Here is a 57,671-nt window from a genome sequence, read left to right on the forward strand (position 1 = left end):
ATTCCAAAGGATTTAACAGTCGTTAACGCAACCGGAATGGGCGCTGCTTCCGCTTCATGGAATGTCCAGAACCCTACCCTTCCAGGCCGCAACAACCCTAACACTGCTGATACAACCGACAGTGATTTGCAAAATAAGCAGATTCACTTCGATAACGTCAACAACAACGGCAGTGATACCCATTACGGCCGTGAAGCAGTGACGGATGGCTACTATAACGAAGAAAGTCAACTCTTTACGGTTACTGGAACAGTTTCTAACAACGTCCAGTCACTTAAGGTCATGACAAATTCGTCATATGCTAGTGATAGTGCCAACAACGTTGCCATTGATAAAAACGGTCACTTTAGCTTTACCATTCCAATGAAGAACACTGAACTTAAGGGCGTTGCTTACCAGCTTCAAACTAAGTCTGGTGATACTAAGAATGGCATGGTTCAAGTGCTTTTGGACACCGTTGCGCCAAGCTTGACCATTAACCAAAATGCTGGTGATGAAACTGTGCAAAACGATGCCAATACCACGACGGTTTACACAAAGAATCCAAGCTTTACCCTTTCCGGTCAAGCAAACGATAATTTGGACGGCTACCGCTTCTTCATTAACGACGATAACCTTTACACCGAGTACAAGGTGGCGGGTTATTCGGGCATTAATGGTAGCGTGAATGGTGATTTGAATCCTTATCCAGCCCACAACTTCAGTCAAACTTATCAACTTAATGATAATGGCGACCAAAGTACAACACATACTTACAATGTTAAGGTTGTTGATCAACTGGGTAACACAACCAGCAAAAAGGTCATTGTTAATTATCAAGCACAAAGTTTGGCAGCCCCAAGCTATGTCCAAGATGGTCAAACCGTTACGGTTTTGAATCCAAAGTCTGGCGATCAGTATTCTACTGATGGCGGCCAAACATGGTCAGCCTATACTCGCCCACTCGAACTTGAGTCTGGTAATCTTCAGCTCCGGACGCAAGACGCCAGCGGCAACACTTCAAGTACTGTGACAGTCCCTGCTAACAGCAACAGTAGCAAGGATCAATTACCAACAGTAAATGTATAAATTAAAAAAGTCACCGTTAAGGTGGCTTTTTATTTTAAATATTTTAATTCTACACTTTGACTGTATCTGTCATTTATGCCATATTTTCATCCACTTTTTTAGGAAAAACGACATTTATTAAACATTTTATTTGTTAATGCCTTGTTATTAGCTATGTAAAAGCATACAATATAGACACCAATGTTTTTTACAAATCTTAACAAGGCAGGTCATAAAAGTGACAGACAAGACACTACTATCGCAAATTTCTGAAGATTATTACCTCAATAAGCTATCTTTTGGGGAAATTTCTGAAAAATACCACCTCAGTCGTTACCTCATTAATAAATATTTAAATGAAGCTTTAAAAACTGGAGTGGTCAAGATTGAAATCACTGCCACTGCAAACCGCAATGCTCAGTTGGAACAAATTTTCAAAGAGCATTATCCCGATGTGAACTGCTACATTATTCAAGATGATACGACAGCAACGGCGACAGCTGAATTACTATCAAATTATGCGGCTACCATCGTCGTTAAGCACCTTGCCCATGACGACCACGTTGTTGGGATGACTTGGGGTGACACCATGTACAGCTTGATTGAAGGCATTGATAGCAATCCCCTTGATCAAATCAAGTTTACCCAATTCGTTGGTGAAAACATGAAGTACAACTCAACGGCAGGTTCCGTTCGTATCGTCGAACGAGCTGCTAAGAAGATGGGTGGCGAATTCTTGACGCTGCCATCCCCACTTTATGTGCTTAACAATGATGTTCGCGAAGGAATGTACCAGGAAGCATCCTTGAAGAACACTTTGTCCCAAGCCCGTGACATGGATACCATTCTAACTGGAATCGGAACCTTGGCATCTTTGGAATCCGTTCCCGTTTGGAACAACCAATTAACCAGCCTCTTCCCTGGCGTTGAACTAAACGAAGTTGCCGGCATGATTTACGGCCGTCCCTTCGACATCAAAGGTCGCGTCTTGAACTCAACTAGCGACAAAGTACTTGGACTTTCAATGGCTGAAATTCTCGCTGTGCCTAAGCGAATCGCCGTTGTCCGTTCAAAGGAAAAGTCAGCAGCTGTACTCGGCGCCCTTCGTGGTAAGTTAGCCACGGATATCGTCTTCTCTGAAGCTTTGGCTTACCAAGTCCTCAATCTTGAAAAGTAATCAAAAAAAGAGCAGGTCTTAAAGACCTGCTCTTTTTGTATGCCTTAATTCAAATCATTTCCAATAATCTGACTAGCTAATTCAGTATTGTGTGAATAATCGACTGGAACGTCAATCACTGAAACACCCTTATGGGCAAAGGCTTGGTCGAAGACCTCGCCAAGTTGGTCACTGCTTTCCACACGGAAACCAGCAGCCCCACAACTATCAGCAAATTTAACAACGTCAATTGGGCCAAATTGAACACCAGCGGACTGGTTGTTGTACTTCAATTCTTCTTGGAACTCAACCATGTTGTACTTGCTGTTATCGTTCCAAACAATGACCGTGATGTCCAAGTTCAAACGCACGGCCGTTTCCAATTCAGCAGCTGAGAAGAAGAAGCCACCATCACCAACAACAGCAACTGACTTGTGTTCTGGACGAACCAAGGCGGCTGCCATTGCCCATGGCAAACCGACGCCCAGCGTCTGCATACCGTTTGAAATCAAAAGGTGGCGAGGCTTGTACGAACGGAAGTGACGGGCCATCCAAATGTAGTGCGATCCGATATCCAAAGAAACGGTCATATCGTCGTCGACATGCTTTTGCGTTTCTTCCACAATCGAAAGTGGGTGGCTGAGGCAGTCATCGTTTGGTGTGAAGCTCGGTTCGTCGGCTGCCTTCAACTTTTCACGGTAGTCGGCCAAAATAGCCTGACTTTCTTCCTTCAAGCTTGAACCTGACAAATGGGCCTCCAAACGGTTCAATGAGGCAGCCAATTCCCCAATCAACTGCTTCTTAGGGACAAAGTTGTTATCGAACTGGGCCTTGGTCGTATCCAAATCAATGATGTTCAAATCAGCCTTAGGGTTCCAGAAACGTGGTTCATATTCGATTGGGTCGTAACCAACAGTAATTACGAGGTCGCTATCCTGCAAAATTTGGTCCCCAATTTGGTTATGGAACAAGCCAATCCGTCCAAAGAAAGATTGGTCTTCCAATTCTCGTGAAACCACGCCAGCACCCTGGAAAGTTTCCACAACAGGCAAAGGCAAAACCTTCAACAAACTGTGCAAGGCTTCGACCGTCTTAGAATCGGAAGCACGCATTCCCACCAACAAAACTGGCAACTTAGCTGCCTTAATCTGATCAGCCAAATCAACCAAATCACTTTCGATAGCTGGCCCCATTTGCGCACGGTCAACTTGAGGCAAAGCGGGAATTTCAACCTGGGCTTCGTCAATGTCTTGCGGCAAGGAAACAAAGGCAGCCCCTGCCTTAGGACCATAGGCTTGCGCGAAGGCATTGTTTAGAATTTCTGAGATGGTGTTAGGATCTTCGATTTCGACACTGTAGCGCGTCACAGGCTTCATCAATTCCTTTGATGGAATACTTTGGTGGGTCAAACGGTACAAGTCCTTACGGGGCACTTGGCCACCAATGGCAACGACTGCATCCCCTTCTGCTGAGGCCGTCATCAAACCGGTAGCAAGATTCCCGACACCAGGGCCTGAGGTGGTAATCACAACGCCCGCGTTACCAGTCAAACGAGCAATTCCTTGCGCCATGAAGGCGGCATTCTGCTCATGACGGGTCACGATTAGCTGTGGTACTTTTTGCCCATTTTCCGGGTGTTCCAAGGTTTCAAACAACTGATCGACCTTTGCACCGGGAATTCCAAAGACGAACTTAACCCCATGACGATTCAGGGTATCAACGATGATTTCTGATCCTTTTTTTGCCATTATAGCTCCTAACACTTTGTGAAATTTTATCTGCTCAATCATTCTATGCCTGTTATAAAGGCAAAATCAAATATATAAATTCACAATCTAGACCAATCTTTCGCCAAAGCTCCCCATTTTTATGAAATATTTTAAAGGAAGGGGCGAATCAAGACGTAAATTAAAAAAATCAGAATAAAATATCCTGATTTTAAATTTAAAAATATTTTCATGACCAGAGAAAATCGTCGATTTTAGCAGCAACTTTGTTGTTTTCGTGTAGTCGGCTGTGCTGTCCTTGCTTCCCCTCAATCAGATCTTCCTGATAAGATTTCACTTGGCCCTTCAATAGGTAGGCCAGCGCCCGGGCAGAAGTGACGGTGACAGTGCCATCGGAATTGCTACCATCGTTCAGGTTGCCATAGATGTTATCAACTCGGGTATTTTTCATGGCAAAATCCTGGCGGTGATCCAACAGATACTGATAGTAGTAATGAATAATAGCAGGCCGGCCGTCTGCAGCAATGCTGTTTTGATTGGCAGGATCATCTTGGGAGCGGATTCCGTCAAAATGGCCCGCTAAGGCCACATAGTGGTCGACCTGGGGCAAGGACTTATCCTGGCCATAGTTAGCCTGATAGTACATAAAGGAGAGGTTCCCCATCGAGTGGGCCACGATATTCATATGCTTGATGTCATACTCTTTTTGTAATTTAAGCACGACAGCCTTTAGCCAGGCAGCAGGATCATTAAAATCCGAATTACGATTGTCCTCAAAAAGCACTTGGATTAGCGGACGCTTGGTTCCCTTTTTCCAGTTCCCTTTTAGTTCGACCGTTCCCGCCTTGTCCACCTTGGCTTGCAGTACTTGTTTAGCGCCAGCATGCTGCTGGGCATAAGCAATTAGGCTCTTCGTTGACCCCTTGCCCCCACCGTAACCATGCAAATAAAGTGTGGGCGTTTGATAGTCTTCAACTTTCTCCGACTTGCTGGACTTACTTTGCCCCATACCAAGCCAGATTACTAACCCTGCCAGGACTAGTAAAATCAAGGAAGCCGCCGTGATACCTATTTTCTTGTTCATGAACACCCTCCTTAACCCCACCATTATACGGGATTTTAAGCGCAAAAAAAGCACCTCCTTACGAGGTGCTTTCCTTTTTTACTCAGATGAAGCTTTCTTATAGGTTGAAACATCGGAAACGGGACCGGGTGTCTTTTCACCCGTTACGTTTTCAATTTGGAAGCGTGGACGTTGCTTAACTTCGGTAAAGATTTTACCAATGTAAATGCCGACCACGCCAATGGCCATCAAGTTAATGCCGCCGAGCAACCAGATGGAAACCATCAAAGATGACCAACCGGCTTGAGCGTGACCCAGCATCTTAGCAATCAAAGTGTAAATGATTTCAACTCCAGCAATTCCAACAATCAAGACCCCTAAGTCAAAGAGGAAGCGAATTGGTTTTACCGAGAAGGAAGTGATGCCATCAACGGCGAAGGTCAACATTTTCTTGAGGGGATACTTGGTGCTTCCGGCCTGACGAGTACCACGCTCGTAGGTTACTTCCGCAGAAGGATAGCCTAGAAGAGGCACCATAGCGCGTAGGAAGACGTTTCGTTCAGGCATCTTCATGAGGGCCTTAACAGAAGTTCGTGACATCAAACGGAAGTCCGCGTGGTTAGGAACCAAGTCAACGCCTAGCCAGCCTGCAATCTTATAGAAGGCCAAGGCCGTATTTCGCTTAAACCAGGTATCCGTCTTACGACTAGAACGAACCGCGTAAACGATTTCGTAACCCTGGTTATACTTGTTGACCATTTGTTCAATGATTTCAGGGTTATCCTGCAAGTCTGCATCCAGCGTGATCATGGCATCCGCCATCTTGCTAGCTTCCGACATACCGGCCAAAAGAGCTGGCTGGTGGCCAAAGTTACGAGAGAGCTTAACTCCAATAATCTGGTCAGCTTCTGACTCGTATTCATTAATTAAGGCCCAAGTCCGGTCTTTTGAACCGTCATCGACAATCATAATGAAACTATCGGGCTGGATACTACCTTTTTTAATCATTTCAGAGCGAATAATTTTGAGCTTCGTCAAAGTCGTCTTTAAGACTTCTTCTTCGTTATATGCTGGCAAAATTAAACCTAAGCGCGGAACTTTCTGTCGAACTATCATCTAAAACCCTCCTAAAACTATTTTACCGTACCAGACAAATCATAAAGGGTTGTGCTTTGCTGACCGGGACCACCTTGTTGACTCGTCGTCGACGTCGTGGTGCTCTTCTTACCATTGTAGTTAACTTGCTTACCGTACTTTTGTACCCAAGTTGAAATCTTACCGATTTGACCCGTCGAGCTCTTACCCATGCCCATACCACCGGCAATGAAGTAACGAACTTGGCCAGTCTTAACCAGGTGCTTGAATTGTGCCAAAGTCATGGTTGGGTCGGTTCCGTTGAAGCCACCCAAGGCCATGATTGAGCGACCAGACTTGATAATGTATGAATCCGCTGGATTTGTGTTCGTTGCAGCTGCCATGTACTTGGCATTTCCTTGGTGCTTTTCCAAGTAGTTCAAAAGATCAGTATCGACCTTACTACTCATCATGCCACCACCGTTGCCTTTACCGCTTTGGAGCAGTGAAGGACCGGCGAAAGGAATTTGTGCAGAATTGTGTGCCAAAGTAGGTGTTAGTGCCCACCAACCCGCCAAAACTGCCACGACAAGCGCTGACAAAATTGAACGAAGCTTGGTGAACTTTTGGTTTGGCAACCACCACCATGCTGAAAGTAGCACGGCGATGACAACCAAAGCGATACCAAGTGCTGGGTAGTAATCCCAGGCGTAGTAGGCCTGCAAGGCAGTCGTTGAAACCAAGCCCAATGAAATCAGAGCCTTACCAACAACGCTACCCATTGAGTCCTTTTGACCGAGCAAACGCTTAACTGCAACCACACCAATGGCTGTCAATGCTGCGATGGCTGGGGCCAACATAATCGTGTAGTAAGGGTGGAAGAAACCGGCTACGGAGAAGAAACCGTAGATTGGTACTAACCAACCAGCCCAAAGCAATACTTCGCTTTGTTCATCTGAAACTTGATACCACTTGTTGCCACGCTTGCGGAAGACAAAGTAACCAGCAAACATACCAATAATTGAAAGTGGCAAGAACCAACCGATTTGAGAACCAAGATCGTCTTGGAAGAGACGGAATGGTCCAGCGTTACCGATGGCAAATGCACCACCGGCACCGCCCATGCCGCCCTTACCCTTCTTACCGTTCATCATGCCGCCTGGGCGTCCACCCATTTGACCTTCGCCCATTTGGCCAGGGCCACCGGCACGACCATTGGCTTGTCCGGGACCACCTGCAGGCATTTGGCCCTTGTTAGCAGTCGCGTTCTTACCATTTTGAGTAGGTGGTGTTGGTTGACCATTTTGACCAGACTTTGAAGTCTTAGAAGACTTGTTCTTATTACCCATTCCTGGGAAGGCACCACCGGTTCCAGTCGATTGGCCAAGCAAACGCTCGGCACCGTTATATCCGAAAGCCAATTCCATCAAAGAGTTCGTTTGAGAAGAACCGATGTAAGGACGTTGACTTGCAGGGACAGCATCAACTGCCATTGGCAAAGCCAAAGTGAAGACGGCTAAGGAAGCCATTCCAGCTGTTAACCATGCCAAACGCTTCTTCCAGTTGACCTTTGTTGCCAACCAGTAGAAAACCAACATACCAGGCAAGATCATAAAGGCCTGCAACATCTTAATGTTGAAGCTGACCCCAATCAAACCGAAGCTGACCATAACCAGCCAGATATTCTTCTTGTAAACAGCTCGAGTCAAAACGTAAACGGCTAAGAGCAAGAAGAAAACCAAGATGGCATCCATGTTGTTGGTACGTTCGTTAGCAACAACAGTTGGCGTAATGGTGAAAACCAAGGCAGCGATGCGACCAGTCCAGGCGCCAAACTTAGGTGTCAGAATCTTGTACATCAAGAAGGTCGAACCGATACCTGCAAGAACTGAAGGTAGAACGACTGACCAGCCGTGTACGCCAAAGATTTTTGCAGAGATGGCCATAAACCAAAGGGCTACCGGTGGCTTATCCACGGTGATGAAGCCTGCGGGATCAAAAGCCCCGTATATAAAGTTATGCCAGCTTTTCGTCATTGACGTAATCGCGGCGGTGTAATAACCGTTGGCACTACCTGCATCCCAGATTCCCCAGCCAAATAAGAATGCGCTGAGAACCAGGATGGCAATTAGATACCAATCGACTTTGCGTCGTTTATCCATTTTCATATTGCCTCCATGAATTGATGACTTTATATTATGCCTGCGTAATTAAAACTGAATTAAGTCAACATAAAATGAAAATAAAATTTCAAGAATCAAATAAATCCTCGGATAAACCGTATAACTCTATGATACGAAAAGCTTGATACCCTGTCTCACAGATTATTGCTCTTCTATTATAAAATAAAAAAGCAGACTTGCGTCCACTTTCATGATTTGATTCACAAAGAAAAGCAAAATAAAAAGCACCCGAACGGTGCTTTTTAAAAGATTACTTTACGGCATCCTTCAAGGCCTTACCAGGCTTGAATGCAGGTACCTTAGATGCAGGAATTTGGATTTCTTCCTTAGTCTGTGGGTTGCGACCCTTACGAGCTGCACGTTCACGAACTTCGAAGTTACCAAAGCCGATCAATTGAACCTTTTCACCCTTTGAAAGGTTTTCCTTGATTGATGACAATACAGCGTCAACTGCCTTGTCAGCATCCTTCTTGGTCAAACCAGTCTTCATTGCAACTGAATCGATTAATTCTTGCTTATTTGCCATTCCTTTTCTCCTATAAAAAAAGTCATTGTAGATTTTTTGTTGTTAAAAATATCGCACATTTCAACAACGGAAAGCCGTCGTAACGCTATCCATAAGACTATGTTAGCACACTCATCTGTGAATGTGTACACCTTTAGGCCAATAAAACCGCCTTTTTTAGCAATTTTTCAACGTTAGCCAACAAATGTTTATTTTCGTGGACGGATGATTAATTTCAGAGGTGTTCCAGTGAAATCAAAGGCTTCTCGAATCTTGTTTTCCAAGAAGCGTTGGTAAGAAAAGTGCATCAATTCCACATCATTAACGAAAATAACGAAGGTTGGTGGCTGGACGGCGACTTGTGTGGCGTAGTAGACACGCAAACGACGACCATTATCCGTTGGGGTTGGATTAATGGCAATCGCGTCCATCAAAACATCATTCAAGCTTGATGAAGCAACCCGCTTCCGGTGATTATCATCAACATCACGAATCAAATCCGGCAAGCGGTCCAAGCGCTGCCCGGTTTTGGCCGAGACAAAGACGATTGGTGCATAATCCAAAAACTTAAATTCTTGACGAATCTTTTCCTCAAACTTGGTCATAGTGTGGTTATCCTTTTTCAAGGTATCCCACTTATTAACCACAATCACCATAGCCTTACCGGCATCATGAGCATAGCCAGCGACGTGCTTATCCTGGTCACGAATACCCGTTTCGGCATCCAAGACCATCAAAATCACGTTCGATTCATCAATAGCCTTCATGGCACGCATGACGGCATACTTTTCGGTATTTTCGTAGACTTTACCACGCTTACGAATACCAGCGGTGTCGACCATGACAAATTCGTCACCATCATTGGTAACGAAGCGCGTATCAACGGCATCACGAGTGGTTCCCTCAATATTGGAAACAATCATGCGATCTTCGCCAAGAATAGCATTAACCATTGAGGACTTTCCCACATTAGGACGACCAATAATGGAAAAGCGAATCGCATCATCTTCTTGCTCAGCCGCTTCATCAGGGAAATGAGCAACTAAGGCATCCAAAACGTCCCCTAGCCCGATTCCGTGTGAACCTGAGACTGGGAAAGGTTCCCCTAAGCCAAGCGCATAGAAATCAAATACTTCCGAGCGCATTTCAGGGTTATCGACCTTGTTAACGGCTAGGACAACGGGTTTGTTGGTCTTATAGAGCATTTTTGCGACGACTTCGTCTTCTCGAGTAAGCCCTTCGCGCCCCGAAACCACCATCAAGATAACATCGGCTTCATCCAAAGCCAATTCCACCTGACCACGAATTTCGGTCAAAAAGGGCTCGTCACTCATTTCAATTCCACCGGTATCAATTAGGCGGAATTCATAATTTAACCATTCAGCATGCGCGTAGAGACGATCACGGGTAACGCCCGGTTGATCTTCTACAATGGCCATTCGTTCGCCAACGATTCGATTAAACAGCGTTGACTTTCCAACATTAGGGCGGCCTACGACGGCTACGATTGGTGCTGGCATATCGTTCCCTCCTTTATCAATAAAAAAAGACTGACAAAGCAGTCTTTTTGAAAGCAAATCTTACAACTTGTCACCGAAGATGTCGCCCAAAGTAGCGCCACCATCTTCGTCTTGCTGGTAAGCAGCAATATCACCGCGTGATGCACCAACATGGTTCTGGTGATCATCGCGTTCCTTGGCAGGCTTTTCTTCCAAGGCCTTCATTGACAATGAAATACGTTCTTCAGCTGGCTTAACATCCAACACTTGAACCTTAACCTTGTCACCAGACTTCAAAACGTCGGCTGGGTTTTCAACACGCTTGTGTGAAATCTGTGAAACGTGAACCAATCCTTCGATTCCAGGGAAGATTTCCACGAAAGCACCGAAGTCCTTAACACGCTTAACAGTTCCTTCAAGAACAGTACCAGCGGGAGCCTTTTCGGCAACTTCATCCCATGGGCCAGGTTGAGTAGCCTTGATTGACAATGAAATGCGGCCACGGTCACGGTCCAAGGCCAAAATCTTAACCTTAACAGTTTCACCCTTTGACAAAACGTCAGCTGGGTTCTTGACACGGTCGTGTGAGATTTCAGAAACGTGAACCAAACCGTCCACGCCACCAAGATCAACAAAGGCACCAAAGTCAGTCAAACGAGCAACCTTACCTTCAACGACTTCGCCAACTTCAAGGCGGTCAAAGGCTTCAGCCAACTTTTCGGCACGTTCTTGAGCAGCAACGGCCTTACGTGACAAGATCAAACGAGCCTTGGCAGGATCGATTTCGATAACTTCAGCCTTAATGTCTTGACCCTTGAATTGGTTCAAGTCAGAAACAAAGCGCTCTGCAACCATTGATGCTGGCACGAAACCACGAATACCGTTAACGTCAACAATCAAACCACCACGTACGGCGTTCAATACCTTGGCATCAACGATGTCACCTTCAGCAAAGCTAAGCTTTTCCCAAGCCTTGCGTGCTTCCAAGCGCTTCTTTGAAAGGAGGTATGCAACCCCTTCCTTGTCGCTCGTTACATTTGAAATAACTACAGTTTCAATTGTGTCACCGACCTTTAAGTCGTCGGCCAGATTAACATTCCGATCGTCAGAGTACTCACGCGCTGGCACAACTCCTTCTTCACCGGTATGCAAACCAATTACGGCTTGATTGTCATTATCAATGGCTAGTACTTCACCAGTGACAACGTCACCTACCTTGATTTGATCAGCACTTTCGAGAGCTGCTAATAGCTCGTTGTTTGTATCACTCATGACGTCAAACGTCCTCCTACATTTACACTTATAAGGATATTCTAACAAAATCAGTCAAGTTTGCATAGGGTAAAAAGAAAAAACCACCCAATTACTTTTGGTGGTTTTCGATGATTTGGGCAATCTCCGCCACAACCGTTTCAATTCCCTTACCCGTTGTATCAACAACAATGGCATCTTCTGCCTGAGTAAGTGGTGAAATCGCGCGGTGAGAGTCCTTGTAATCACGTTCTTCAATTTCTTTTTTGAGTGTATCTAAGTCAGGGTTCATTCCCTTGGCCTGATTTTCTTTGAAACGCCGTTGTGCACGTTCGGCCACACTGGCAATCAAGTAAATCTTGACCTGTGCTTGGGGCAAGACCGTCGTTCCAATATCACGGCCATCCATGATGACGTTATCTTCTTGTGCAATCTGCCGTTGCAAGGCAACCAGATACTCACGAACAGGACCGTATGCAGCGACCTGTGAAACGTTATTCGTCACTTCGTTGGAACGAATCGCATTGGTAACTTCTTCCCCATTCAAGAAAACCTTTTGTACCGGTTCTCCCGGCTTGAAAGAAATCTTGATTTTAGGTAGAAGTGCCGTAATAGCGTCGCCATCGTCGTAAGCAATGTTGGCTTCTTTGACCGCCAAAGTGACGGCGCGGTACATGGCACCGGTGTCGACATAAACGTAGTGGAATTGCTTGGCCAAAATTTTAGCAATCGTTGATTTACCAGCAGAGGCAGGTCCATCAATGGCAACTTGAAAGTTCTTATCTTGAGTCATTTGAAACCTTACTTAATCCGCAAAGCAGTTCCAGCGTAGTTTGAGTAGTTTTCAGCAGTCAAACCAGGGTTCAAGGCCATGATTTGTTGCGTGGTACTTCCATGAGAAACAGCAAAGTTGTAAAGGGTCTGTCCTGAAGCAAGAACTGCAGTGTTACCGTTCGTGCTATCGTTATTGGTCTTATTTGAGTTGTCGCTTCCAGTTGAACTGTTGTCGTTGTTCTTGTTGTTGCCACCCTGACCGTCTTCCATACCGCTCATAGCACTTGAACTTGACTTCTCAGAAACCTTGCTTGAAGACTTTTCTGACTTCTTTGATTCAGATTTCTTTGACTCAGTCTTCTTAGATTCTGATTTCTTAGTTGAGCTGCTTGACTTACTTGATGAAGACTTTTCGCTCTTGCTGTTTGACTGGTCATCTGAACTTTGACTCGTATTTGGCGTTCCGTTGGTAATCACACCATAAACCGGAGCGCTTGATAAAATAATCATGGAAACCATAACCAAAAAGACAATCAAACGCGCATGCCCACTAGTATGGTTACGCTCAACAGTGGCAGCGGCGGCCTGCTGAGGATTTGCGGCAGCCTTTTGCGTGGCGTGCTGCTTATTACGTTGTGAACGGCTCATACCTTGTTGTGGATCTTCCTGCATGAAAATACCCTCCGAATAATTCTTAAATTCAGTCTACCACAGCGACTTTGACGCAAATGATAACCTTTTCTTAAGATTAAAAGATTTGTTTAAAAGGTTTAAGCAAAAGCACGACAAAGTAGGATACCAAGGACCACAGTAGCCCCTCAACCAGGTTAAAGGGTAAGACCATGCCCCATAGATAGGCTTTCAAGCCGATAAACTTCTTAATGTCAAAATTGGCAAAATCGGCATACAGTGGAACAGCAACAAAATAATTCACTAGCAGGGCAACGACGGTCATTGCTGCGGTTGCACTAAGTGCAGGAAGAACAGCACGCAACCAGCCCCCTTTTTCCGTTTTAAAAGCCGCCAAAATTAAAATAAAAATTAAGGAAACCGCCAAATTAACCGGCAAGCCCAAATAAGTGTTTACCCCTTCGTTGAAGAGAATGATTTTAAGCAAGGTTCGCAAAGCTAAAACCCAAACCGCTCCCGAAAGGCCAAGCCAGGCCAAAGCCAAAACGGCCGGCACGATTGAAAAATCTATCTTCAAGAAATTGGCGCCCGGGATAAACGAAAACTGTGGAAAAATCATGAGGGCAAACGAAATTGCCCCCAGCACACTAACGACGGTAAACTTTCGAACTTGTTGATTTGACATACTGTCCTCCTCAAAACATTAAAAAAGCTATTAATCGTCTTCAGGGGAAACGAAAAATAGCTTTAAAAAGGCTAACTTCTTTATACCCGACTTTACGGTCGGCTCCGGATTCGAACCGGATCAGCTGCCTTAGCAGGTCGCGGGCTTATCGCAAATGCGCTTCACCGCCGGTAAGGAATTGCACCTAACCCTGAAGTTTTGAATGTTATTATTTTAGCACAAAAAAGCCGCCCTTAGGCGACTTGATTTTAACCTTGATTGTTCTTAAGACGTGGGTCGGCAGGCTTGAATTCAGGCACACCACCCATTGCTTCTGGATGTTCTTGGTAAGCAAACTTTTGACCATCCTTGGCAGTTTGTCCTTCAAAGGCCTTTGAGCCATCGCCATCAGAAAAGCTCATCACAGTGTGAGCAAATTCGCTGTGTTCGATGTCGCCCATGTCACCTGGGACAATCTTACCGTACTTTTCTTCGAGTTCTTCTTGCGCCTTCATGAACTGCAATTGGTGTTGCGTTTCACGGGCCATCAAGAACTTCAACATGTCACGGACACCTTCGTCTTCCGTCATGTAGTAAAGGCGGCTAACTTGCAAACGAGCTTGTGATTCACGCACAACGTTAAAGCGCATGTCGGCAACCAAGTTACCTGAACCAGTTACGTAACCGGCGTTCCAAGCTGCTCCGTTGGGGTTGTTCAAGCTAGGTCCCAAGCCATGAACCAAAGCATGTTCGGGATCCATTGCGGCCATGGTTGCCTGCTTCTTAGGGTCTTGTTGGTCTTCACCAGAAAATGGTGCATCTTCCAAAAGGTATTGGATCATCGTTGAAATCATTTCAACGTGACCGATTTCTTCAGTACCAGTGTCAAGGAGCAAGTCCTTGTACTTTTCGTCACCGCTGGCTGCCCATCCTTGAGAAAGATATGACATCATTCCAGTCGTTTCACCCCATTGGCCGCCCAAGGCTTCTTGGAAACGGCGAGCCATCATGGCATCAGGATGGTTAGGCTTAGCGTGGTACTGCAACTTACGGGTATGGGTAAACATAGTTCGCTCCTTTTTTTCATCTCGAGGGGTGGTTAAAATGGATAAATGTCAATTATACCAATTATGCATAAAAACAAATAAATCCATTTTACTTCAACATTCCTATTTATCTAAATGCCGTTACATAAGCTTTAAATAAATATTGTTTATGATGATAGCATGTATTTTACAGTCTGACAAGTAAAATATAAAAATTAGACCAATTAATTATAAATTTATCAAACGATAAATCTAGACCAAAAAAAGAAGCACGCCCGCAGCGTGCTTCTTTTTATTTACGACGACGATTACGGTAGTCGCCTGCTTTAAGCTTTTTAATTTCCTCATGGGTTAATTTACGATGTTCACCAGGTTGCAAGCCCATCAAGTCCAAGAAAGCATAGCGCTCACGCTTCAATTTCTGGACAGGCAAGCCAACTTTAGCCAACATGTTCTTAACCTGATGGTTACGGCCTTCATGGATAGTGATTCGCACCATGCTGACTCCCTTATTCTTGTCCACCCATTCAATAGCCACCTGCGCCGGTGCCGTCTTACGACCATCCAACTTAATTCCACGAGTCAGGGGTTCTAACTGTTCTGCCGAAACAATCCCCTTAACTTTGGCAAGGTAGACCTTATCAACACGACCAGAAGGATGCATGAGCTGGTTAGCCAAGTCCCCATCATTAGTTAAAATCAAGGCACCAGTCGTATCATAGTCCAAACGGCCGACTGGGTAGACACGTTCTGGCACATCCGCCATCAATTCAACCACCGTTGGACGTTCCTTATCATCGTGGTTGGTTGTCACCGTTCCACGTGGCTTATTTAGCAGGTAATAGACGAGCTTTTCGCGGCCTTCAATGGGGACCCCGTTGACGGCAACCTGATCCTTAGGCCCCACCTTAGTGCCTAAGGTACGAACTATTTCGCCGTTCACCTGAACACGGCCGTTGACAATCAAGTCTTCTGCAGCACGACGAGAGGCAATCCCCGCTTGGGCAATGACCTTTTGCAAACGTTCCTTTTGATCTTCACTCATTCATCTTCCTCCGTCTTAACTGCTTCTTCATCACGATTACCAAACAAATCGGCTTCCGCCAATTCTTCCTGGTCCAAGTCAGCCTGTTCAATATCAGGCAGTTCCGGTAATTCTTCCAGGTCTTTCAAACCAAAGTAATCTAGGAAATCTGCCGTAGTGCCGTACAAAATTGGCCGCCCCACTTCGTCCAAACGGCCCACTGCTTCAATCAGATGGTGCAAAAGCAACTTTTGGATGGTTCCTGCCGAACGAACACCTCGAATTTGGTCGATGGCCACTCGAGTAATCGGCTGTTGATAGGCAATGATGACCAAAGTCTCCAATTGTGGCTGGGTCAGATGGTCACTCACGGGCAAGTCAAAGAAACGCCTTAGTAGCGGACCAAAGTCCGGTTTGGTAACTAAGCTATAGCGCCGCTTGTCCTGTCGCACCATCAAGGCACTATCGCTATTTTGGTATTGCTGCGTTAACTCTTCCAATAAGGGCGGCAGTGCCGCCTGGTCAAATCCTGTGATTTGGGCAATTTCAGCAAGGGTCAACCCCTCGTCCCCCGCTACAAAGAGCAAGGCTTCAATTTGGCTTGTATTACTCATCTTTCACCATTTTAACTAAAATACTTTGTTGACGGTCGGCCTGCCAGAGCTGTAAATCACCCGACTTCGCCAATTCCAAGAGGCCCAAGAAGCCCATCACGAGTTGATCACGACTATGTAGACCATCCAGGAGCTGATCAAAAGTAATCGATTCACCCTTTTGCAAGTGCTCTAATCGACCACGCAAATAGTGAATTCCGTCATTAATCGTGTAGTTTTCCGCTTGAATCTGCTTAGCTTGCGGGGCCAAATCGCGCCGGCGAGCTAAAACATTTTCAAAGGCGAGTTGCAGGTCAACCAAGGATAAACCGGGACTGAGCTGGTAGTTTTTACTGCGCTCGTCTGCTGGCACTTGGGGTGGCCGTACAAAGGACTGCTGCCCCTTTTCCTGCTGGGCTTCAAAAAACTGGCTGGCCATTTGATAACGTTGGTAGTTAATCAAACGTTCAATCAATTCTTCCTTTGGGTCGACATAGTCGTCTTCCGCCTCTTCAGAGTCTTCTTCCTTGGGCAAGAGATCGACCGACTTCAAGTAAATTAAAGTGGCCGCCATGACGAGGTATTCGGAGGCAATGTCGAGCTCAATGGTTTGCTGCTGCCGGATAAAGCCCAAATACTGTTTGGTAATTTCGGCAATCGGCAGATCAAAAATGTTCATTTCGTTCTTTTTGATCAGATGCAATAAGAGGTCTAGGGGTCCTTCAAAATCCGTAATTTTAATTGTTAGGCCTGGCGCTTCGATGCTTTAGCCCTCCATTGTGAAATTAGTTTTTGAGTGTCTAGGCCACCCATCAAAAAGACTTGTGGTGCCATTTCTTGATAGTCCGAAAGCATCTGGTAGTAGTGCTTACGGGTCCGAGCACCGGGCGTCAAAATAATATGCCGAACCAAAACCAAGTTTGGATTAATCACTTGGACACCCAAAACACCCTGGATTTGGCTCTGCGGCGTTTCCTGCCAAACATAAAGGTGCCGGTCATCGCCTTGGTAGAGATCTAATTCAGTTTTTAAGTGTGAAATTTCTTTTAAACCGGGTAAGAGGGACAAAATGCCCATTACCGTCTTTTCGTCATCTTGACGAGCAACAATTAACATACTGCCTCCTAGGCACGTGGGTGGTACTGATCGTAAACCTGGCTCAGGCGCTTCTTGGAAATGTGGGTATATATCTGAGTCGTTGAAATATCGGCATGCCCCAGCAATTCCTGGACAATCCTCAAGTCAGCCCCATTTTCCAAAATATGAGTAGCAAAGGAATGCCGCAGAGTATGGGGCGAAACGTCCTTGGTAATTCCGGCTTCCAAAACCAACTTCTTAATGATTTTCCAAACACCCTGACGGCTGAGCTGATTACCATGGTCGTTCAAGAAAGCGTAATCGCTTTTTTTATCTTTTAGCAAAGCAACTCGACCAGTGGCCAGGTACTTTTCAAACCACGCAACGGCGACATCCCCAATCGGGATAATCCGCTCCTTGTCACCCTTACCAATGGTTTGAATTAAGCCCAAATCCAAGTGTAAATCGCTTAGTTTAAGATTAACCAATTCTGAAACGCGCAAACCTGTGGCATACATCACTTCCAGTAAGGTGCGATTGCGCAAGCCCAAGGGCGTGTCAGCAGTTGGCACCGCCAATAAGCGGTCAATCTCTTCAATGCTAAGTACGGCCGGTAAATGATTGGCCTTTTTAGGTGGTTTCACATTAGCCATCGGGTCATGTTCCACCAGATTTTCCTGCTTTAAGTAAGCAAAGAATTTACGCAAAGAGGTCACCATTCGGATGATGGAGGCGTTGGACTTCCCCTTTTGATCGAGTAAGTTCAACCAGTCCAAAATCACCAGGTAATCAACCTCGGTCAAAGTAAGTTTCTTCGAGGCAAGATAAGCAGCAAACTGCTCCAAGTCCTGCCGGTAAGACTTAATCGTATTAACCGATAATCCCCGTTCAATCTGAATAAAGTGCAGGTAGTCGCTTAAAGCGTCCTCAATCATCGGACTGAGCCCCTACCAAATGAATGCCTGCTTCATCTTGTGTAATCAAACGTTCCTTGTAAAGACGGCCCAAGGCCCGCTTAAACTGCCCCTTACTAAAACCAAACTGCTTTTTAATGGCAGCGGGGTCACTCTTATCGTTGAAGGGTAGGAAGTGATCAGAACGACGTTGCAATTGCGTTAGCAGGAACTTGGCATCCTCATCCATGACTTGATAGGCCAAAGGCTTCAAGGATAGGTTCAACACGCCATGTTCAGACACACCAATAACCCGGGCTTCCAAGACTTCACCCAGGCGGGGTTCCTCATAGCGTTCACTGGGATGAATGAAACCAAGTTCGTAATTTTCGGTAATGACGAGCGTTCCGACCAACTTATTTCGGTAGACCGTGGCCTGAATCTTTTGACCCTTTTTGACGTCACGAGGACGACGAGCAACGGCCTGGAAAATATCCTGCTGGGCGAGCTGGCCCCACAAACGCCCCTTGTTGTCTTCCTTTAGCGCAAGCATCAAGAGGTCGTCCTTTTTTGGCCAGAGTGAACTAATGGTTGGCAAGTCATCGAGTGAAACCACGACATCCTTATTGGGCAAACCAATCGAGACAAAGACACCCAAATCATGGCGACTAGCCACAACTCGGCCCCAAGCGTACTGATCCTTTTGCACGAGTGGTTCCGTCTTAGTAATCTGAAGTTGGTGCTGTTCGTTTTGGTAGGCGAAGCCCGTTACAAAACCGTTCATCTTCAACGGCTTTTTCAATTCAGACTTGGCAATTTCATAGGTAAAACCATCAACTTGCGCGAAAAAGAAAGCATCGTTCTCGTCGGTAACTTTTGCCTTTAAAACTGTCCCTAAAACTGGTGTCATCATCAATCCTCAATCCTACCCTTTCGGGTATTAAACTCACTTAGCGGCTAGCATAGCCTTTACTTCGTTGGCAACGGTCTTACCGTCGGCCTTACCCTTAACTTGGCCAGAAACAACGCCCATAACCTTACCCATGTCGGAAGGTGCGCTAGCGCCAGTTTGTTCGATGGCCTTTTGGATAATGGTCTTAATTTCGTCAGCAGACAATTGCTTGGGCATGTATTCGGCCAAGATATCCAACTGCTTTTGCACTTGGTCAACCAAGTCTTGGCGGTTAGCGGCCTTAAATTCTGCCAAGGAATCCTTTTGCTGCTTAACTTCACGCGAAACAACCGTCAACTCTTCATCAGGAGTCAAGTCGTGGTTCAACTCGATTTCTTCATTCATTACGGCTGACTTCAAACCACGAACAAGGGTCAAACGGTCCTTATCCTTAGCCTTCATGGCCGCCTTCATATCTTCTTGCAACTGTTCTTTTAATGACATTTTTATACCTCGAAGCTTTTTATTTTAGTTTATCACGTTCTCTAATAAAAAAACGCCACCGAAGTGACGTTCAACCAAATTAACGGTTCTTTTTCTTCTTGTTGCGCTTACGAGCAGCTTCAGACTTCAACTTACGTTCAACTGAAGGCTTGATGTAAAATTCGCGCTTGCGGTATTCTTGGAGAGTACCGTCCTTTGAAACACCACGCTTAAAGCGGCGCAATGCATCATCCAAAGATTCATTCTTACGAACAACAACCTTTGCCATGTCGATTCCCTCCTTTCTCGCACTTTATTTCGTAAAACGATATGCAATAACTTGATTATTATCTCAAATATTACAGTGGGCGTCAAGTTTGTTTTGCTTGAAATTAAAATTTCCGAAATAGGGCCTGAACATCCTTGAAGAGGTCGATTTTTGATAGGCTTAACAAAATAAAGTAAGCAATCACGGAGCCAATAATAGTAGCACCAACAAAACGGGGCGTAAAGAGTAGCCAATTGAGTTGATTATGCTGTCCCGTTACCCAAGCCATAACAGGCACCGAAAGCAAGGAACCGATAATACCAGTTCCGATAAATTCACCAAACATGGCACTCGGCCATTTTGGCAGCAAGCGGTAGCACAGCCCCGCACAAAAGGCACCGAAAATAGCGCCCGTTAAGGCCAAGGGTGGCACGCCATAAATCATCATTCGCATGATGCCGGTAATAGTAGCCATAACCACGGCCCAAAATGGCCCCAACAAAACTGCAGCGATGATGTTCATGACACTGGACATGGGCGCCATCCCCTCCACGCGCATAATCGGTGACAGCACGATGTCCAAGGCAATCATAACCGTGACAATCATCAGTTTTTTCAATGTTTGATTCTTTTGCATTTCTCTCTCCTTAAAATAAAAAGCTATTCTTCCCGAGCTCAGTTTGAGTTCAAAGAAAAATAGCTTTGTTAATCACTAATTATCTCCCTACGCAACTACTAAGTTAACAGGTTCAATGAGTATTTCTCAGCCAATAAAGGCACCCCAGATAAAATTATTTAATTGTTTAAAGGTCCGGCTCGTAGAAACGACCACCGGTGTGTTCAACCTTCCATGCTGAATAAAAGGCTTTTGGATCGGCTTCCTTAATCGCTTCGCGCAATTCCGGTAATTCGTACTGCGTCACCACGGTTAACAAAACAGACCGATCTTTTCCCGTATAGCCTCCGCGAGCACTATCAATGACCGTCACCCCACGCCGCATCTTGCATTGAATGGCATCCACCATCCGCTGCGGCTCCGTGGTAACAATCATCTCTTGTATTTGCTGCTGTGGCGTGTAGAAAAAGTCAATCATGTGGGAAGAAACGAAGACCCCAATGATCGAGTACAGCGCGTACTTCCAACCATAAGTGAAACCAGCCCCCAGCATAATCACCGTATTAAAGGCTAGGTTAACTGATCCCACCTTAAAGCCTAGATGACGCTTAAGGACCATCCCGATGATGTCCAAGCCACCGGTTCCAACACCGCAACGTAATGCCGTTCCAACCGCCATTCCATTCAAGGCACCACCAAAGATGGCGTTAATCAAAGGATCCGGCGTCAGGACTGTTTTCGTGGCAAAGACGGGCATGAAGACCGCCGATAGCAAAACCGCAAAGCTGGTAAAAATCGCAAAGCGGCGGGACAACTGCAGCCAAGCCAGAATCAAAAGTGGTAAATTCGTTAAGGCCAGCGCCCAGGCAATTGAAATATGACCGCCCGTTAAGACCGAAAGCAATTGTGAAAAACCAGTGAAGCCGGACGAATAAACGTGTCCGGGCAACCAAAAGTAATTCATAGCGACCGAAAGGACGATGCCGTAAAGCAGAGCGCCCCCAATTTGTCGTAGATAAAAATGTTGTAAATGATCTCGAAGAAATTTATGCATAATAATTTTTTTCGGTCTCGTTTCTAAACAGTTATTGGCTTTTATTCAGCGGATGAATCCGGTTCAACTTCCAAACCAAGCTCGCTCAATTGTTGTGCAGAAACACGGGTAGGTGCTTCCGTCATCGGTTCAGTTGCACGAGAGTTCTTAGGGAAGGCAATCACTTCACGAATGTTGTCTTGTCCTGCCAAAAGCATGGCCAAACGATCCAAACCAAGCGCAATTCCACCCATTGGAGGGAAACCGTATTCCATTCCTTCCAACAAGAAACCAAAGGCTTCTTGGGCCTTTTCAGGCGTAAAGCCAAGGGCACGCAACATCTTTTCTTGGATGTCCATGCGGTGAATACGGATTGATCCTGAACCCAATTCGTAACCATTCAAAACCAAGTCATAAGACTGAGCATGCGCCTTGTGCGGATCTTCGCCTTCATCAAGGTAATGCAAGTCTTCTTCGTTTGGCATGGTAAATGGATGGTGAGCGGCGATCCAACGACCAAAGTCTTCTGAATATTCAAACAATGGCCAGTCCACAATCCAAGCAAAACGCCATGGACGTTCTTGGTCAATCAAGTCCAAATCCTTAGCCGTTTGACGACGCAAGGCATCCAAACTAGCCGTCACAACGTCGAAGCGGTCAGCGGCAAAGAGGAGCAAGTCCCCTTCCTTAGCACCAGCAGCATCGATGATGGCTTGCTTTTGGTCATCTTCGAAGAACTTTGCGATAGGACCAGTCAAACCTTCATCAGTGAACTTCATCCAGGCCAAGCCCTTGGCCCCGAAGCGTTCGATATATTGACCCAACTTATCAATGTCCTTACGAGAATAGTGATCTGCTCCACCCGGCACGGCCAAGGCACGAACGTAGCCACCGGCTTCGATTGCCTTTGAGAAGACACCGAAACTGCTATCCTTCAAGACAGCTGACAAATCATGGATTTCGTAAGGAATGCGCAAGTCGGGCTTGTCGGTTCCAAAACGGTCCATTGAATCTTGCCAAGTCAATGTGTCAATTTTATCAATATCCAAATCAAAATCAACAACATCTTTCATAATTTGCTTAACCCAGAGTGAAACCAGGTGACGAATTTCGTCGGCGTTCATGAATGAAGTTTCCAAGTCAAGCTGGGTAAATTCAGGTTGACGGTCACCACGCAAGTCTTCATCACGGAAACAGCGGGCAATTTGGAAGTAACGGTCAAAGCCCGCTCCCATCAACAACTGCTTAAAGAGCTGTGGTGATTGTGGCAAAGCATAGAAGTGACCAGGGAAAACACGGGAAGGTACGAGGTAATCACGGGCCCCTTCAGGTGTTGACTTGGCCAAGTATGGCGTCTCGATGTTAATGAAATCGTGGGCATCCATAAAGTGCATGGCCGAAGCCATAATCTTTGAACGCACGCGCAAGTTCTTTTGCATTTCTGGGCGACGTAAGTCCAAGTAACGGTACTTCAACTTCAATTCTTCGTTGGCGTTGACCCCATCTTCGATGTAGAAGGGCGGTGTCTTTGAGCCAGCCAAAATTTTGGCAGAAGTTACGTCGATTTCAACCTTACCAGAACGAATCTTATCGTTGATTTGACCATCCTTACGAGCGACGACCTTACCATGAATTTCCAAAACGTATTCGTTTCGGGCTTCTTGGGCAACCTTCAAGGCTTCTTCGTTATCCGCTGAAAAAGTCAACTGTACGATTCCTTCACGGTCACGCAAATCGATAAAGATCAATTCCCCGAATGAACGGCGCTTTTGAACCCAACCCGCAACGGTAACGTCTTGGTCCAAGTACTTTTCATCAATTAGTCCAGCATATGTTGTGCGCTTCATTATTTATCTCCCTTTTTAGTAACTCGTGCTAATTCCTCAGCCAGTTGATCAAGTTTGATTTCTTCTTGTTCACCGGATTCCATATTCTTCAGGCTCACGGTGTGATTGGCGATTTCGCTGTCACCCAAAGTCATGACGTAAGCAGCTTCCAAACGATTAGCCGTCTTAAACTGTGATTTGGCTGAACGGTCCAAGTAATCGCGATTGGCGCGATAACCCAATTGACGCAAATCCTGCACCAATTTCAAGGCTGGTGCATCACTGCCCTCACCCAAGTTAACGACGTAGAAGTCCAACTGAGGCTCCTTGGCTGCTTCGGCATTTTGGCTGGCTAGAAGTGCTAGCAAACGTTCAACACCGACGGCAAAGCCGATTCCAGGGGTGTCTGGTCCACCAAATTCTTCGACCAAGCCAGAGTAGCGACCACCACCAGCAATCGTTGCCGCACCGGAGAGGTTTTCATCAGTGGTCATGATTTCAAAAATGGTGTCATTGTAGTAATCCAAGCCTCGAACCATGTTGGAATCAATCGTGTAATTGATTTCCAGAAGGTCAAGCAACTCTTGAACGCGTTGCCAGTGGGCCTGAGAAGCTTCAGATAGGAAGTCCAAAATTGACGGTGCATCCGCAACAATTTCTTGATCCTTTTTATCCTTGGAATCCAAGACGCGGAGTGGATTTTGTTCCAAACGCGTTTGTGAGTCCTGTGACAAGTCATCAAAGTGAGGCTTCAAGTAGTCAATCAGGGCTTGGCGATAAGCTTGGCGCGATTCTTGATCACCCAAAGAATTGATGGCAACAGTCAAATTCTTCAAGCCCAAAGTCTTGAAGTAGTTCACGGCCATAGCAATGATTTCAACATCCAAGGCTGGTGACTTTGAACCAAAGGCTTCCACGCCAATTTGGTGGAATTGGCGGAAACGACCGGCTTGCGGACGTTCATAACGAAACATGGGGCCCATATAGAAGACCTTGTATGGCTTTTCGTGATCTGGACCGTAGAGCTTATTTTCGACGTAAGCACGGACCACACCAGCCGTTCCTTCAGGACGTAGAGCGACGTGGCGGTCACCCTTGTCATAAAAGTCATACATTTCCTTGGTGACGACGTCAGAAGTATCTCCCGCTGAGCGAGCAAACACTTCAAAATTTTCAAACATCGGCGTGCGGATTTCTCCGAAACCATAATTTGAAAATAGTTGACGGGCAACTGCTTCTACTTTTTGCCAAGCAACGCTTTGTTCAGGCAGAATGTCCGCCGTTCCTTTAGGTCGTTGAAAAGTCTTTTTTGCCATAACAATTTCTGCGTAAAAACGCATCCTCCATGATTAAATTACTGATAAAAAGGAAAAAGCACCCCAAACGACAATTGTCGTTAAGGGCGCTTCGCGCGGTACCACCTTAATTTCCGTGTTCGAAAACACGCTAGGATTGCTTATCGCGCAATGCACGGGTCCGATAGAACCGTTACCTCCCGGGTGTCATGATTAAGGCCTTGTCCCGCTCACAGCATCCGCGGAATTTCTGGCTGTCCATCCTTAATCGTTCCCTTTTCATCGGTATCAAATATGCCTCAATCATAACGATAAAAAAAGCGGGTGTCAAGGAGTTTTGGAGGTGCTTTTGGAAGCAAGGTAATCAGAAGCTTTTAGCCTCTCTTCACCGAATGCACCACAAAATTGTCAGGATCAGAAACATCAATGACCCACCTTTCGGTAAATAATACTGTCTTCGGTGTATCTTGTGATTTCAAAATCACGCCTGTTTTACTAGCAATCTGCTGACTATCACTTTTCACAAAGTAATCATGGGCAGAAGCGTCATATTCAACGGTTAATAAGTTATCCTTCATTGCAATTGGATATACATTACGAATTAAGACATCCGTAGTTCGTGCCTCAATCCCCTTATTCGCATAACCTTCTAAAAGCTTTTGATTTTTAGCAAAGAGCTTTTCCGTCATTTGGTCTCGGAGTTCGTCGATATTTCCCGTAGAACAGCACTTTTGAAAGTCAATAAAGAGCAATTTCAGATTTCGGCGGTAAACCACATTAAATTGCAGTGACTCTTCTAAATGTTTAATTCTTTTCTTTTTGAAGTATTGTCCTACGAAAAAAGTGGCGGGCCCAATCAGAATCAAAAGAAAGAAAAAAGGACTTAGGTGTCCACTTTCAGAACCACCTGAATATGCACCGCCACCCACAGAGCCACCTCCGCCACTCGATCCACCACCAAAACTAGCAAAGGCAACCTGTTGGCAAGAAAGATATAGCGCAGAAAGCGCTGCTAAGAATGTAATGCCGTATTTTTTCATTTTATTGAAATCTCTCCAACTTATTTAAAGATATCATAGCATGAAAAAAGAGAATAGGTTACACCTATCCTCTTTAATATCAAAGGAGCTAGCGGGATTTGAACCCGCACACCGCCATACGACGGCTCGACGGATTTCGAGTCCGCTGCAGTACCAGATTGTGCCATAGCTCCATGATAAAGGGCAGCGCAACGGCTACCCTTTTTTAAATCAAAATTACTTCTTGCGGCGCTTTGCAGCCTTTTCACGTTCACCAGTGTTCAAGATAGCCTTACGGATACGAACGTTTTCTGGCGTTACTTCAACGTATTCATCATCGTTCAAGAATTCCAAAGAAGCTTCCAAGTTCATTTCGCGAGGCGTCTTGATTGATGCAGTCTGGTCCTTGTTCGATGAACGAACGTTAGACTGTGGCTTCATCTTCGTAACGTTAACTGAGATATCGTTGTCACGAGCGTTCATACCCACGACCATACCTTCATAAACGTCAACACCGGCACCAACAAACATTTGTCCACGATCTTCAACACCCATGATGGCGTAGTTAGTCGTTTGTCCCTGGTTGATTGAAACCAAGGCACCGTTACGACGACCTGGTTCCCAATTCTTAACCATTGGACGGTATTCGGCATAAGTGTGGTTGTAAATACCATAACCGTGCGTTGCCGTCATGAATTCAGTTGAGTAACCAATCAAACCACGTGATGGTGCCATATAGATCAAACGAGTCTGGCCGTTACCAACTGACTCCATGTTCTGCATTTCACCCTTACGTTGGTTCAATGAATCGATAACAGCTGATGAATATTCGTCAGGCGTATCAATTTGAATTTCTTCGTAAGGTTCGCAAGTCTGACCGTCGATTTCACGGAAGATAACTTGTGGACGTGAAGCTTGCAATTCGAAGCCTTCACGACGCATCGTTTCAATCAAGATTGAAAGGTGCAATTCACCACGACCTGAAACAAGCCATGCACCCGCCTGGTCAGTATCTTCAACACGCAATGAAACATCGGTGTGCAATTCACGGTGCAAACGGTCATCAATTTGACGGGCCGTCACGAACTTACCTTCACGACCAGCAAAGGGGCTGTCGTTTTGACGGAAAGTCATTTGCAAAGTAGGTTCATCGATACGAAGCAATGGCAATGCTTCTGGATGTTCTGGATCAGCAATCGTTTCACCAACGTTGATGTCTTCCATACCAGAAACGGCAATTAAATCACCGGCCTTAGCTTCTTGAATATCAACTTGGTCCAAACCAATGAAACCAGCCAACTTCGTAACACGGAAGCTTTGCTTGCTGCCATCAATCTTAAGCACTTCAACGTTTTCACCAACCTTGATCGTTCCACGCTTAACGCGACCAATACCGATACGACCAACGAAGTCGTTATAATCCAACATGGCAACTTGGAACTGCAATGGTTCGTCAGAGTTGTCAACTGGGGCAGGGATCGTCTTAAAGACCGTGTCAAAAATTGGCTTCATCGTGTGTTCCTGAGTTTCAACGTCAGGATCGTATGATGAGGTACCGTTCATGGCTGAAGCAAAGATAACTGGGAAGTCCAAATCATCTTCATCAGCACCCAATTCGATGAACAAGTCCAAAACTTCATCAACAACTTCTTCAGGACGGGCACCGGGACGGTCAACCTTGTTGACAATCACGATTGGCGTCAAGTGTTGTTCGAAGGCCTTCTTCAAAACGAAACGAGTCTGTGGCATCGTACCTTCAAAGGCATCGACAACCAAGAGAACACCGTCAACCATTCCCATGATACGTTCAACTTCTCCACCGAAATCGGCGTGACCTGGGGTATCCAAAATGTTGATTTGCTTGTCGCCAACACGAACAGCAGTGTTCTTAGAAAGGATCGTGATTCCACGTTCCTTTTCGATGTCGTTGGTATCCATGGCACGGTCGCCCAAGGCGGCTTCCTTGCGGGCGTCCATAGTGTCTGACTGCTTCAACATTTCATTAACCAAAGTCGTCTTTCCGTGATCGACGTGGGCAATGATAGCGATGTTACGAATATCTTCGCGATACTTAACCAATTTTCTAGTGCTCCTTTAATGTCTGTCCTACTCGCAATCAAAAACTAGGGAAGTAATTCCCTAGTCCTTAAACATCTTGATAAGGTCGCGATGTGCACTTTGAGTAGCGATTAATACTGAGTTTGATAATAGCATATTTAAGGGCTGACCGTCAAGATTGGTAACGGCCAGATTCAGGGCAGCAGCAATCGCTGTTCCCGGTGCAAAATCCCAGGGTTCCAGCTTCGAATAATAACCCGAAGCTTGGCCCAAAATTACACGGCTAAACGAAATGCCGGATGAACCCAAAACGCGAAAGGCCAAGGCCCTGTCAGCAACTTCCCGATAGCCGGGATAACCGGCGACCAGGCGGCGACCAGAAAGCAGCATGACCGCGTGTTCAAGATTAACGTCCTCTGGACTTTCCAAACGCTGGTCATCTACCCAGGCGCCATATTCAGGGCCACCGTGGACCAAGCGCTGATTCATAACATCTAAAATCCAGCCCAAGACGGGTTTACCATCACGGTACAGGGCCATCATAATGGCAAAATCAACGTGTTCATGCACAAAGTTCATCGTGCCATCAATCGGATCGATGTACCAAATATCACCGTCCGTGCTCGTCGGACGGTTGCTGTCCCCTTCTTCGTGAATGACGCGTGCATTGGGATCTAGTGATTGGATTTTGGCCAGTAACCACTTCTGATTGGCCACATCAACATTAGTCACCAGGTTGCGTTCGTTGCCTTCTTTGGTTTTCACGGTTAAATGCTCATGAATCAGGCCACGAGTGTGCTCGCCGAGTTCTTCCAACCAAGCTGATACGGTTTGATCAATTTCTTTAACATCCATTATGCACGTACCTTTCCGGCTGGTGCTGCTTGCACAAGCTTAACAGCCTGATAAATTTGGTGGCCGGTTTGCGCTTTAAGGTCACGGTCAAAGCTTTTCTGTTCGCCTTTCGCCGGCATAACGGCCAAAAAGGCTTGATAATCCTTCATAAACCGGTCGCGGTCAACGCCGCTTTCGTAGAGTGAAAGGACGTCATCGACCATGGTCGAAACGGCCACGATATCTTGTGTATTCCAGTTACCGTCAATAGGAAGCTGATAATTACTGTTCATGCTTACCTGCCTTTTTTGCTTTCTTTGCCCGGCGCTTTTCGGCTTTGGCTTCAAGCTTAGCTTCTTTTTCGGCCATTTCTTCATCACGCTTTAGTTGCGCATTGTAGAAATAAGCAAATCCAGGATTTTTCATTTTGTGTTCCTGGCAATAGGTTAGAAAAGCTTGATACCAATAGGCTTGGTCCTCTTCTTTGACTTGCTGCCAGGCATAATAGTCGAAACGACCGCCACCCTTGACGATATCGATGTAGCGTCCGGGCGCATCATCGTCGTTAAAATCATGTTCGTAAGGATAGGCTTTTACGGCGGCTCGACGCAGCTGGCCATCCGCCGGGTGATCAATGTCTAGAAGGCGGTGGCTAGCCTTATGAACCTGCCCGTAATTAAAGGATTCGGTATCCGCAATCGCTTTTAAGTCTTCGTTGTCGTAAGCAGACGGGTCGGTAATAATTCCATCATCGTCAAGCTGCAAAACATTCCACTCACTGACAAAGTTACCCGTCTTAAAGTTCACGATGAACTCGGACATCTTCTCTTTTTCTGGGACTTGCACCTTGAAATTATCGGGCAGCTTGAATTCGCCCTGATAACGATTGTGATAGGTAGCGTCGGTTTGATAATCGAAATCAACCTTGCAAAAACTCTGGTAGTTCAGCAACTTCTGAAAATCATCGTCACCAGGATAAGTCGAGCGAATATAAGCCACGTTGTGCCGGTCAAAGTGGTAGCGAAGCAAGTGGATTTTCTGTGCCAAAGTAGCTAGCTCACCATTGCCTTCAGCAATGTCAGCCAAGCTTTCTGACTTAAAAGTATGCTGAACATCAGTTCGGAATAATTTATAAAAATCGGAATGCGGTGCTAGTTCTGAGCTAAAACGATAAGACCCCGTCAATTGCAAAAAGCCGAAGTCATCAATAACAGCACCGAAATGCTGCAAAACAAAGTTCAACCGCTCGGCAGGACTGCCACCCTGAGCACGATACATGGCCGTATAAACCGGGCTGCCGACCTCATGAATAGCCTGCCAGAGGCGGGCCTGGCGTTGTTGAATGGCCTTTAAGCTTGACCAATCGGCTTGATAGAGCGCTTTTTTAGCAGCCGCAATCGCGCCCTTCGACCAGCCATCTTCGCTCAAAGATTGTTCTTGCGCCGAGGTAAAATCGAGATTCCCCCGGAATTGGCCCTTGCTACGCTTAATTTTAATTGGTGCTGCCGTTCGTAATTTCATTTCAATGTCCGCATCGTTTCAAACTTATTTATACAGTAAATTTTAGCAATTTTACCCCTAGTCCGCCAGTTATCTGCCATTAAATTCAGTATGCTGCTAAGATTTTGTTATACTAGAGGAAGTTTACAAAAAGGAGAAGCTCATGAAACTCCGTTTTACAATGGACAAGATTACCCGGGATGGCAACCCGGTACTACGTGAAATTTCAAAACCGGTGGAATTTCCACTTTCAGACGAAGACCGTCAGCTCGCCAAGGACATGATGGAATACCTCGTTGTCTCACAGGATGACGAGGCCAACGAAAAGTATGGCCTTCGCCCCGGGGTTGGTCTAGCCGCCCCACAAGTCGGTTATGCTAAGCAGATGGCTGCCATCTTAATTCCCGACCAAGATCCTAAGGAAACGAGTGAAACGCCCTACTTCAAGGGGGTAATCTTCAATCCCGTTATTATCTCTGAAACTGTGCAACGCGCCGCGCTTAATGTTGGTGAAGGTTGCCTTTCAGTTGATGAAGATGTTCCTGGTTTCGTGCCACGTTCAAGTAAGATTACAGTTCGTTACCAAGACGAAAGCGGCGAAACGAAGACCATCAAGTTGCGCAATTACCCTGCCATCGTTTTCCAACACGAAATCGATCACTTGCACGGCCACCTTTACTACGATCACATCAACCGGGCCAATCCCTGGGCCATCAATGACCAAACAAAATATATCGACTAAAAAGGCAATCCGCTCGCTGCGGATTGCCTTTTATTTTAGAATAAACCTTTTTTCTTGTTGACCGTAATCTTAGAAGCCTTGGCAAAGTCTTCCAAAGCTTGCTTTTGGTCCTTGTTCAACTTGGTTGGAACTTCCACGTTAACGATGACAAATTCATCCCCGTGACCGTTACCGTGCAAACGAGGAGCTCCCTTACCTGCAAGGCGGAAGCGACGACCGTTTTGCGTTCCGGCAGGGATCTTAAGTTTAACATCCCCGTGAACCGTCTTCACGTCAACTTCATCACCCAAGGAAGCGGAAACAAAGTTGATATCCTGCTTGACATAGATGTCTGCGCCATCACGTTCGAAGCCTTCCTTGGAAGCAGCAACTGAGAAGACAACGTACAAGTCACCTTGTGGTCCGCCGTTTACGCCAGCTTCACCCTGACCAGACAAACGCATTTGCTGACCAGTTTCAACACCGGCCGGCACCTTAACCTTGACTTCGTGCTGCTGTCCGCGGCCGTTTTCCTGACGATTGTACTTAATCGTCTTTTCAGTACCAAAGATGGCCTCTTCAAAGGAAAGACGCATCCGGTACTGCAAATCCCGACCCTTACGAGGGGCGTTAGGATCAAAGCCGCCACCGAACATCTGACTGAAAATGTCACCCAAATCGGAGAAGTCGCCAAAGCCTTGACCACCGCCAAAGCCACCGTTAGCACCGGCAGAACCAAATTGGTCGTACTGGGCACGCTTTTGCTCATCACCCAAAGTTTCAAAAGCTTCCTGAACGTCTTTGTACTTTTGTTCAGCACCCGGTTCGTGATTCAAATCAGGATGGTACTTCTTCGATAATTTACGGTACGCTTTTTTAATTTCATCTTGGCTGGCATTCTTATCGAGGCCAAGCCGTTCGTAAAATTCTGTATTATTCACCAGGCATACTCCTTTTATAAAATATGTACATAAACCGCCCGAAGGCGGTTTACATGAAATACTAACATGACTTAGTTTAGATTACTTCTTGTCATCGTCGGGGTTAACTTCTTCGAAGTCACCATCAACGGTGTCATCACCCTTACCATTAGCACCCTGAGCTTGGTCAGCACCTTGCTGAGCCTGGGCGTTTTGCTGGTAGAGCTTAGTTGCCAAATCACTGGCAGCCTTCGTCAAAGCTTCTGACTTTGCCTTCAAATCTGAAAGGTCAGCATCTTCAGCTGAGGCAGCTTCTTTAGCCTTCTTCAAGTCTTCCAAAGCGTCCTTAGTTGCCTTCTTTTCGTCGTCAGAAACCTTGTCGCCAACTTCTTCCAAAGTCTTTTCAGTCTGGAAAATCAATTGGTCGGCGTTGTTACGAGTTTCAACGTCTTCCTTCTTCTTGGCATCGGCCGCTTCGTTTGCCTTGGCGTCGTTCATCATCTTTTCGATTTCGTCATCTGACAAACCACCGGCAGCTTGAATGGTAATCTTTTGTTCCTTCTGAGTACCAAGGTCCTTAGCCGAAACATTTACGATACCGTTACGGTCGATATCAAAGGTAACTTCGATTTGTGGGACACCACGGGGTGCGGCAGGAATGTCTGCCAACTGGAAGCGACCCAAAGTCTTGTTATCAGCGGCCATTGAACGTTCACCTTGCAAAACGTGAATGTCCACGGCAGGCTGGTTGTCAGCGGCCGTTGAGAAGACCTGTGACTTTGACGTAGGAATGGTTGTGTTACGAGGAATCAACTTCGTGAAGACACCACCCATGGTTTCAATACCAAGTGACAAAGGCGTAACATCCAAAAGAACAACGTCCTTAACATCACCCGAGATAACACCACCTTGAACAGCGGCACCAAGGGCAACGGCTTCATCAGGGTTGATGGAGTGGTTTGGTTCCTTACCAGTCAACTTCTTAACGGATTCTTGAACAGCTGGAATACGAGTTGAACCACCGTTTAGGATAACTTCGTCGATGTCATCAAATGACAAACCAGCATCCTTCATGGCGTTCAAGACAGGTTGTTCAGCCTTCTTAACCAAGTCAGCCGTCAATTCATTGAACTTTGCACGAGTCAATGAAGTCTGCAAGTGCAATGGGCCTTCGCTACCTGAAGCGATAAATGGCAAGTCGATTTGTGCTTCGTTAGCTGAAGACAAAGTCTTCTTAGCTGCTTCAGCAGCATCCTTCAAACGTTGCAAGGCCAACTTGTCTTGCTTCAAATCGATACCGTGTTCAGCCTTAAACTGTTCAGCCAAGTAATCGATAATCTTGTTATCGAAGTCATCACCACCGAGGTGAGTATCACCATTGGTTGACAAAACTTCGAAGACACCATCACCTAATTCAAGGACAGAAACATCAAAAGTTCCACCACCCAAATCGTAAACAAGAATCTTTTCATCCTTGTCCAACTTGTCCAAACCGTAGGCCAAGGCTGCGGCAGTAGGTTCGTTGATGATACGTTCAACTTCCAAACCAGCAATCTTACCAGCATCCTTAGTAGCCTGACGCTGAGCATCGTTAAAGTAGGCAGGTACCGTAATAACGGCCTTATCAACCTTTTCGCCCAAGTAATCTTCGGCGTAGCCCTTGATGTATTGCAAGATCATCGCTGAGATTTCTTGTGGGGTGTATTCCTTACCGTTAGCCTTTACCTTGTAGCCAGCTTCACCCATGTGAGACTTGATTGATGAAATCGTGTCAGGGTTGGTAATAGCTTGGCGCTTTGCCACGTCACCAACTTGGATTTCACCGTTCTTAAATGAAACAACAGAAGGTGTGGTACGGCCACCATCTGGGTTTGTAATAATCTTTGGCTTACCACCCTCAAGGACAGCAACCGCTGAGTTAGTCGTTCCAAGATCAATACCAATAATCTTTGACATAAATAATAAGCTCCTTTTTAATAATCAATAACATTTTTTGGCTTTTTAAGGTGTGGTGCTACCAAGCGGTAACTGAATCACCAAAACTTTATTGCACGACGGCAACCATGGCTGGGCGGATAACCCGATCATGGAGCGTGTAACCCTTTTGAAGAACACGGGCAACGTGATCACTTTCAACGTCTTCGGCTTCATCAGCAGCAACGCTTTGTATACCCTGCATGCGGGTTGGATCGAAGAGGTCCCCAACCTTACCGCATTCCTCTACGCCATTGTCCTTTAGGGCTTGGCGAAGTGTCTTAAGGGTAATTTCAACCCCCTTCTTAATCTGAAGGGCAACTTCATCGTCGCCATCTTCAACCGCAAGGGCACGTTCCAGATTATCAACAACTGGAATAACCGCCGTTGCTAACTTCTGGCCGTCGTACTTACGAATGGAAGCAATTTCACGGGCATTACGCTGCTGAATGTTTTGAATTTCAGCTTGGTAACGAATGTTTTGGTCTTCCAAATCGTTAACTTGATCTTTTAATTCTTGAACAGGATCTTTTTCTTCAATTTCTTGTTCAGGTTCAGCTTGCGCCTGATCCTTCACTTCTTCGTTCTTTTCTTCTTGCTTTTTGTCCTTATCTGTCACGGATAACCCTCCTAAAATCTAAACATATTCTGTCATCTTTTGGGTCAGTGCCTGACCAAAAGCATTTAATAACAAAGCGTATCTCGAGTACGGCATCCGAATTGGCCCGACAAGAGCCAAAATACCGTTTGCATGTCCTCGAATTCCAAAACGGGTCGATAACATGCTGTAAGAATCCAGTAGTGGTTCCCCGATTTCAGCACCGATGCGAATGGCAACCGGCTTGCTTTCGTGAGGAATCAACTGCAAGACCTTCTGTGGCGAGTCAAATAGTTCAAGCAAACGGCGCATCTGCGTCGTATCCTTAAACTCTTGCTCCCCACTCTCCAGAATGTTGAGGCGACCACCAAGGTGAACCTTCTGCTGGACCGAACGGTACAGCACCTCGCCAAAGAGTTGTAGGAAGGCCGCTGGACTTTGAATTACTCGTGCAAGCTGCACAGGCAGCTTACCCGAATCCATCATATCCAGGACCTCGCTGACGCTGCGACCAACCATTTGTAAGTTGATGTAGGTCACCATGCCTTCCAGCGAAGCAACAGTCAAACCCTTCGGTAATTTGAAAGTTTGACTCGTCACCTTACCATCACTGGTTACCAGAATAGCAATCAACTGACTGCCTTCCAGCGGAATCAGTTGGAAGGAGGAAATCTTCAAGTCTGGATCGACTGGCTTAATAATAAGGGCCGTCATCCCGGTTAAGTCCGCCAAACGACGGGCCGTTTCCGATAGCATGTCGTCAACTTCGTGGAAGTTGCCTTGGATACTATTAAGTAACTTGTTAACTTCATCTTCCGTGACTGTCCGCGAAACCATGAGATGGTCGAGGTAGTAGCGATAACCATATGGTGAAGGTACCCGCCCCGCCGAAGTATGTAACTTACGAATCAAGTCGGCATCTTCAAGCACTGCCATTTCATTGCGAATGGTGGCCGAAGACACCTTGATGTTCAATTCTTCCTGAAGACGTTTTGACCCAACCGCCTTAGCGGTCTGAGTGTACTGATAAATAATGGCACCTAAGATCAACTTTTGTCGTTCAGTCAGCATCCAGCAGTCACCCGCCTTTCAATTAGCACTCTAAACTCTCAACTGCTAATAACTATATTATACAGGACCTTTTGGAAAATGCAAACCCTTTTAGCACTCTTTTTTACAGACTGCTAAAAAAGCATTTAACCAAAGGTTAAATGCTTTTAAAATAGTTTCGCGTGGCCTGTCGGTCCGCTTTTAATTGTTCAATCAAGGCCGATGCACCGTCGAAACGGACTTCCCCGCGGAGATGTTGGCACCACTCAACCTCGATGTTTTCGCCATAAACGGCTTGATTAAAATCTAAAATATTAATTTCAACGGTAATGGGTCGGTTAGCGCCAAAAGTAACGTTACGACCAATTGAAGCCATGCCGATGTGCCACTGACCCGCAATCTTGACCCGCACAGCATAGACGCCGATGGCCGGTAACCACTGTTGCTCAGGAGTCAGCACATTGACCGTTGGAAAGCCCAGTGTCCGTCCCCGCGCATCGCCGTGGACAATCAAACCAGTTGTCCGGTGGAAGCGGCCCAGCTGTTCGCGAACGGTTTTTAAGTCCCCTGCACCGAGCGCTTGGCGAACCCTTGTAGAAGAAAACTTTTCACCCTGTTCTTCTAAAGCGGGGACAGTAAGAGTGGCAAAACGCCCTCGTGCATAGACGGCCAAATGGTCCATATCAGCCGCCTCATCTGGACCGCCATATTGGTGATCAAAGCCAGCCACCACTTCACTCGGGTGAAGCTTCATCAACACTTGATCAACAAAGCTTTGGGCCGACAGCGCGGCGAGTGCCGAAGTCAGCTGCAAAACATAAAGCCGGCGAACCCCCATTTTTTCCATTAAAGCCGACTTTTGCTTAATCGGTGTCAAATAACGGATTGGATAGTCCATTTTTTCAAAAACGGCGGCAGGATAAGGATAGTAGGTTAAAACCGCTAATTCCTCGCCCCGCTTTTCAGCAGCCAAACGAGCTTGTTCGATAACTGCCTGATGCCCGTGGTGAACGCCATCAAAAAAGCCCATGGCAAGAACCTGCTTTGGGGCTTGAAGATCTTCTTTAATTGGATAATGTAAGGGTATAATTTCGACGGTCATGATTGATTGGAAAATACATAGCGTGAGACCCAACAGTCTCGTTCAGAATCAAATTGATATACCAATTTTAATTCACCTTGGTAGTACAAAGCAAGGTAACCCGCATCATTGGGTGCCCATTGCCGGGGTGAAATCTTTTGACCATTGGAAACCGCAAACCATTCTTCTTGCGTCAGTTCCTTTTTCGGCCAGGGCAAAATGTCGGCAATTGGGACAACCTTTTTCATAATTTCAGCCCGGTCCATCTCCATCAAAGTATCCAAATCCGTGCTTTCATCAAGAGAAAAACCTGAACCAGCCTGCCGCGTTAGAGCCGTCATCGTTGCGGGCCAATTCAATTTTTGACCGAGGTCGGAGGCCAAAGTACGAATATAAGTCCCCTTTGACACCTTAGCTTCAAAAGTAAAACTTTCCAGGCCATCTTGCAGCTTCAAATCAGAGGTCCGTTTAAATTCGTAAATATGGGCCTTTCGCTCCGGAAGCGCCACCTTTTCGCCGGCGCGGGCATACTCGTAGAGGCGACGACCATTGACCTTAACCGCCGAGTACATGGGCGGAATTTGGATGATGTCGCCCGTCAAAGCCTGCATGCTTTGATCAATTTGTTCAGCAGAAAAAGCTTCGGTTAACAATTGCCTTTCGACAATTTCACCATCGGCATCCTGCGTTTCAGTGGAAAATCCCAAGGTAATCTCACCGGTGTAGGTTTTGGGATGAGCTTGAAGAAAGTCAATAAGCTTGGTTGCCCGTCCCAATGCAATAACCAAAACACCGTCTACGTTGGGATCCAAGGTGCCGGCATGGCCGATTTTCTTTTGACCGATTACCCGACGCAAACGGGCCACAACACCAAAGGAGGTCATCCCCTTTGGCTTGTTGACGACCAAGATACCATCAATATTTTCGCTCATTGCTGCTCCTTTAAGTAAGTGCTTAGGCGGCGCAAGCCCTCTTCTAGCGTTTGGTCATCGGCCGCATAGGACAAACGGACGTAAGCCTTAGCCGATGGCAAATCCGAAAAGCCTTCGCCAGGAATCAAGGCCACTTTAGCGTTCTCAGCCAAATCAAGAGCAAAGTCCCAACCATTTTGATTATATTGTGCTGGAATTTTGGCGAAGATGTAAAAGGCGCCCTGTGGGGAAATAATATCAAAACCGAGTTCTGACAAAACCTTAACGGCATAATCGCGACGCTTTTGGTAGGCAGCCCGCATATCTGCAATCACCTTGTCACCAGACTGCAAGGCAACCCGGGCAGCGTCCTGGATGAAGGTTGGTGTCGCAAAGGTCAAAGCGCCGTGGACCTTTTGCATTTCAGCGATAATGTCTTCTTCTCCCAGTAAGAAACCAACCCGATAGCCGGTCATGGCATGTGACTTGGACAAACCGTTGACCATAATCGTCTGGTCAGGCAGGATGGCAGCTAGTGAAACATGGTCACCAGAATAAGTGAGTTCCGAGTAGATTTCATCGGAAATAACCCAGAGCTTGTGTTTCTTGAATACTTCAGCCAAATCACGTAATTCCGCTTCAGTATATGTCACCCCCGTCGGATTATTGGGGTAGTTCATCAAAATCGCTTTAACGGGGCAGTCAGCCTGCGCCAAGGTCTCCTCAACCATGGCAGGGGTGAGCTTGAAGGCATTGGCAGATGTATCAATGGTTACCCGCTGGCCGTGGGCCAAAGTCAAAGAAGCAAAATATGAACCATAGGCCGGTTCCGGCACGAGCAAACCATCACCAGGTGTCAACAGGGTTTGGAAAATAACGTTAATCGCTTCCGTCACACCGAGCGTAACAATGACGTTGTCAACACTGGGATAGTTCAAATGGTAGCGCTTGTTGAAGTAATCGAGCGCAACCTGACGGAGTTCCGTTTCCCCCTGGCTTTCCGCGTAGTGGGAACGGTCCGCTTTAATCGCCTTAATGGCTTCATCCTTAATGCTGTCGCTCACGCCAAAGCCCGGTTCACCAAAGGTTAATTGAACAATCCCAGGAATTTTGGAAACCTGGGCCTGAAAACCTAAAAGTTTATCGGGGGCCATCGTTTCGACCTGGGGGTTAATTTCTTGAACAAAATGCTCCATATTGCTGTGACTCCTTTGCCCGACCGGGCTCGTGCTTAAACTATTAACAGCATAAGCTTATATTGAAGATAAGTAAAACTCATTTTTTTCAATTTAAGATGATTTTCATTCAACTAATAGCAAGATAAAAAGGCCATCCAAACGGATAGCCTTTTTGTCTTAATCTTTTTTGTGAAGTTGGCGGATTAGTGCTTCAATATGATCACCATATTGAATGGAGTTATCCAATTCAAAACGCAGTTCCGGAATCTTGTAAACCGTCAAACGGCTGCCCAATTCCTTACGAATCAAACCGGATGCTGCTTCCAATCCTTCCGCAACCTTCTTTTGATCGCTGGCCTTATCACTCAACAAAGAGTAATAAATCGTAGCAATTTGAAGATCGCCAGAAACTTCAACGCTGGTAATCGTAACATCTTGTAAACGGGGATCATTGATCCTTTTCAACAAGATTTCAGCGACATCGCGTTGAATTTCTTGTGCCAAACGACCGGCGCGTTGTGCATTTGCCATACTTAGTCCCCTTTCAAAATCAATTACTTAGGCTTAACTTCTTCCATGACATAAGCTTCGGCGGTATCACCAGGCTTGATATCATTGAACTTTTGGACAGTGAATCCGAATTCATAACCCATCTTCACTTCGTTAACGGAATCCTTACCGCGTTGCAAGGAAGCCAATTCGCCTTCGTAAACAACCGTACCATCGCGAATGATACGAACCTTTGAATCACGAGTAATCTTACCGTCTTCAACAGAAGCACCGGCAATCGTTCCAACCTTTGAGAACTTGAAGAGTTCCTTGACCACAACGTGGCCAATAATCTTTTCTTCGTAAACAGGTTCAAGCTGGCCCTTCATGGCCGCCGTCACATCATCAATGGCGTTATAAATGACGTTGTAGAAACGCATGTCGACATTGTCGTTATCGGCTTGGCTACGAGCAAATGGCGTAGGACGAACGTTAAAGCCAATGATAATGGCACCAGAGGCTTCCGCCAAAGAAACATCTGATTCATTGATGGCACCAACGGCCGTGTGAATCAAATCAACACGAACACCGTCGACTTCAATCTTCTTCAAGGAACCAGCCAAGGCTTCAACAGAACCTTGCACATCGGCCTTAACAATGATTGGCACCGTCTTCATTGCCTTTTCAGCCATGGTGTTGAACAAAGTGTCCAAAGTAACGACTGAACCAGCGTTACGAACTTCTTCACGAGCACGCTTTGCACGTTCCTCACCAGCCGCACGGGCAGTCTTTTCGTCGGCCATGACGATGAAGCGATCACCGGCCTGTGGTACATCGTTAATACCCGTAATTTGAACAGGCGTTGCAGGCGTTGCTTCTTCGATGTCTTGACCGCTGGCGTTGTTCATTGTACGAACACGTCCATAGGTATTTCCAACAACGATTGGATCTCCAATGTGCATGGTTCCTTGTTGAACCAAAACAGTGGCAACAGGTCCACGACCCTTATCCAAACGAGCTTCAACAACCGTTCCACGAGCAGGGATCTTAGGATCAGCCTTCAATTCCAAAACGTCGGCTTCAAGCAAAATCATTTCAAGCAATTGATCAACATTTTGACCAAACTTAGCTGAAATCTTAACGAAGATGGTGTCACCACCGTACTCCTCAGGCACAAGGTCGTAAGCCATCAATTGGTTCATCACGTTTTCAGGCTGTGCACCTGGCTTATCAATCTTGTTAACCGCCACAATAATCGGCGTACCAGCCGCCTTGGCGTGGTTAATGGCTTCAATCGTCTGAGGCATAACCCCATCATCAGCCGCCACAACCAAAATGGTAATGTCGGTAATGTTGGCACCACGAGCACGCATTTCAGTAAAGGCCGCGTGACCTGGAGTATCCAAGAAGGTAATCAAACGGCCGTCCAAACGAGCCTGGTAAGCACCAATGTGCTGGGTGATTCCACCGGCTTCGCCTTCGGTCACGTGTGACTTACGCAAGTAATCCAAAAGGGTCGTCTTTCCGTGATCGACGTGACCCATGATGGTAACAACGGGTGGACGAGCAACCAAGTCTTCCGGCTTGATGTCGTCTTCGTCAAAGAAGCGGTCGATATCGGCCACATCTTCTTCTTCCTTCATCTTGGCGTCAATGTCATAATCAGCCGCCAAAATTTCGATGGTGTCGGCATCCAAAGACTGGTTTTGGTTGGTTACAATTCCCAACAAGAAGAGCTTCTTGATGATTTCAGAAGCGTCACGGTGCAAAAGCTTTGCCAAATCCTGGACGTTCATTCCTTCACGGTATTCCAAAACTTCTGGCAATGGCTGTTCCTTACGAACTGTTACTGGCTTCTTAGGCGCTTGCTTTGCCGCAATACGACGGGACTTCTTTGAACCATGCGGACGATCGTTACGACGAGGCGTCTGCTGACCAGTTCCGTTCGTGTTACGCTTGCGCGTGTTGTTGCGAGCGGAGTTGTTTCCAGAAGCTAGAGCGCCACCAAAACGACCGGGACCCTTCTTACCTTCATTGTTACTCGTCTTAGGAGCAGCAGTGCTTGCCGCAGCCTTTGGCTTAGCAGGCGCAGCCTTGGCCTGATTCTTAGCGGCAGCTGCTTTCTTATTCTCGTTGACATACTCTTTCAAGCTGTCATCCTTCTTGGCAGAATAATTAATCTGGCCTTCACGAGGCTTCGTTGACCAACTCTTCTTTTCGCGAACCATGGGACGACCACTCGTTGGTGTCATCGAGTTATTTGGACGTTCGCGGCGGCGACCATTTTGGTTGTTGCCACGAGGTCCATTTGATGAAGCACCTTCACGCTTTGGACGTGCTGGACGGCTATGTGAGGCGGTGTTAGAAGGGTTACGAACGGCCCCTTCTGAAAGCTTAGCGGCATGACGTCGCTGTGAAGCTGGTAATTCCTTACGTTCAGGAACAGCTTGTTTACGTGCTGGACGCTTTGAATTCGAGAACTTTTGATCTTCTGTCATTAATTGCGCTCCTTTTCTTCTAATAATAATTGTTTAATTTTGCGACTAAAGCCACGGTCGTTAATGCCAAAGACACTGCGGTTAACGCCGAGTGCCTGTGTTAATTCTGCGCGGGAAAAATCCTGGTTAAAAGCAACTTGATAAAAAGTCGTTTTATCCTGGAATTTCTTAGCCTGACTGACGCCTCCATCCGAAGGGAAAAAGACGAGCTGGACCTTGTTTTGCCGAATGGCATCTAAAGTCGGTCCACTACCTAAAACTAGTTTACCAGCCTTTTGGGCTAATCCAAATAAATTAAGAATTTGCTTTTTGGGCTCCATCGCCGAATAACTCCCGTCGTGCTTGCTGATGGTCAACATAGGCCAACAACTCGTCATAAAATTCTGCTGGCACTTCCTGGGAAAAAGCCTTATCAAAAACCTTTTTCTTACGGGCTGTTTCAGCAGTCTTAACATCGAGTGTGATGTAAGCACCCCGGCCATTCTTTTTGCCGGTCGGATCTAGTGAAACCTGTCCTTCTTTATCACGAACAACGCGCACTAAATCTTTTTTGGGGAACATTTCGCCACTGACAATATCCTTGCGCAGTGGAATCTTACGAGTTTTCATCGTCGAGCTCCTTTCAAAAACTTAGTCTTGAGATTCGTCAGAATCCTGTTCATGGTCAAATTCATGGGCCACTTCTTCGGCTGCCAAAGCACCGTCAACATCGTCATCGGCGAGATCTTCAGCAACGACTTCATCAGCCTGTTCTTCACCCTGGTTCTTCAACATCAAATCGCCAGCTTCGCTTTCAGACTTGATATCCACCTTGAAGCCAGTCAAACGAGCAGCCAAACGGGCGTTTTGTCCCTTCTTACCAATGGCCAGTGACAACTGGTCATCTGGAACAATAACCGTAACGGCATGGTCATTTTCAGGATCAAAGATAACGTCGGTCACTTCGGAAGGATTCAAAGCGTTGGCAATGTACTGAGCCTCATCTTCAACCCATTCCACAATGTCCATGTGTTCGCTGCCAAGTTCGTTGACAACGCTTTGCACACGGGCACCACGCTGACCAACCAAGGCACCAACAGGATCAAGATCAGGGTCATGCGTGTAAACGGCAATCTTAGAACGGTCGCCAGCTTCACGAGCAATACTTACAATTTCAACCGTTCCATCATAAACTTCAGGAACTTCTTGTTCAAACAAACGCTTAACCAAGTCCGGGGCAGTCCGTGATACAAAGATTTGCGGTCCCTTAGGGGCGTTATCCACCTTGGTAACCAAAACCTTAATGCGGTCGTGCATGCGGTAATGTTCATTTGGCATCTGGTCGTTAGGGCCCATAACGGCTTCCTGCTTACCAGGCAACATTACATAAAGGAAACGACGATCTTGACGTTCCACTTCTCCAGTAATGATTTCGCCTTCGTAATCAATGAACTTGTTATATACAGCTTCACGACCAGCTTCACGCATCTTTTGGACGATAACCTGCTTGGCAGCTTGGGCAGCCATGCGGCCAAAGTCCTTGGGCGTAACGTCGAAACGGATTTCATCGCCAGGTTCGTAAGCCTTGTTGATCTTCAAGGCATCGGTCAAGGAAATTTCAGTGTCGGGATCAAGAAGATCTTCATCCAAAACGACAACCTTGACCTGCTTGATGGTCATCTTGCCCTTCTTGTCATCGAAGGTCGCTTCAACGTTTTGGTTCGCGTTGTACTGCTTCTTGTAAGCGGCCTTCAAGGCATTTTCCAAAGCTTCGACAACCGTAGCTCGGTCAATTCCACGTTCAGCTTCTAAAGCATTCAGTGCGTCGACTAATTCTTTACTCATATTCTTTCTCCATTTTTAATATTCGTTAAAATTGGGTATTCAAGATTGCCTTGGCAATTTCGTCATACGAAAAGTGCTCTTGGCCCTTGCCAGTTTCGAGGTCGAGACCCTGATCATCTTGATTCAAAATCTTGCCTTCAAACTGCTTTTGGCCATCACGGGCAGCAAAGAGCGCCAACTTGATGGGCTCATCGGCTTCTTTGGACCAAGCGTAGTGCCAAGGTTCCTTCAAAGGCCGATCTGCTCCTGGTGAGGCAATATCTAGCATGTAAGCACCGGGCATTGGATCTGGATCCGCTTCGTCCAAAGCTTCATTAACCAACTGGGTAAAATCAGTAATCTTATCCATGGTAATGGTTTCGTGGTCAGGCAAATCAATCAAAATCTGGACAACCTTCCGGCCGCCACCCGATTGAACGGACAAATCCCACAATAGGAGATTCTCCTGCTTAACTAGAGGTTCGATTAGTGCTAACAAGCGATCTTTTGCTGGCATTCCCTAAATTCTCCTCTCTTCTATCTTACACCGCTCATATCATAAAAAATGAGCCGGTCCCCAAAGTGACCCGCTCATTTACAAAAGTGATGTAAATTAACTTACCTATATATTAGCTTATTTAAGCCATAATTGCAAGATATGCCACTTTCAAGCAAATAAAAAAGGCCCCCTCTACGGTGCGCCTTTCTTAAAATCATATTACCATGAAGCCTTGCGGACACCAGGAATCTGACCCTTGTGTGCCAACTGACGGAAGTTCAAACGTGACATTCCGAATTCACGCATGTAAGCGTGTGGACGACCATCGATACGGTCACGGTTGTGAACACGTACAGGTGATGAATCCTTTGGCAATGCAGCCAATCCGATGTAGTCCCCTGCAGCCTTCAAAGCAGCGCGCTTGTCGGCGTACTTAGCAACCATTGCTTCACGTTGCTTTGCCTTAGCAATCTTTGATTTCTTAGCCATTACTTGACCTCCTTAAAAGTGACAACCTTGCGAAGTTTTGGTGAGTACTTCTTCAACTCAAGACGGTCAGGCGTATTACGACGGTTCTTTGACGTCAAGTAAATACGCTCACCAGTTTCATCATTTCCTAAAACAACGTGGATACGCATAATCCGAACTCCTCAGTGTGTAGTTTTTAGTAAAAAGTCATTTGCTTGTCAATACAAGATAATAGTATACATACTTAGCAGCTGACTGTAAAGGGTCTAAGCCCTGATTTTTTAAATAAATGTAGCGAACTTAACGAAAACTTAGAACTGCCCTTCCAAAGGTGGCACAACTTGCTTCTTACGTGAAACAACGCCAGGCAAATCCAAGACCCCATCAACCAACTTGTTCTTGAAGGCTGCTTCAATTTGTTCAGGAGCATCACCCAAGTAAAGGGCCTTTGAATTTGAGTTCAAGATATCCGTGATAACCAAGAGGAAGTCTTCGTAGCCTTCTTCCTTCATGGCAGCAGTCAAACCGGCCTTGCGAGCCAACACTTCGTCAATGTCAACCGTGTTGACCTGACCGATGCGGAACTGGTGGCCACCCATATCAAAGGACTTGGCGTCGCCATCCAGGATGTCCTTGTCAGAGCGCGTTGACAAATCGGTTCCAGCCTTCAACATGGCCATACCGTAGGCGTTAATGTCGTCTTCGCCCGCAAGCTTAGCCAATTCCGGCAAAGCTTGACGATCCCAATCAGTGGTCGTTGGGCTCTTCAACAAAAGTGTATCTGAAATCAAGCCAGAAGCCATCAAACCAGCAATCTTGGCTGGAATTTCAATGCCAGCCTGCTTGAATTCGAAGTACATGATGGTTGAAACAGAACCCCAAGGCTTGGCCACGATGTAAAGTGGGGTTGAATTTGAAAATGAGAACTTGTGGTGATCGTAAATGTGAGTGACTTGAACGTCATCCAAGTTATCAACGGACTGCGCAGCTTCGTTGTGGTCAACCAAAACGACCTGAGGGGTTTCGCAGCTTTGTGAAATTGGCAAAGGATCAAGCTGGAAGTGTTCCAAAGCAAACTTTGTTTCGGCGTTAGGTTCTCCCTGAGCCATCGCTTGCGTGTCTTCGCCTTGTTGGTTCAACAAGTAGCTGGCTGCAACCGCTGAAGCAACCGTATCCATATCCGGGTTCTTATGTCCAAAGACTTGTGTTTTCGTCATCGTTATCTCCTATTAATTTAATCCGCATCCTGTAAGCGCATGACTTGCATCTTCTTAACGCTGCCAAATTGCTTGGCATCCAAGACATTTTGACCGTTGCTAATTCGGTTAACGCTTGGGTAGTCACTTAATTGTAACTCAATTGGCTCGCCCTTTTCGCCCTGAATTTGCACAGCCTGATCTTTAGCCGTCAAGAGGCAGGCAGCGGCCACAAGGTAGGCAACGGTTTTACGCTGAGTAAAGACCTGCAAGCCCTTATTGGCACGCTTAGAAGCCGTGATTTCAGTCAGTGGGAAATGCTTAAAGGCTCCGTTGTCAGCAACCAGTGCCAGCTCTTGATCTTGAGCACCAAGCAAAAGCACCGCCTTGACTGCATCGCCATCACCGAGCTTAATCGCCTTCACTCCGGCCGTACGAGCACCAACTGTTGGTACTTCGTCTAGGTTGTAGCGCAGGGCCAAAGCATCGTGGGTGACAACCAAAACTTCACTTTGTTTAGCCACGACGTCCACGGCCAAAAGGCGGCTGTCTTCCGTCTTTAACTTCATGGCGACCGAAGACTTCTTCTTATAGGACTTCGGTACCAAATCAGCAATTTCAGACTGCTTGATAAAGCCGTCATTACTTGCCAAAAGGAGGTTGCCGGCCTGCTTAGGATCATCAAGAACTAAGGCCTTAATGATGTATTCATCACCGCTCCAGTTCGACAAATCCTGGGAGAAGTGCGAACCGGTTTCCTTCCAGCGCAAGTCCGGTAATTCATGGACGGGTCGGTAAATCACGTTGCCAAGATTAGTAAAGAGCAAAAGATGCTGGGTCGTGTTCAAAGTTTTTTCCAAAACAATGGCATCGTTTGCAGCTAAGCCATTTTCGTCCGAAGAGGCCTTGAAGGAACGTAGAGAGGAACGCTTGTAATAACCGTTTTGTGAAATCAAAACGCGCACGTCTTCTTCTGGAATCGTGACGGCAGTGTCAATAACCAAGTTTTCAATTTGATCTTCAATGACACTCTTACGAGGAGAAGCATAGGTCTTCGTGATTTCCTTTAGTTCATCGCGAATGACACCGTGCAGTGCTTCCTGCTCGTTTAAGATCTGATTCAAGCGGTCAATCTTCGCCTTCAATTCCGCATGCTCGTCTTCCAACTGCGTAACATCAGTGTTGGTCAAACGATAGAGCTGCAAAGTAACGATGGCCTCGGCCTGTGGCTGGGTAAATTGATATTTATCCATCAGGTTTTGCATGGCGTCTTTGCGGTTCTTTGACGCTCGGATAGTGGCCACCACTTCATCCAAAATGGACAACATCCGAATCAAACCTTCGACAATGTGCTGACGGGCCTGAGCACGGTGTAGTTCGTAAGCCGAACGCTTTAGAACAACTTCCTTACGGAAGTCCAAGAAGGCTTGCAAACCGCGCTTTAGACCGACTAGCACAGGCCGCTGGTCATGAATGGCAATCATGTTGAAGTTATAAGAAATCTGCAAATCCGTCTTCTTGAAGAGGTAGGTCAAAATCCCTTCGGCAGAAGCGTCCCGGCTTAACTCAATAACGATTGACAGACCATTACGATCCGATTCATCACGCACTTCGCTAATGCCAGCCACTTCCTTGTTCAAGCGAATGGCATCGATGCGGGCTACCAAGTTAGACTTGACCACATCGTAGGGAATTTCAGTTATTTCAATTTTTTGCTTACCACCCTTAAGGGGTTGTACTTCGGTCTTGGCACGGACGACAATCCGGCCACGGCCCGATTCATAGGCCTGCTTAATGCCATCCAAACCTTGAATAATACCACCAGTGGGAAAATCAGGTCCCTTCACATAACGCATTAACTGCGCCAAGGAAGCATCGGGATGATCCAAGAGGTAAACCAATGCCGAATTAATCTCTTTCAGGTTGTGCGGTGGAATTTCCGTGGCATAACCGGCAGAAATCCCCGTTGCACCGTTAATGTAGAGGTTCATCACCCGCGAAGGCAAGACCGTTGGTTCATAGGCTGAATCATCAAAGTTCAAGACCATATCAACGGTTTCTTGGCCCAAATCGCGGAGCATTTCACCCGAAATCTTGGACAAACGTGCCTCAGTATAACGCATGGCGGCAGCGGGATCGTTATCGATTGACCCATTGTTTCCGCTCATGTCAATGAGGGGCTCGCGGACCTTCCAGTCCTGGGACAAGCGCACCATGGCTTCGTAAATCGAGGAATCACCATGTGGGTGAAAGTTACCCATAACGTTTCCAACCGCCTTGGCGGACTTACGGTAAGGATGGTCAGCAGTATTGCCATCTTCCTCCATTGAGAAGAGAATTCGGCGCTGGACAGGCTTCAAACCATCTCGAATATCTGGCAGGGCTCGCTCTTGAATAATGTATTTAGAATATCGGCCAAAACGTTCACCCATCACCGCTTCTAGTGAGAGTTCTTTAATCCGGTTTGCCATTGTTAATCATTCCTACTTTCTACTCGAAAATATCTTAAAACAAATCTAAATTCTCAACTTGATCGTCGGGACCCTGCTTCTTTTTGGATTTAGCCACTGGCTTTTTAGCAGGGGCTTCTTCGTCTTCGACGGCATCGGCTGGGCTTTCACCCTGCATGACCTTTTCAAAGACGTCGGCGTGCTTGCCGTCACCTTCAACGTTATCCAAAATGGAACCATCTTCCTCCATGGTGAAGGAAACGTTGGCTTCAATCCACTTACGACGTGGATCAACCTTGTCACCCATCAAAGTGGAAACGCGTTTTTCAGCCAAAACAGCATCATCGATTTTAACCCGAATCAAAGTGCGTGATTCAGGCGCCATCGTGGTTTCCCAAAGCAAGTCAGCATCCATCTCACCCAGTCCCTTAAAACGACTAAGCTTATAGTTTCCAGTGCTCTTCTCCGTGATGCTAGCCAATTCATCGTTGGTCCAGGCAAAGTCATCGGCCTTTTTCTTCGATGAATAGGTAATCCGGTAGAGCGGTGGCAAAGCGATGTAAACCCGACCAGCCTCAATCAAGGGACGCATGTACTTATAGAAGAAGGTCAGGAGCAAAGTTTGAATGTGGGCCCCATCATCATCGGCATCGGTCATGATAATGACCTTATCAAAGGCGGCGTCCTTGATATTAAAGTCCGGCCCGACCCCTGCGCCAATGGCATAAATCATGGTCGAAATTTCTTCGTTCTTTAAAATGTCGGCTAACTTCGCCTTTTCCGTGTTCAAAACCTTACCACGCAAAGGTAGGATGGCCTGGAACTTACGGTCACGACCCTGCTTAGCAGAACCACCGGCTGAGTCACCCTCGACCAAGAAGAGCTCGTTCTTGTCGGCATTCTTCGACTGAGCCGGTGCTAACTTACCTGAAAGCAAACGGTCCTTTTTGCCTTTACTTTTACCGGTTCGGCTTTCTTCACGAGCCTTACGAGCAGCTTCACGCGCTTCACGAGCACGCAAAGACTTCCGGACAATCTTTTGGCCGAAGTCCCCGTTTTCTAATAAGAAACGTCCCAAGGTTTCGTTAACGACAGAATCCACGACACCACGAGCCTCGACCGTTCCCAGCTTGTCCTTGGTCTGACCTTCAAACTGAAGTAAGTCTTCGGGCACACGAAGGGAAATAACGGCTGAAAGGCCTTCACGAACGTCAGAACCCTCCAAATTCTTATCCTTGTCCTTCAACAGGTGCACCCGGCGGGCATATTCGTTAAAGGCCTTGGTCCAAGCTGAACGGAAGCCCATTTCGTGGGTTCCACCGTCCTGGGTCCGGACGTTGTTAACAAAAGAAAGCAGGGTTTCGGAATAACCGTCGTTGTATTGCGCTGCAACGTCAACAACGATGCCCTCTTCTTCGCCTTCAAAAGTCATGACCGGTCCCAAAGCAGCCTTATCTTCGTTTAAGAAGTCAACAAAGGCGCGCAAACCGTGGTCATAGTGGTAAACTTCCTGGCGAACTGGATCGACACGTTCATCGGTTAGAACGAATTTCACACCCGACATCAGGAAGGCCGCTTCACGCAAGCGTTCGGATAAAGTATCAAATTTAAAAATCGTCGTTGAAAAAATCTTTGGATCAGGCTTAAAGGTAACGGTTGTTCCCGTTGAACCCTTAACGGCGCCCTTATCGACAAGCGTGCCAACTGGCTGACCGCCATCGACAAAGTTTTCGACCCAGCGGTGGCCGTCACGAACAATATCGACTTCCAAAGACTCGGACAAGGCGTTCACAACGGAAGAACCAACCCCGTGCAGACCACCAGAAGTCGAGTAACCACCCTGGCCAAACTTTCCACCAGCATGGAGCACCGTCAAAATAACTTCCGGCGTGGGCTTTCCAGATGAGTGCATCCCCACCGGCATACCACGGCCGAAATCCTGTACCGTCACGGAGTTATCTTCGTGAATCGTCACCTTAATTTCGTTTCCAAAGCCACCTAGGGCTTCATCGACGGCATTATCGACAATTTCGTAAACCAAATGGTGGAGGCCACGGCCATCGGTCGAACCAATGTACATTCCGGGTCGCTTCCGGACGGCTTCCAAGCCCTCTAAAATTTTAATTGAATCTGAATCGTAGTGATTATTCTTAGCCAAAACTTTGTCCTCAAACTCGTTTTTTTCATCTTGCCAGACCGTTATTTACTAGTGAGCAGACAACGGCCAATCTATTTCATAATAGAGGAAATCCCATGCCCTGACAAGCAGGAAGTCAATAATTTTTATCATGTGCTAGCAAGCTGTGATAAAATTGTAGCTACTGTCATTCATTTTAAAATTATTATTTAATTGAGAAGGTTACTATGCTTAAAATTATTATCATGTTTATCCTGGCTTATTTGCTGGGCTCACTTGTCCCGGGATATTGGATTGGTAAATACATTTACCATACCGACATCCGCAATGAAGGTTCCGGTAACATCGGCACGACCAATGCCTTTCGCATTTTGGGGCCAGTTCCCGGAATTGCCGTCCTACTCATGGACTTATTAAAGGGAACCCTTGCCGGCTTCCTACCCATGATTTTCGGCGTTGACATTAACCCCATGTTGGTTGGCCTAGCAGCTATTTTGGGCCATACCTTCTCCATTTGGATTGGCTTTAAAGGTGGTAAGGCCGTCGCGACTTCCGCGGGCGTTTTGCTGGCCTACAACGCCCCCTTCTTCTGGATGGTTTGCGCCGTCTTTGTGACCATGTTGTTGCTGACTTCGATGGTTTCGGTGGCTTCCATGGTCGGCTTTTCCTTTGCCACCATCATGTCAATCTTTTACTACCATGACATCATCCTTTCAATCGTTGCCATCGTCTTGACCGTCTTTGTTTTCTACCGTCATCGCAACAACATTGGCCGTATTTTGCACGGCGACGAAAGTACCATCCCCTTTGGTTTGGTTTACTGGTCCCGTAAGAATAAATAAAAAAGACGTCCAGCTGGACGTCTTTTTTATTTATTCTTACTATCAATCATGATGGTTACAGGACCATCGTTGGTCAGAGAAACATGCATATCGGCTCCAAACTGCCCCTGTTCAACATGTAAACCAGTCGCTTTAACCGCAGCATTGAATTGGTCATACAGTGGTTTAGCCAATTCTGGACGGGCAGCAGCCATAAAGTTTGGCCGGTTACCTTTATGCGTATCAGCAAAAAGCGTGAACTGCGAAACAGATAAGACGGCCCCTTGAACATCCAAAATGGACTTATTCAGCTTGCCCTCTTCGTCCGCGAAAACCCGCAAATTGGTCATTTTACGAACCAAATAATCAAGGTCTTCTTGACCGTCACCTTCGGTCACTGCCACCAAAGCCAGGTAACCTTGGCCAATCTGGCCAACCGTTTGGCCGGCAATGTCAACCTGGGCTTGGCTAACCCGTTGCAAGAGTAATCGCATGCTTACCTCCAGTCAATAATCTGCTTGGTTGAAACCCGAATTCGCTGCAAAGCGTGTGGAATTAAACGTCGCAAGAAGAGCGAACCGTGAACCGTGATCAAGAGCGCGTCCAAGGCATCGGCCTTAATGATGTAAAAGACCAAGAACATCACCGTGGTCGGTGGTAAAAGAATCAAAACAAAAGCCACCCAAGCTCGTTCAAAAAGCCAAGTGCGCAAAGAATTGCGCAACTCCCATTTATCAAGGGTCAAAGGCTCCAACTTCGCATGATCAAAATTAACTTTTGGCTGACCAAAGAGCCAGGCCAATAGTGGTACCCCGGCGGTCAAAAATAGAATCAACCACCATAGCGCCGTGTTATGCACAATCAAACGAGGCAAGTGTAGGAATCCTTGAAAGAGCCAGTAGGGCGTGACTAAGATTCCAGAAATAATTAAGCACCAAAGCAACCAAACATGGGCCTTTGAAGCCGGCAACTCCTCCGGCGTAAAGTAAGACTTTTTTGCCTTAGTATCCACGACCAAAGTGCCCGCCTGTCCTTTTTGGTTAACTGGGCGAATCGCCATAATCGTATCTTTCACTTCAAAACTCCTTTTTAGTGGAACGTTCGCTTTACGTCGGAAACATATGGAAGATTATTCAAGGCCGCCATGATGTCTTCAAGCTGCACGAGGTTACGAACCCCAAGAGAGAGCGAAACCTGCATCATGTCACCCTTAGTAACGTGACCATTGACCCCGTTTACGTAGCGAGTGTGGTTGTTAACCGAACGCAAAATGCCATTCAAGACACCCGAAATATTTTCACCGTGTACGGTCAAGTCCGCCGTATAATTTGGCTTCTGACCAGCTTCATCTTCCCACTGCACGTCAACAATTCGCTGACCAGACTCAGTGGCAGAAGTGATGTTAGGACAGTCGATTCGGTGAACCGAAACACCACGGCCCTTGGTGATGTAACCCTTAACGGGATCCCCTGGCACCGGCGTACAGCAACGGCCTAAACGAATAAGCAAGTTATCGACACCAGCAATCACAATGTCATTGACGTGACTGCCCTGCTTACGCGACATAGCGGGCGCATTTTGCGTAATCTCGTGTCCTTCTTCCAAGAGCTCGCGCTGCAATTCCTGCGCTTGGGCTTCTTCTTGGGCGGCACGGGCTTCTTCGGTTAACTTCTTGACGACGGCCTGAGGCGTAGCATCGCCGAAACCAACCGCAGCCAGCAAGTCATCCATCGAGTTCAAGTGCAATTTTTCAGCCGTAGCTGTTAAATGTTCCTCGTCAAGGAAATCACTGGCCTGGTAGTGTTCTTCTTCCAAACGCTTGCTGAGCAGCTCACGACCCGCAGCAATGTTGTCATCGCGGTCAAGCTGCTTAAAGTACTGCTTAATTTTGTTACGTGCACGACGAGTGGAAACCAAGGGCAACCAGTCACGGCTTGGCGTCGCACTGGGGCTCGTAATGATTTCAACGATGTCACCGGTTTGAATTTTATAGTCCAAAGGAACAATTCGGCCGTTGACCTTGGCACCAGTGGTCGTCATCCCCACCTTGGAATGGATGGAAAAGGCCATGTCAAGCGTACCAGCGCCCTTAGCCAATTCGTAAACATCACCCTTGGGTGAAAAGGCATAGACTCGATCAGAGAAGAGATCACCTTGGACACCAGCCATGAAGTCTTGGGCGTCACGGGCCCCTTCTTGTAGCTCCAAAATCCCCTGAATGACGTTTAGCGCCTGCTGGTCCTTATCGCGGGTGTCCGCCTGCTGGTCGGATCCCTTGTTTTGCTTGTAGGCCCAGTGCGCCGCAACACCAAATTCCGCCACTTCGTGCATGTGGTGAGTACGGATTTGAACTTCAAGCGGACGGCCGCCAGGACCAATGACCGTGGTGTGCAAACTCTGGTAACCGTTGGCCTTTGGCAAGGCAATGTAATCCTTAAAACGGCCTGGAAGGGGCGTCCAACGCGAGTGAATCATCCCTAAGATGGCATAAGTATCGGGAATTGTGTCCGTCAAAATTCGAACAGCTGAAAGATCATAAATTTCATCAAAGCTCTTATGCTTATCAACCAACTTACGGTAAATCGAGTAAATGTGCTTAGGACGGCCGTAGACTTCGACATCCTTGAGGTGGAGTTCCTCGACGGCGGCGTTGATTTCATCAACCGCCTTTTGGATATAGGCCAAACGTTCTTCGCGTTTCATGTCCATCATGGAAGCAATCTTGTGGTAGGCTTCCGGATCGAGGTAGGACAAAGACAAATCTTCTAGTTCCCACTTGATGGCCGAAATTCCCAAACGGTCTGCCAATGGCGCATAAATATCAAGGGTTTCGCGGGAAATTCGCTTTTGCTTTTCAGGACGCAGCGCATCCAAAGTCCGCATGTTATGCAAACGATCCGCCAATTTAACGATAATGACACGGATATCCTTTGACATGGCCAAAAGAAGCTTGCGGTGGTTTTCGGCCAAACGTTCCTCGGAACTCTGATACTTAATCTGACTGATTTTTGTGACGCCATCAACGATTTGAGCGACGACGGGGCCGAATTTTTCCTGAACGTCTTTTAATTCAGCCGGCGTGTCTTCAACGACGTCATGCAAAAAGCCGGCCACGACGGTCGGGGCATCCATTTTCAGTTCGGCCAAGATTCCGGCAACCTGAATGGGATGGATAATGTAAGGTTGGCCCGAAGAACGCTTTTGGGGCGCATGTAACTTTTCGGCCCACTTAAAGGCTTTTTGGACCTGTTCAATGTCACTCGGATTCATGTAATCCTTGGCCATATTTAAAACATCTTGGGCATTGTATTCGCGGTACTTTGTCATCAGCAAGCCTTCCCCACTCTTTGTCATCTAAAACTAAAATTTGTCAGTCTTAGGATAAAGTCTACATATATGTATTGTATTATAGTGTAAAGGTATGGCGGGCACAAGCTTGAGCGCCTGCATAAAAAGCTGAATAGCGGTACAATACAATATTGTCGAATAACATTAAAGGAGTCTGGCTATGAAACTACACTTCCCCAAAGAAGACTGGCAGCGCAACGTCATCGTTGTCTGGTTCGCCGTCTTCATCACTGGGATTGGCCTCAGTGAAATTTTACCCTTTCTATCCCTCTACATCGGAACTTTGGGAGACTTTTCTAAAAATCAAATCACCCTCTATTCCGGCATGGCCTTTGCGGTGACCTTTTTGGTCACTGCCTTTATCGCCCCAATTTGGGGAAAGCTTGCTGATAAAAGTGGCCGAAAGCTAATGATGCTGCGCGCTGCAGCGGGTATGGCCATTGTCTTCTTTCTTATGGGCTTTACGACCAATGTCTGGCAGTTGATTGCCCTGCGTGGCGTCCAGGGTGCCCTGGGTGGTTTCGTTTCCAATTCCAATGCCCTCATTGCCACTCAGACACCCAAAGAAAAGATGGGTCGCGCCCTTGGAACCGTTGTGACTGGCTTTACGGCCGGTAACTTGCTAGGTCCTCTGGTTGGTGGTGCCATGGCCTCGGCTTTTTCTTACCAAACGGTCTTTCATATCACCGGGGTCATCATGGCCATCGTTTTCGTCTTCATCCTCTTCTTGGTGAAGGAAAACCGGCCCGAAATTAAAGAAGAAAAGCAGAACGACCAAATTGAAAACGTTACCTGGAAAAACTTGCCCAACAAGCAAATTTTGGTCGGCCTTTTCATCACGACCATGTTGGTGCAGACGGTTAACATGTCGATTAACCCCATCGTCTCCTTGTTTGTGCAGGAATTGATTCCCCACAGTCCGAACTTGACCTTCTTGGCGGGAGTGGTTGCTGCTGCTCCTGGACTAGCGACCGTGATTGCCGCGCCAATCTTTGGCCGACTGGGCGATCACTTTGGCACCCGTTACCTGATTGAAATCGGTTTCCTGATTGCCATTAGCGCCTTCGTGCCAACGGCCTTTGTTTCCAGCGTTACCATGCTAATCGTGCTGCGTTTCATCGTTGGAATCTCGGATGCCACGCTCTTACCTGCCATCCAGACCCTTTTGTCCAAAAACAGTCCTTCCTTTATGGTCAGTCGTGTTTTTGCCTATAACCAAAGCTTCCAAGCCGTTGGTGCCGTGGCTGGCCCCATGTTGGGTGCTTTCATCGCCAACGTCATGAACTACCGCATGATTTTCATTTTTTCAGCGCTGATTATGTTCCTAAACGCCCTCTTGTTCGTTTGGAACAACCGTAAAAATAAAGCCTAATAAAAAACGCTCACAGCTGTGAGCGTTTTTTATTGATAGGCTGTTAAATCGGTCTGCTCAGGCAAGTAGGCCGTCGTCCAACGTCCAAGTGGTTGGTATTCATGTCGATCCTTAAAGGCTAAGGGCGTCGTCTTCACGACAGCAATTGCCTGTTGATTTTCCGTTAAGAATATCTGACCAAGCTCTTTGAACTTCCCCTTGGTATGCTTGCCGGTTCGCCAAGTATGCGGCTTAGCATCTGCTGTAATTTGATAAGCACCGGAAGCATTCTGTTGGACGGGTACCCCGATAAAACAAGCCGTTTCGTACTTTCCCTTACTCATTAAATGAAATCCCCACTCCTAGCTCAAAACGGGTCGTGTCAATATCACCTTCCGGTTGCAAGTGTAATTGATAGTCGGTTCGAGCCGTCGTCATTCTTTTGTTGGCGCCCTCCGGGGTCAAAACAGCGTGATCTAGCTGTTCATAGTCCGTTGAACTGAGTTCGTTCAACAGGGCCCGGACGGCCAAACGAATGAACTGAATCTTCATGCTCTTGCTCAAGAAGGCAATTTGTCCATAAGGCATGGGTCGTAACCAGGTATCACGTTCTGGGTCAGGAAGTTCAACATTTTGCCAGTCTTCTTCATTGGGCTGCCGCCAGATTAGTTGGTAAAGGCCCGGTCCATCTGAATGGATGTCGGACAAAAGTTCCTCAGCACCGGCCACCTTACCCGGCAAAAGGCGCATTTCCCCGGCACGGTGTGCCCCGATGCAAAGTGGATAGGCCTTTTTACCATCGTAAAAGAAGTTCAGCGAATATTCCGTTTCAAAGGGTTCTGGACCCAGCGGCTGGTGCTTTTCCTTTGGCAAAACCAAAACATTTTGCTTTAATTCCTTCAGTGCCGCAATTAGCTTACGGCGGTTCCCAGGAACAATAATGGCGCGCGGATGTTCTTTATCCACAACGGCCATAACGTCCGAAATTTCAAGCGGCTCCATGTACTGCTTGTCGGAAAGGTGCGGCAAAAGCGTGGCATCGGAACTGTTATTGTTCATGATGATGGTGTGATACTGCAGGCGCCGCAGTTCTGACATGGTAATGGTGGTTGCATAGCCACCCGTAGCCGATTCGCCAATTCGAAAGGCTCCGGAGCCAATGACCAAAACCGTATCCTCGCCCAGTGGCTTTGATTCATCTTCTGATTCAAATGTCGCGTAGTATTGGTGCGCATTTTCAGGGAATTCACCGGCCGAGGGTTCCAAAGCTTTGTAGGTTGCTCGAATCGCACTCTTGCGACCAAACTGACGGACTTCCCGGTAGTTACTTTCCCAGAAATGGGCAATCAAACCATCGGAGAGACCGGCTTTTTTAGCCTTATACAGAGCATTTGCATTAAAGTGCTCCTGGTCAACTTCGCGTTCGATCTGAATAAGCTTTTGAAGCTGGTAAAAATAAAATTCATCGATGTGGCTTAACTCGGCCAATTCATCCACTTCATAACCGCGACGAAGCGCTTCGATAAAAAGCAAAACCCGGTTTTCTTGTGGGTGGATTAATTGCTGGATTAACTCATCATCAGAAAAGTTCTTCATATAGTCCGGTGAAAATGAACGGTTGTTAAAGTGGGCCGAGCGAATTGCCTTTTCTAAGGCTTCCACAAAGGTCCGGCCAAAACCGAGCGTTGAGCCGACTGACTTTTGCACCGAACTCAACTGGGGATTTACCTTGATACCGGCAGCCTTCAAATCACCGAAGGCAAAGACCGGTAACTTAACCACCATGTGATCCATCATCGGTTCCATCATGGCGGTTTTTTCATGGAAGCGGTGCGGTAGTTGGACATTTTCAATTTTGATGCCCAAGGCCATGTACATGGCGATCAGCATGACCGGATAACCAGTCATCAGGGCCATTCGATTGGCAACTTGGTCAATGTAAGGCGAGACCTTAATAATGTAAATCTCACCGGTTTTCTCGCTAATGGCAAACTGAACGTGCAAGGCCCCTTCGATTTGGAGCAAGTTAGCGGCTCGAATGGCATAGGCCCGCATCTGTTCCATATACTGATCCTGAATGGTCAAGACTGGCGAAATGCTCAAAGAATCCGCCGTGTGAATGCCGATTGGATCCATGTCTTCGCTCGC

At 46.7% G+C, this 57,671-nt stretch carries 56 protein-coding genes, 1 tRNA gene and 2 riboswitches (2 of these 59 cut by a window edge); of the genes, 5 read left to right on the plus strand and 52 right to left on the minus strand.

The genetic code is table 11. The features are described 5' to 3' along the window. Both ABSY64_RS02815 and ABSY64_RS02820 read left to right on the plus strand, forming a co-directional pair. Nucleotides 1-1,068: the final stretch of a S8 family serine peptidase gene (locus ABSY64_RS02815; protein WP_349641548.1), read on the plus strand. Its footprint begins 3,231 nt before the window's first position; 1,068 of the gene's 4,299 nt are visible here — the last part of the coding sequence; the start codon falls outside the window, past its left edge; its stop codon occupies nucleotides 1,066-1,068. 217 nt (nucleotides 1,069-1,285) lie between these two features. Next, the gene (locus ABSY64_RS02820) at nucleotides 1,286-2,224 is read left to right on the plus strand and encodes a sugar-binding transcriptional regulator (protein ID WP_349641549.1); all 939 of its coding nucleotides are present in this window, start codon (nucleotides 1,286-1,288) and stop codon (nucleotides 2,222-2,224) included. 44 nt (nucleotides 2,225-2,268) lie between these two features. Here ABSY64_RS02820 and alsS read toward each other — a convergent pair whose 3' ends face one another. The 29 genes from alsS to ABSY64_RS02965 form a co-directional block, all read right to left on the minus strand. Then, nucleotides 2,269-3,951, minus strand: coding sequence for an acetolactate synthase AlsS (alsS, locus tag ABSY64_RS02825; protein WP_349641550.1), 1,683 nt, complete (start codon nucleotides 3,949-3,951; stop codon nucleotides 2,269-2,271). A 208-nt stretch (nucleotides 3,952-4,159) separates the two neighbouring features. Then, complete coding sequence (locus ABSY64_RS02830) at nucleotides 4,160-5,014, minus strand: alpha/beta hydrolase (RefSeq protein ID WP_349641551.1); 855 nt, start codon at nucleotides 5,012-5,014, stop codon at nucleotides 4,160-4,162. Nucleotides 5,015-5,092: 78 nt separating this feature from the next. Beyond that, nucleotides 5,093-6,109: a glycosyltransferase family 2 protein gene (locus tag ABSY64_RS02835; RefSeq protein ID WP_349641552.1), complete on the minus strand. Its 1,017-nt coding sequence runs from the start codon at nucleotides 6,107-6,109 to the stop codon at nucleotides 5,093-5,095. Nucleotides 6,110-6,126: 17 nt separating this feature from the next. Continuing rightward, nucleotides 6,127-8,235 carry an ArnT family glycosyltransferase gene (locus ABSY64_RS02840; RefSeq protein ID WP_349641553.1) on the minus strand — a complete coding sequence of 703 codons (2,109 nt, stop codon included), beginning with the start codon at nucleotides 8,233-8,235 and terminating at the stop codon, nucleotides 6,127-6,129. Nucleotides 8,236-8,500: 265 nt separating this feature from the next. Next, nucleotides 8,501-8,776 (minus strand): HU family DNA-binding protein, encoded by a 276-nt coding sequence (locus tag ABSY64_RS02845; RefSeq protein ID WP_349641554.1) that lies wholly within the window; start codon nucleotides 8,774-8,776, stop codon nucleotides 8,501-8,503. A 188-nt stretch (nucleotides 8,777-8,964) separates the two neighbouring features. Then, nucleotides 8,965-10,275, minus strand: a complete 1,311-nt coding sequence (der, locus tag ABSY64_RS02850; protein WP_349641555.1) for a ribosome biogenesis GTPase Der — start codon at nucleotides 10,273-10,275, stop codon at nucleotides 8,965-8,967. A 60-nt stretch (nucleotides 10,276-10,335) separates the two neighbouring features. Further along, nucleotides 10,336-11,526, minus strand: a complete 1,191-nt coding sequence (gene rpsA, locus ABSY64_RS02855) for a 30S ribosomal protein S1 (protein WP_349641556.1) — start codon at nucleotides 11,524-11,526, stop codon at nucleotides 10,336-10,338. A 91-nt stretch (nucleotides 11,527-11,617) separates the two neighbouring features. Then, on the minus strand, nucleotides 11,618-12,298 hold the full coding sequence (gene cmk, locus ABSY64_RS02860; protein WP_349641557.1) for a (d)CMP kinase: 681 nt from the start codon (nucleotides 12,296-12,298) through the stop codon (nucleotides 11,618-11,620). 8 nt (nucleotides 12,299-12,306) lie between these two features. Next, nucleotides 12,307-12,951, minus strand: a complete 645-nt coding sequence (locus ABSY64_RS02865) for a LysM peptidoglycan-binding domain-containing protein (RefSeq protein WP_349641558.1) — start codon at nucleotides 12,949-12,951, stop codon at nucleotides 12,307-12,309. Nucleotides 12,952-13,027: 76 nt separating this feature from the next. Beyond that, on the minus strand, nucleotides 13,028-13,594 hold the full coding sequence (locus ABSY64_RS02870) for an ECF transporter S component (protein WP_349641559.1): 567 nt from the start codon (nucleotides 13,592-13,594) through the stop codon (nucleotides 13,028-13,030). Nucleotides 13,595-13,663: 69 nt separating this feature from the next. Further along, nucleotides 13,664-13,796: riboswitch (FMN riboswitch) on the minus strand. Nucleotides 13,797-13,842: 46 nt separating this feature from the next. Continuing rightward, nucleotides 13,843-14,640, minus strand: a complete 798-nt coding sequence (locus tag ABSY64_RS02875; RefSeq protein ID WP_349641560.1) for a manganese catalase — start codon at nucleotides 14,638-14,640, stop codon at nucleotides 13,843-13,845. Nucleotides 14,641-14,911: 271 nt separating this feature from the next. Continuing rightward, complete coding sequence (locus ABSY64_RS02880; RefSeq protein WP_349641561.1) at nucleotides 14,912-15,664, minus strand: pseudouridine synthase; 753 nt, start codon at nucleotides 15,662-15,664, stop codon at nucleotides 14,912-14,914. After that, nucleotides 15,661-16,257 carry an SMC-Scp complex subunit ScpB gene (scpB, locus tag ABSY64_RS02885; protein WP_349641562.1) on the minus strand — a complete coding sequence of 199 codons (597 nt, stop codon included), beginning with the start codon at nucleotides 16,255-16,257 and terminating at the stop codon, nucleotides 15,661-15,663. Before scpB ends, ABSY64_RS02880 begins: the two co-directional genes overlap by 4 nt. Next, nucleotides 16,250-16,939 (minus strand): segregation and condensation protein A, encoded by a 690-nt coding sequence (locus ABSY64_RS02890; RefSeq protein WP_434063051.1) that lies wholly within the window; start codon nucleotides 16,937-16,939, stop codon nucleotides 16,250-16,252. The genes scpB and ABSY64_RS02890 overlap by 8 nt, the downstream gene beginning before the upstream one ends. A gap of 41 nt (nucleotides 16,940-16,980) precedes the next feature. After that, the gene (locus ABSY64_RS02895) at nucleotides 16,981-17,352 is read right to left on the minus strand and encodes a riboflavin biosynthesis protein RibT (RefSeq protein ID WP_349641564.1); all 372 of its coding nucleotides are present in this window, start codon (nucleotides 17,350-17,352) and stop codon (nucleotides 16,981-16,983) included. Between the two features lie 8 nt (nucleotides 17,353-17,360). After that, nucleotides 17,361-18,248 (minus strand): site-specific tyrosine recombinase XerD, encoded by an 888-nt coding sequence (gene xerD / locus ABSY64_RS02900; protein WP_349641565.1) that lies wholly within the window; start codon nucleotides 18,246-18,248, stop codon nucleotides 17,361-17,363. Next, entirely contained in the window at nucleotides 18,241-19,119 is an 879-nt protein-coding gene (locus tag ABSY64_RS02905; RefSeq protein WP_349641566.1) for a CvfB family protein, read from the minus strand. The genes xerD and ABSY64_RS02905 overlap by 8 nt, the downstream gene beginning before the upstream one ends. A 33-nt stretch (nucleotides 19,120-19,152) precedes the next feature. Then, complete coding sequence (locus tag ABSY64_RS02910; RefSeq protein ID WP_349641567.1) at nucleotides 19,153-19,602, minus strand: GatB/YqeY domain-containing protein; 450 nt, start codon at nucleotides 19,600-19,602, stop codon at nucleotides 19,153-19,155. Nucleotides 19,603-19,681: 79 nt separating this feature from the next. Beyond that, complete coding sequence (rpsU, locus tag ABSY64_RS02915; protein ID WP_349641568.1) at nucleotides 19,682-19,870, minus strand: 30S ribosomal protein S21; 189 nt, start codon at nucleotides 19,868-19,870, stop codon at nucleotides 19,682-19,684. Nucleotides 19,871-19,973: 103 nt separating this feature from the next. Next, nucleotides 19,974-20,486, minus strand: coding sequence for an energy coupling factor transporter S component ThiW (gene thiW / locus ABSY64_RS02920; RefSeq protein WP_349641569.1), 513 nt, complete (start codon nucleotides 20,484-20,486; stop codon nucleotides 19,974-19,976). Nucleotides 20,487-20,553: 67 nt separating this feature from the next. Continuing rightward, a riboswitch (TPP riboswitch) is annotated at nucleotides 20,554-20,643 on the minus strand. 9 nt (nucleotides 20,644-20,652) lie between these two features. Then, nucleotides 20,653-21,519 carry a YitT family protein gene (locus tag ABSY64_RS02925; protein WP_349641570.1) on the minus strand — a complete coding sequence of 289 codons (867 nt, stop codon included), beginning with the start codon at nucleotides 21,517-21,519 and terminating at the stop codon, nucleotides 20,653-20,655. A 41-nt stretch (nucleotides 21,520-21,560) separates the two neighbouring features. Continuing rightward, a complete protein-coding gene (gene aspS / locus ABSY64_RS02930) occupies nucleotides 21,561-23,345 on the minus strand; it encodes an aspartate--tRNA ligase (RefSeq protein WP_349641571.1) in 1,785 nt (594 codons plus the stop codon). Continuing rightward, nucleotides 23,345-24,640: a histidine--tRNA ligase gene (gene hisS / locus ABSY64_RS02935; protein ID WP_349641572.1), complete on the minus strand. Its 1,296-nt coding sequence runs from the start codon at nucleotides 24,638-24,640 to the stop codon at nucleotides 23,345-23,347. Before hisS ends, aspS begins: the two co-directional genes overlap by 1 nt. Before the next feature lie 353 nt (nucleotides 24,641-24,993). After that, on the minus strand, nucleotides 24,994-25,659 hold the full coding sequence (locus ABSY64_RS02940) for a Tim44 domain-containing protein (protein WP_349641573.1): 666 nt from the start codon (nucleotides 25,657-25,659) through the stop codon (nucleotides 24,994-24,996). An 83-nt stretch (nucleotides 25,660-25,742) separates the two neighbouring features. Next, nucleotides 25,743-25,832: transfer RNA gene (locus ABSY64_RS02945), tRNA-Ser, on the minus strand. Between the two features lie 43 nt (nucleotides 25,833-25,875). Beyond that, complete coding sequence (gene typA, locus ABSY64_RS02950; RefSeq protein WP_349641574.1) at nucleotides 25,876-27,717, minus strand: translational GTPase TypA; 1,842 nt, start codon at nucleotides 27,715-27,717, stop codon at nucleotides 25,876-25,878. Between the two features lie 60 nt (nucleotides 27,718-27,777). Beyond that, on the minus strand, nucleotides 27,778-28,551 hold the full coding sequence (locus tag ABSY64_RS02955) for an inositol monophosphatase family protein (protein ID WP_349641575.1): 774 nt from the start codon (nucleotides 28,549-28,551) through the stop codon (nucleotides 27,778-27,780). Continuing rightward, entirely contained in the window at nucleotides 28,551-28,823 is a 273-nt protein-coding gene (locus ABSY64_RS02960) for a UPF0223 family protein (protein ID WP_349641576.1), read from the minus strand. The genes ABSY64_RS02955 and ABSY64_RS02960 overlap by 1 nt, the downstream gene beginning before the upstream one ends. Beyond that, nucleotides 28,813-30,051, minus strand: a complete 1,239-nt coding sequence (locus tag ABSY64_RS02965) for a DUF3114 domain-containing protein (RefSeq protein ID WP_349641577.1) — start codon at nucleotides 30,049-30,051, stop codon at nucleotides 28,813-28,815. Before ABSY64_RS02965 ends, ABSY64_RS02960 begins: the two co-directional genes overlap by 11 nt. A gap of 142 nt (nucleotides 30,052-30,193) precedes the next feature. Between ABSY64_RS02965 and def the strand changes: the two genes are divergently transcribed. Continuing rightward, nucleotides 30,194-30,772 carry a peptide deformylase gene (gene def / locus ABSY64_RS02970; RefSeq protein WP_349641578.1) on the plus strand — a complete coding sequence of 193 codons (579 nt, stop codon included), beginning with the start codon at nucleotides 30,194-30,196 and terminating at the stop codon, nucleotides 30,770-30,772. 35 nt (nucleotides 30,773-30,807) lie between these two features. On the opposite strand, the gene ABSY64_RS02975 is transcribed toward def, so the two are convergent. From ABSY64_RS02975 to parE, 18 genes are all read right to left on the minus strand, one after another. After that, a complete protein-coding gene (locus tag ABSY64_RS02975) occupies nucleotides 30,808-31,692 on the minus strand; it encodes a DnaJ C-terminal domain-containing protein (protein WP_349641579.1) in 885 nt (294 codons plus the stop codon). A gap of 81 nt (nucleotides 31,693-31,773) precedes the next feature. Beyond that, nucleotides 31,774-33,627: a molecular chaperone DnaK gene (dnaK, locus tag ABSY64_RS02980; protein WP_349641580.1), complete on the minus strand. Its 1,854-nt coding sequence runs from the start codon at nucleotides 33,625-33,627 to the stop codon at nucleotides 31,774-31,776. Between the two features lie 88 nt (nucleotides 33,628-33,715). Beyond that, nucleotides 33,716-34,264 (minus strand): nucleotide exchange factor GrpE, encoded by a 549-nt coding sequence (gene grpE / locus ABSY64_RS02985; protein WP_349641581.1) that lies wholly within the window; start codon nucleotides 34,262-34,264, stop codon nucleotides 33,716-33,718. An 18-nt stretch (nucleotides 34,265-34,282) separates the two neighbouring features. Then, on the minus strand, nucleotides 34,283-35,314 hold the full coding sequence (gene hrcA / locus ABSY64_RS02990; RefSeq protein WP_349641582.1) for a heat-inducible transcriptional repressor HrcA: 1,032 nt from the start codon (nucleotides 35,312-35,314) through the stop codon (nucleotides 34,283-34,285). Nucleotides 35,315-35,450: 136 nt separating this feature from the next. Continuing rightward, nucleotides 35,451-36,395, minus strand: a complete 945-nt coding sequence (gene ribF / locus ABSY64_RS02995; RefSeq protein ID WP_349641583.1) for a riboflavin biosynthesis protein RibF — start codon at nucleotides 36,393-36,395, stop codon at nucleotides 35,451-35,453. Beyond that, complete coding sequence (truB, locus tag ABSY64_RS03000) at nucleotides 36,392-37,306, minus strand: tRNA pseudouridine(55) synthase TruB (protein WP_349641584.1); 915 nt, start codon at nucleotides 37,304-37,306, stop codon at nucleotides 36,392-36,394. The genes ribF and truB overlap by 4 nt, the downstream gene beginning before the upstream one ends. Continuing rightward, nucleotides 37,303-38,481: an aminotransferase class I/II-fold pyridoxal phosphate-dependent enzyme gene (locus ABSY64_RS03005; RefSeq protein ID WP_349641585.1), complete on the minus strand. Its 1,179-nt coding sequence runs from the start codon at nucleotides 38,479-38,481 to the stop codon at nucleotides 37,303-37,305. The genes truB and ABSY64_RS03005 overlap by 4 nt, the downstream gene beginning before the upstream one ends. Nucleotides 38,482-38,640: 159 nt before the next feature. Continuing rightward, the gene (gene rbfA / locus ABSY64_RS03010) at nucleotides 38,641-38,994 is read right to left on the minus strand and encodes a 30S ribosome-binding factor RbfA (RefSeq protein WP_349641586.1); all 354 of its coding nucleotides are present in this window, start codon (nucleotides 38,992-38,994) and stop codon (nucleotides 38,641-38,643) included. A 23-nt stretch (nucleotides 38,995-39,017) separates the two neighbouring features. Continuing rightward, nucleotides 39,018-41,450, minus strand: coding sequence for a translation initiation factor IF-2 (infB, locus tag ABSY64_RS03015; RefSeq protein ID WP_349641587.1), 2,433 nt, complete (start codon nucleotides 41,448-41,450; stop codon nucleotides 39,018-39,020). Next, a complete protein-coding gene (locus ABSY64_RS03020; RefSeq protein ID WP_349641588.1) occupies nucleotides 41,450-41,770 on the minus strand; it encodes a L7Ae/L30e/S12e/Gadd45 family ribosomal protein in 321 nt (106 codons plus the stop codon). The genes infB and ABSY64_RS03020 overlap by 1 nt, the downstream gene beginning before the upstream one ends. After that, nucleotides 41,745-42,059: an RNase P modulator RnpM gene (gene rnpM, locus ABSY64_RS03025; protein WP_349641589.1), complete on the minus strand. Its 315-nt coding sequence runs from the start codon at nucleotides 42,057-42,059 to the stop codon at nucleotides 41,745-41,747. The genes ABSY64_RS03020 and rnpM overlap by 26 nt, the downstream gene beginning before the upstream one ends. A 21-nt stretch (nucleotides 42,060-42,080) precedes the next feature. Next, nucleotides 42,081-43,274, minus strand: coding sequence for a transcription termination factor NusA (gene nusA / locus ABSY64_RS03030; RefSeq protein WP_349641590.1), 1,194 nt, complete (start codon nucleotides 43,272-43,274; stop codon nucleotides 42,081-42,083). A 25-nt stretch (nucleotides 43,275-43,299) separates the two neighbouring features. Further along, nucleotides 43,300-43,770, minus strand: a complete 471-nt coding sequence (rimP, locus tag ABSY64_RS03035) for a ribosome maturation factor RimP (RefSeq protein ID WP_349641591.1) — start codon at nucleotides 43,768-43,770, stop codon at nucleotides 43,300-43,302. Nucleotides 43,771-43,971: 201 nt separating this feature from the next. Next, nucleotides 43,972-44,241: a 30S ribosomal protein S14 gene (gene rpsN / locus ABSY64_RS03040; RefSeq protein WP_349641592.1), complete on the minus strand. Its 270-nt coding sequence runs from the start codon at nucleotides 44,239-44,241 to the stop codon at nucleotides 43,972-43,974. Then, the gene (gene rpmG, locus ABSY64_RS03045) at nucleotides 44,241-44,390 is read right to left on the minus strand and encodes a 50S ribosomal protein L33 (protein ID WP_349641593.1); all 150 of its coding nucleotides are present in this window, start codon (nucleotides 44,388-44,390) and stop codon (nucleotides 44,241-44,243) included. Before rpmG ends, rpsN begins: the two co-directional genes overlap by 1 nt. A gap of 141 nt (nucleotides 44,391-44,531) precedes the next feature. Continuing rightward, on the minus strand, nucleotides 44,532-45,437 hold the full coding sequence (locus ABSY64_RS03050) for a manganese-dependent inorganic pyrophosphatase (protein WP_349641594.1): 906 nt from the start codon (nucleotides 45,435-45,437) through the stop codon (nucleotides 44,532-44,534). 17 nt (nucleotides 45,438-45,454) lie between these two features. Beyond that, entirely contained in the window at nucleotides 45,455-47,887 is a 2,433-nt protein-coding gene (gene parC / locus ABSY64_RS03055) for a DNA topoisomerase IV subunit A (protein ID WP_349641595.1), read from the minus strand. 34 nt (nucleotides 47,888-47,921) lie between these two features. Then, nucleotides 47,922-50,024 carry a DNA topoisomerase IV subunit B gene (gene parE, locus ABSY64_RS03060; protein WP_349641596.1) on the minus strand — a complete coding sequence of 701 codons (2,103 nt, stop codon included), beginning with the start codon at nucleotides 50,022-50,024 and terminating at the stop codon, nucleotides 47,922-47,924. Nucleotides 50,025-50,230: 206 nt separating this feature from the next. On the opposite strand from parE, the gene plsY reads away from it, so the two are divergent. Beyond that, nucleotides 50,231-50,845, plus strand: coding sequence for a glycerol-3-phosphate 1-O-acyltransferase PlsY (gene plsY / locus ABSY64_RS03065; RefSeq protein WP_349641597.1), 615 nt, complete (start codon nucleotides 50,231-50,233; stop codon nucleotides 50,843-50,845). A 26-nt stretch (nucleotides 50,846-50,871) separates the two neighbouring features. Here plsY and dtd read toward each other — a convergent pair whose 3' ends face one another. The 3 genes from dtd to ABSY64_RS03080 are packed head-to-tail and all read right to left on the minus strand — an operon-like array spanning nucleotide 50,872 to nucleotide 54,151. Next, nucleotides 50,872-51,318 (minus strand): D-aminoacyl-tRNA deacylase, encoded by a 447-nt coding sequence (gene dtd / locus ABSY64_RS03070; protein ID WP_349641598.1) that lies wholly within the window; start codon nucleotides 51,316-51,318, stop codon nucleotides 50,872-50,874. 2 nt (nucleotides 51,319-51,320) lie between these two features. After that, on the minus strand, nucleotides 51,321-51,899 hold the full coding sequence (locus ABSY64_RS03075) for a hypothetical protein (protein ID WP_349641599.1): 579 nt from the start codon (nucleotides 51,897-51,899) through the stop codon (nucleotides 51,321-51,323). Nucleotides 51,900-51,913: 14 nt separating this feature from the next. Further along, a complete protein-coding gene (locus tag ABSY64_RS03080; RefSeq protein WP_349641600.1) occupies nucleotides 51,914-54,151 on the minus strand; it encodes a RelA/SpoT family protein in 2,238 nt (745 codons plus the stop codon). Between the two features lie 181 nt (nucleotides 54,152-54,332). On the opposite strand from ABSY64_RS03080, the gene ABSY64_RS03085 reads away from it, so the two are divergent. Then, a complete protein-coding gene (locus tag ABSY64_RS03085; protein WP_349641601.1) occupies nucleotides 54,333-55,544 on the plus strand; it encodes an MFS transporter in 1,212 nt (403 codons plus the stop codon). Between the two features lie 29 nt (nucleotides 55,545-55,573). Here ABSY64_RS03085 and ABSY64_RS03090 read toward each other — a convergent pair whose 3' ends face one another. Further along, a complete protein-coding gene (locus tag ABSY64_RS03090) occupies nucleotides 55,574-55,867 on the minus strand; it encodes a DUF7671 family protein (RefSeq protein ID WP_349641602.1) in 294 nt (97 codons plus the stop codon). Then, nucleotides 55,860-57,671: the 3' portion of a carbamoyl phosphate synthase preATP-grasp domain-containing protein gene (locus ABSY64_RS03095; protein ID WP_349641603.1), read on the minus strand. 705 nt of this gene lie beyond the right edge of the window; 1,812 of the gene's 2,517 nt are visible here — the last part of the coding sequence; its start codon lies off the right edge, out of view — the gene reads right to left on this strand; it ends in the stop codon at nucleotides 55,860-55,862. Before ABSY64_RS03095 ends, ABSY64_RS03090 begins: the two co-directional genes overlap by 8 nt.

Source organism: Eupransor demetentiae (assembly GCF_963930865.1).
Taxonomy (GTDB): Bacteria; Bacillota; Bacilli; order Lactobacillales; family Lactobacillaceae; genus Eupransor; species Eupransor demetentiae.

Excerpts from the sequence above, each read along its gene's own strand:
- alsS (WP_349641550.1), bottom strand. The coding sequence starts at position 3,951 with ATGGCAAAAAAAGGATCAGAAATCATCGTTGATACCCTGAATCGTCAT.
- ABSY64_RS02830 (WP_349641551.1), bottom strand. The coding sequence starts at position 5,014 with ATGAACAAGAAAATAGGTATCACGGCGGCTTCCTTGATTTTACTAGTC.
- ABSY64_RS02835 (WP_349641552.1), bottom strand. The coding sequence starts at position 6,109 with ATGATAGTTCGACAGAAAGTTCCGCGCTTAGGTTTAATTTTGCCAGCA.
- ABSY64_RS02840 (WP_349641553.1), bottom strand. The coding sequence starts at position 8,235 with ATGAAAATGGATAAACGACGCAAAGTCGATTGGTATCTAATTGCCATC.
- ABSY64_RS02845 (WP_349641554.1), bottom strand. The coding sequence starts at position 8,776 with ATGGCAAATAAGCAAGAATTAATCGATTCAGTTGCAATGAAGACTGGT.
- der (WP_349641555.1), bottom strand. The coding sequence starts at position 10,275 with ATGCCAGCACCAATCGTAGCCGTCGTAGGCCGCCCTAATGTTGGAAAG.
- rpsA (WP_349641556.1), bottom strand. The coding sequence starts at position 11,526 with ATGAGTGATACAAACAACGAGCTATTAGCAGCTCTCGAAAGTGCTGAT.
- cmk (WP_349641557.1), bottom strand. The coding sequence starts at position 12,298 with ATGACTCAAGATAAGAACTTTCAAGTTGCCATTGATGGACCTGCCTCT.
- ABSY64_RS02865 (WP_349641558.1), bottom strand. The coding sequence starts at position 12,951 with ATGCAGGAAGATCCACAACAAGGTATGAGCCGTTCACAACGTAATAAG.
- ABSY64_RS02870 (WP_349641559.1), bottom strand. The coding sequence starts at position 13,594 with ATGTCAAATCAACAAGTTCGAAAGTTTACCGTCGTTAGTGTGCTGGGG.
- ABSY64_RS02875 (WP_349641560.1), bottom strand. The coding sequence starts at position 14,640 with ATGTTTACCCATACCCGTAAGTTGCAGTACCACGCTAAGCCTAACCAT.
- ABSY64_RS02880 (WP_349641561.1), bottom strand. The coding sequence starts at position 15,664 with ATGAGTGAAGATCAAAAGGAACGTTTGCAAAAGGTCATTGCCCAAGCG.
- scpB (WP_349641562.1), bottom strand. The coding sequence starts at position 16,257 with ATGAGTAATACAAGCCAAATTGAAGCCTTGCTCTTTGTAGCGGGGGAC.
- ABSY64_RS02895 (WP_349641564.1), bottom strand. The coding sequence starts at position 17,352 with ATGTTAATTGTTGCTCGTCAAGATGACGAAAAGACGGTAATGGGCATT.
- xerD (WP_349641565.1), bottom strand. The coding sequence starts at position 18,248 with ATGATTGAGGACGCTTTAAGCGACTACCTGCACTTTATTCAGATTGAA.
- ABSY64_RS02905 (WP_349641566.1), bottom strand. The coding sequence starts at position 19,119 with ATGATGACACCAGTTTTAGGGACAGTTTTAAAGGCAAAAGTTACCGAC.
- ABSY64_RS02910 (WP_349641567.1), bottom strand. The coding sequence starts at position 19,602 with ATGTCATTAAAAGAACAGTTGCAAGAAGATATGAAGGCGGCCATGAAG.
- rpsU (WP_349641568.1), bottom strand. The coding sequence starts at position 19,870 with ATGGCAAAGGTTGTTGTTCGTAAGAATGAATCTTTGGATGATGCATTG.
- thiW (WP_349641569.1), bottom strand. The coding sequence starts at position 20,486 with ATGCAAAAGAATCAAACATTGAAAAAACTGATGATTGTCACGGTTATG.
- ABSY64_RS02925 (WP_349641570.1), bottom strand. The coding sequence starts at position 21,519 with ATGCATAAATTTCTTCGAGATCATTTACAACATTTTTATCTACGACAA.
- aspS (WP_349641571.1), bottom strand. The coding sequence starts at position 23,345 with ATGAAGCGCACAACATATGCTGGACTAATTGATGAAAAGTACTTGGAC.
- hisS (WP_349641572.1), bottom strand. The coding sequence starts at position 24,640 with ATGGCAAAAAAGACTTTTCAACGACCTAAAGGAACGGCGGACATTCTG.
- ABSY64_RS02940 (WP_349641573.1), bottom strand. The coding sequence starts at position 25,659 with ATGAAAAAATACGGCATTACATTCTTAGCAGCGCTTTCTGCGCTATAT.
- ABSY64_RS02955 (WP_349641575.1), bottom strand. The coding sequence starts at position 28,551 with ATGGATGTTAAAGAAATTGATCAAACCGTATCAGCTTGGTTGGAAGAA.
- ABSY64_RS02960 (WP_349641576.1), bottom strand. The coding sequence starts at position 28,823 with ATGAACAGTAATTATCAGCTTCCTATTGACGGTAACTGGAATACACAA.
- ABSY64_RS02965 (WP_349641577.1), bottom strand. The coding sequence starts at position 30,051 with ATGAAATTACGAACGGCAGCACCAATTAAAATTAAGCGTAGCAAGGGC.
- def (WP_349641578.1), top strand. The coding sequence starts at position 30,194 with ATGAAACTCCGTTTTACAATGGACAAGATTACCCGGGATGGCAACCCG.
- dnaK (WP_349641580.1), bottom strand. The coding sequence starts at position 33,627 with ATGTCAAAGATTATTGGTATTGATCTTGGAACGACTAACTCAGCGGTT.
- hrcA (WP_349641582.1), bottom strand. The coding sequence starts at position 35,314 with ATGCTGACTGAACGACAAAAGTTGATCTTAGGTGCCATTATTTATCAG.
- ribF (WP_349641583.1), bottom strand. The coding sequence starts at position 36,395 with ATGACCGTCGAAATTATACCCTTACATTATCCAATTAAAGAAGATCTT.
- truB (WP_349641584.1), bottom strand. The coding sequence starts at position 37,306 with ATGAGCGAAAATATTGATGGTATCTTGGTCGTCAACAAGCCAAAGGGG.
- ABSY64_RS03005 (WP_349641585.1), bottom strand. The coding sequence starts at position 38,481 with ATGGAGCATTTTGTTCAAGAAATTAACCCCCAGGTCGAAACGATGGCC.
- rbfA (WP_349641586.1), bottom strand. The coding sequence starts at position 38,994 with ATGGCAAATGCACAACGCGCCGGTCGTTTGGCACAAGAAATTCAACGC.
- infB (WP_349641587.1), bottom strand. The coding sequence starts at position 41,450 with ATGACAGAAGATCAAAAGTTCTCGAATTCAAAGCGTCCAGCACGTAAA.
- ABSY64_RS03020 (WP_349641588.1), bottom strand. The coding sequence starts at position 41,770 with ATGGAGCCCAAAAAGCAAATTCTTAATTTATTTGGATTAGCCCAAAAG.
- rnpM (WP_349641589.1), bottom strand. The coding sequence starts at position 42,059 with ATGAAAACTCGTAAGATTCCACTGCGCAAGGATATTGTCAGTGGCGAA.
- nusA (WP_349641590.1), bottom strand. The coding sequence starts at position 43,274 with ATGAGTAAAGAATTAGTCGACGCACTGAATGCTTTAGAAGCTGAACGT.
- rimP (WP_349641591.1), bottom strand. The coding sequence starts at position 43,770 with ATGCCAGCAAAAGATCGCTTGTTAGCACTAATCGAACCTCTAGTTAAG.
- rpsN (WP_349641592.1), bottom strand. The coding sequence starts at position 44,241 with ATGGCTAAGAAATCAAAGATTGCTAAGGCAAAGCAACGTGAAGCAATG.
- rpmG (WP_349641593.1), bottom strand. The coding sequence starts at position 44,390 with ATGCGTATCCACGTTGTTTTAGGAAATGATGAAACTGGTGAGCGTATT.
- ABSY64_RS03050 (WP_349641594.1), bottom strand. The coding sequence starts at position 45,437 with ATGACGAAAACACAAGTCTTTGGACATAAGAACCCGGATATGGATACG.
- parC (WP_349641595.1), bottom strand. The coding sequence starts at position 47,887 with ATGGCAAACCGGATTAAAGAACTCTCACTAGAAGCGGTGATGGGTGAA.
- plsY (WP_349641597.1), top strand. The coding sequence starts at position 50,231 with ATGCTTAAAATTATTATCATGTTTATCCTGGCTTATTTGCTGGGCTCA.
- dtd (WP_349641598.1), bottom strand. The coding sequence starts at position 51,318 with ATGCGATTACTCTTGCAACGGGTTAGCCAAGCCCAGGTTGACATTGCC.
- ABSY64_RS03080 (WP_349641600.1), bottom strand. The coding sequence starts at position 54,151 with ATGACAAAGTACCGCGAATACAATGCCCAAGATGTTTTAAATATGGCC.
- ABSY64_RS03085 (WP_349641601.1), top strand. The coding sequence starts at position 54,333 with ATGAAACTACACTTCCCCAAAGAAGACTGGCAGCGCAACGTCATCGTT.
- ABSY64_RS03090 (WP_349641602.1), bottom strand. The coding sequence starts at position 55,867 with ATGAGTAAGGGAAAGTACGAAACGGCTTGTTTTATCGGGGTACCCGTC.